Annotated in this window: 49 protein-coding genes, 4 tRNA genes and 1 pseudogene (1 of these 54 cut by a window edge); 35 read left to right on the forward strand and 19 right to left on the reverse strand. The window is 62.9% G+C overall.

From position 1 onward, the window contains the following. Positions 1-113 (forward strand): annotated as a pseudogene (locus DMX12_RS16145) (DTW domain-containing protein); the annotation flags it as partial. A 143-nt stretch (positions 114-256) separates the two neighbouring features. On the opposite strand, the gene DMX12_RS16150 reads toward DMX12_RS16145, so the two are convergent. The 3 genes from DMX12_RS16150 to DMX12_RS16160 form a co-directional block, all read right to left on the reverse strand. Continuing rightward, positions 257-1,615, reverse strand: coding sequence for a TolC family outer membrane protein (locus tag DMX12_RS16150; RefSeq protein ID WP_110678659.1), 1,359 nt, complete (start codon positions 1,613-1,615; stop codon positions 257-259). Positions 1,616-1,925: 310 nt separating this feature from the next. Beyond that, a complete protein-coding gene (locus DMX12_RS16155) occupies positions 1,926-2,291 on the reverse strand; it encodes a YbaN family protein (RefSeq protein WP_009683670.1) in 366 nt (121 codons plus the stop codon). A 7-nt stretch (positions 2,292-2,298) separates the two neighbouring features. Further along, positions 2,299-2,886, reverse strand: a complete 588-nt coding sequence (locus DMX12_RS16160) for a YecA family protein (protein ID WP_009683669.1) — start codon at positions 2,884-2,886, stop codon at positions 2,299-2,301. Positions 2,887-3,126: 240 nt separating this feature from the next. Here DMX12_RS16160 and recQ point away from each other — a divergent pair, with 240 nt between their 5' ends. Both recQ and DMX12_RS16170 read left to right on the forward strand, forming a co-directional pair. Continuing rightward, entirely contained in the window at positions 3,127-5,274 is a 2,148-nt protein-coding gene (gene recQ, locus DMX12_RS16165) for a DNA helicase RecQ (protein ID WP_029887626.1), read from the forward strand. Between the two features lie 150 nt (positions 5,275-5,424). Next, on the forward strand, positions 5,425-5,862 hold the full coding sequence (locus DMX12_RS16170; RefSeq protein WP_110678660.1) for a MarR family transcriptional regulator: 438 nt from the start codon (positions 5,425-5,427) through the stop codon (positions 5,860-5,862). 80 nt (positions 5,863-5,942) lie between these two features. Here DMX12_RS16170 and DMX12_RS16175 read toward each other — a convergent pair whose 3' ends face one another. Next, positions 5,943-8,129, reverse strand: a complete 2,187-nt coding sequence (locus DMX12_RS16175; protein WP_110678662.1) for a patatin-like phospholipase family protein — start codon at positions 8,127-8,129, stop codon at positions 5,943-5,945. Between the two features lie 67 nt (positions 8,130-8,196). Between DMX12_RS16175 and DMX12_RS16180 the strand changes: the two genes are divergently transcribed. Continuing rightward, complete coding sequence (locus tag DMX12_RS16180) at positions 8,197-8,478, forward strand: SelT/SelW/SelH family protein (protein WP_009683663.1); 282 nt, start codon at positions 8,197-8,199, stop codon at positions 8,476-8,478. A 1-nt stretch (position 8,479) separates the two neighbouring features. On the opposite strand, the gene DMX12_RS16185 is transcribed toward DMX12_RS16180, so the two are convergent. Both DMX12_RS16185 and DMX12_RS16190 read right to left on the reverse strand, forming a co-directional pair. Continuing rightward, positions 8,480-9,364, reverse strand: a complete 885-nt coding sequence (locus DMX12_RS16185; protein WP_110678664.1) for a DMT family transporter — start codon at positions 9,362-9,364, stop codon at positions 8,480-8,482. Between the two features lie 88 nt (positions 9,365-9,452). Then, on the reverse strand, positions 9,453-9,764 hold the full coding sequence (locus DMX12_RS16190; protein WP_009683661.1) for a DUF962 domain-containing protein: 312 nt from the start codon (positions 9,762-9,764) through the stop codon (positions 9,453-9,455). 152 nt (positions 9,765-9,916) lie between these two features. Between DMX12_RS16190 and DMX12_RS16195 the strand changes: the two genes are divergently transcribed. Then, the gene (locus DMX12_RS16195) at positions 9,917-10,978 is read left to right on the forward strand and encodes an AraC family transcriptional regulator (protein WP_009683660.1); all 1,062 of its coding nucleotides are present in this window, start codon (positions 9,917-9,919) and stop codon (positions 10,976-10,978) included. Here the strand turns inward: DMX12_RS16195 and DMX12_RS16200 are convergent. Next, positions 10,935-12,389 carry a TrkH family potassium uptake protein gene (locus DMX12_RS16200; RefSeq protein WP_054881891.1) on the reverse strand — a complete coding sequence of 485 codons (1,455 nt, stop codon included), beginning with the start codon at positions 12,387-12,389 and terminating at the stop codon, positions 10,935-10,937. The genes DMX12_RS16195 and DMX12_RS16200 overlap by 44 nt on opposite strands. A 171-nt stretch (positions 12,390-12,560) precedes the next feature. Between DMX12_RS16200 and DMX12_RS16205 the strand changes: the two genes are divergently transcribed. After that, entirely contained in the window at positions 12,561-13,118 is a 558-nt protein-coding gene (locus DMX12_RS16205) for a nitroreductase family protein (protein ID WP_110678666.1), read from the forward strand. Positions 13,119-13,173: 55 nt separating this feature from the next. Here the strand turns inward: DMX12_RS16205 and DMX12_RS16210 are convergent, their stop codons facing one another. The 5 genes from DMX12_RS16210 to DMX12_RS16230 all read right to left on the reverse strand — a co-directional run bounded on the left by DMX12_RS16210 (position 13,174) and on the right by DMX12_RS16230 (position 17,080). Further along, on the reverse strand, positions 13,174-14,511 hold the full coding sequence (locus DMX12_RS16210) for a sensor histidine kinase KdpD (protein WP_110678668.1): 1,338 nt from the start codon (positions 14,509-14,511) through the stop codon (positions 13,174-13,176). A 59-nt stretch (positions 14,512-14,570) separates the two neighbouring features. Further along, positions 14,571-14,987 (reverse strand): Spy/CpxP family protein refolding chaperone, encoded by a 417-nt coding sequence (locus DMX12_RS16215; RefSeq protein ID WP_009683655.1) that lies wholly within the window; start codon positions 14,985-14,987, stop codon positions 14,571-14,573. Between the two features lie 314 nt (positions 14,988-15,301). Next, on the reverse strand, positions 15,302-15,979 hold the full coding sequence (locus DMX12_RS16220) for a response regulator transcription factor (protein ID WP_029887817.1): 678 nt from the start codon (positions 15,977-15,979) through the stop codon (positions 15,302-15,304). A 206-nt stretch (positions 15,980-16,185) separates the two neighbouring features. After that, on the reverse strand, positions 16,186-16,485 hold the full coding sequence (locus DMX12_RS16225) for a YciI family protein (RefSeq protein WP_054881893.1): 300 nt from the start codon (positions 16,483-16,485) through the stop codon (positions 16,186-16,188). A gap of 1 nt (position 16,486) precedes the next feature. Beyond that, a complete protein-coding gene (locus DMX12_RS16230; RefSeq protein WP_029887818.1) occupies positions 16,487-17,080 on the reverse strand; it encodes a septation protein A in 594 nt (197 codons plus the stop codon). A 67-nt stretch (positions 17,081-17,147) separates the two neighbouring features. On the opposite strand from DMX12_RS16230, the gene DMX12_RS16235 reads away from it, so the two are divergent. From DMX12_RS16235 to DMX12_RS16260, 6 genes are all read left to right on the forward strand, one after another. Then, on the forward strand, positions 17,148-18,008 hold the full coding sequence (locus tag DMX12_RS16235) for a PHP domain-containing protein (RefSeq protein ID WP_110678670.1): 861 nt from the start codon (positions 17,148-17,150) through the stop codon (positions 18,006-18,008). A gap of 13 nt (positions 18,009-18,021) precedes the next feature. Beyond that, the gene (locus DMX12_RS16240) at positions 18,022-18,651 is read left to right on the forward strand and encodes an L-threonylcarbamoyladenylate synthase (protein WP_054881895.1); all 630 of its coding nucleotides are present in this window, start codon (positions 18,022-18,024) and stop codon (positions 18,649-18,651) included. A gap of 125 nt (positions 18,652-18,776) precedes the next feature. After that, positions 18,777-19,502 carry a ScpA family protein gene (locus tag DMX12_RS16245; RefSeq protein ID WP_161893131.1) on the forward strand — a complete coding sequence of 242 codons (726 nt, stop codon included), beginning with the start codon at positions 18,777-18,779 and terminating at the stop codon, positions 19,500-19,502. Beyond that, the gene (gene scpB / locus DMX12_RS16250) at positions 19,489-20,259 is read left to right on the forward strand and encodes an SMC-Scp complex subunit ScpB (protein ID WP_054905566.1); all 771 of its coding nucleotides are present in this window, start codon (positions 19,489-19,491) and stop codon (positions 20,257-20,259) included. Before DMX12_RS16245 ends, scpB begins: the two co-directional genes overlap by 14 nt. Before the next feature lie 185 nt (positions 20,260-20,444). Then, a complete protein-coding gene (rluB, locus tag DMX12_RS16255) occupies positions 20,445-21,512 on the forward strand; it encodes a 23S rRNA pseudouridine(2605) synthase RluB (RefSeq protein ID WP_009683647.1) in 1,068 nt (355 codons plus the stop codon). Positions 21,513-22,185: 673 nt separating this feature from the next. Continuing rightward, positions 22,186-23,604 carry an amino acid permease gene (locus DMX12_RS16260; protein ID WP_166524954.1) on the forward strand — a complete coding sequence of 473 codons (1,419 nt, stop codon included), beginning with the start codon at positions 22,186-22,188 and terminating at the stop codon, positions 23,602-23,604. An 804-nt stretch (positions 23,605-24,408) separates the two neighbouring features. Here the strand turns inward: DMX12_RS16260 and DMX12_RS16265 are convergent. Then, the gene (locus tag DMX12_RS16265) at positions 24,409-25,293 is read right to left on the reverse strand and encodes a LysR substrate-binding domain-containing protein (protein ID WP_054912719.1); all 885 of its coding nucleotides are present in this window, start codon (positions 25,291-25,293) and stop codon (positions 24,409-24,411) included. A gap of 151 nt (positions 25,294-25,444) precedes the next feature. On the opposite strand from DMX12_RS16265, the gene DMX12_RS16270 reads away from it, so the two are divergent. Then, positions 25,445-28,465, forward strand: coding sequence for an FAD-binding and (Fe-S)-binding domain-containing protein (locus DMX12_RS16270; protein WP_110678672.1), 3,021 nt, complete (start codon positions 25,445-25,447; stop codon positions 28,463-28,465). A gap of 44 nt (positions 28,466-28,509) precedes the next feature. On the opposite strand, the gene DMX12_RS16275 is transcribed toward DMX12_RS16270, so the two are convergent. From DMX12_RS16275 to phhA, 4 genes are all read right to left on the reverse strand, one after another. Next, positions 28,510-29,697: an MFS transporter gene (locus DMX12_RS16275; RefSeq protein WP_054881938.1), complete on the reverse strand. Its 1,188-nt coding sequence runs from the start codon at positions 29,695-29,697 to the stop codon at positions 28,510-28,512. Between the two features lie 90 nt (positions 29,698-29,787). Continuing rightward, a complete protein-coding gene (locus tag DMX12_RS29990; RefSeq protein ID WP_009681494.1) occupies positions 29,788-29,916 on the reverse strand; it encodes a hypothetical protein in 129 nt (42 codons plus the stop codon). A gap of 245 nt (positions 29,917-30,161) precedes the next feature. Next, on the reverse strand, positions 30,162-30,518 hold the full coding sequence (locus DMX12_RS16280; RefSeq protein ID WP_009681493.1) for a 4a-hydroxytetrahydrobiopterin dehydratase: 357 nt from the start codon (positions 30,516-30,518) through the stop codon (positions 30,162-30,164). Positions 30,519-30,557: 39 nt separating this feature from the next. Then, a complete protein-coding gene (gene phhA / locus DMX12_RS16285) occupies positions 30,558-31,346 on the reverse strand; it encodes a phenylalanine 4-monooxygenase (RefSeq protein ID WP_009681492.1) in 789 nt (262 codons plus the stop codon). 254 nt (positions 31,347-31,600) lie between these two features. On the opposite strand from phhA, the gene DMX12_RS16290 reads away from it, so the two are divergent. Continuing rightward, the gene (locus DMX12_RS16290; protein WP_110678682.1) at positions 31,601-33,160 is read left to right on the forward strand and encodes a sigma-54-dependent transcriptional regulator; all 1,560 of its coding nucleotides are present in this window, start codon (positions 31,601-31,603) and stop codon (positions 33,158-33,160) included. A gap of 84 nt (positions 33,161-33,244) precedes the next feature. Here the strand turns inward: DMX12_RS16290 and DMX12_RS16295 are convergent, their stop codons facing one another. Next, positions 33,245-33,499, reverse strand: coding sequence for a DUF2790 domain-containing protein (locus DMX12_RS16295; RefSeq protein ID WP_009681490.1), 255 nt, complete (start codon positions 33,497-33,499; stop codon positions 33,245-33,247). Between the two features lie 397 nt (positions 33,500-33,896). On the opposite strand from DMX12_RS16295, the gene acs reads away from it, so the two are divergent. The 13 genes from acs to astE all read left to right on the forward strand — a co-directional run bounded on the left by acs (position 33,897) and on the right by astE (position 48,531). Beyond that, positions 33,897-35,858, forward strand: a complete 1,962-nt coding sequence (acs, locus tag DMX12_RS16300; RefSeq protein ID WP_110678684.1) for an acetate--CoA ligase — start codon at positions 33,897-33,899, stop codon at positions 35,856-35,858. 536 nt (positions 35,859-36,394) lie between these two features. Next, positions 36,395-37,180 carry an ABC transporter substrate-binding protein gene (locus tag DMX12_RS16305; protein WP_110678686.1) on the forward strand — a complete coding sequence of 262 codons (786 nt, stop codon included), beginning with the start codon at positions 36,395-36,397 and terminating at the stop codon, positions 37,178-37,180. Between the two features lie 87 nt (positions 37,181-37,267). Next, entirely contained in the window at positions 37,268-37,957 is a 690-nt protein-coding gene (locus DMX12_RS16310) for an ABC transporter permease (RefSeq protein ID WP_054881940.1), read from the forward strand. Continuing rightward, a complete protein-coding gene (locus tag DMX12_RS16315; protein ID WP_029887202.1) occupies positions 37,954-38,652 on the forward strand; it encodes an ABC transporter permease in 699 nt (232 codons plus the stop codon). Before DMX12_RS16310 ends, DMX12_RS16315 begins: the two co-directional genes overlap by 4 nt. Before the next feature lie 22 nt (positions 38,653-38,674). Continuing rightward, positions 38,675-39,439 (forward strand): ABC transporter ATP-binding protein, encoded by a 765-nt coding sequence (locus DMX12_RS16320; protein WP_009681485.1) that lies wholly within the window; start codon positions 38,675-38,677, stop codon positions 39,437-39,439. Between the two features lie 98 nt (positions 39,440-39,537). Further along, entirely contained in the window at positions 39,538-40,518 is a 981-nt protein-coding gene (gene argR / locus DMX12_RS16325; RefSeq protein WP_009681484.1) for a transcriptional regulator ArgR, read from the forward strand. 371 nt (positions 40,519-40,889) lie between these two features. Further along, the gene (locus DMX12_RS16330) at positions 40,890-42,110 is read left to right on the forward strand and encodes an aspartate aminotransferase family protein (RefSeq protein WP_110678688.1); all 1,221 of its coding nucleotides are present in this window, start codon (positions 40,890-40,892) and stop codon (positions 42,108-42,110) included. A gap of 135 nt (positions 42,111-42,245) precedes the next feature. Then, a complete protein-coding gene (gene aruF, locus DMX12_RS16335) occupies positions 42,246-43,265 on the forward strand; it encodes an arginine/ornithine succinyltransferase subunit alpha (protein ID WP_110678690.1) in 1,020 nt (339 codons plus the stop codon). 78 nt (positions 43,266-43,343) lie between these two features. Next, a complete protein-coding gene (astA, locus tag DMX12_RS16340; protein WP_110678692.1) occupies positions 43,344-44,372 on the forward strand; it encodes an arginine N-succinyltransferase in 1,029 nt (342 codons plus the stop codon). Continuing rightward, positions 44,373-45,836 (forward strand): succinylglutamate-semialdehyde dehydrogenase, encoded by a 1,464-nt coding sequence (astD, locus tag DMX12_RS16345; RefSeq protein ID WP_110678694.1) that lies wholly within the window; start codon positions 44,373-44,375, stop codon positions 45,834-45,836. It abuts the gene before it with no gap. A gap of 23 nt (positions 45,837-45,859) precedes the next feature. Next, a complete protein-coding gene (gene astB / locus DMX12_RS16350; protein ID WP_009681478.1) occupies positions 45,860-47,209 on the forward strand; it encodes an N-succinylarginine dihydrolase in 1,350 nt (449 codons plus the stop codon). 13 nt (positions 47,210-47,222) lie between these two features. Further along, complete coding sequence (locus tag DMX12_RS16355; RefSeq protein ID WP_009681477.1) at positions 47,223-47,513, forward strand: hypothetical protein; 291 nt, start codon at positions 47,223-47,225, stop codon at positions 47,511-47,513. A gap of 10 nt (positions 47,514-47,523) precedes the next feature. Further along, positions 47,524-48,531 (forward strand): succinylglutamate desuccinylase, encoded by a 1,008-nt coding sequence (astE, locus tag DMX12_RS16360; protein ID WP_110678696.1) that lies wholly within the window; start codon positions 47,524-47,526, stop codon positions 48,529-48,531. A gap of 8 nt (positions 48,532-48,539) precedes the next feature. Here the strand turns inward: astE and DMX12_RS16365 are convergent, their stop codons facing one another. After that, positions 48,540-49,946, reverse strand: coding sequence for a M91 family zinc metallopeptidase (locus DMX12_RS16365; protein ID WP_232108594.1), 1,407 nt, complete (start codon positions 49,944-49,946; stop codon positions 48,540-48,542). A 136-nt stretch (positions 49,947-50,082) separates the two neighbouring features. On the opposite strand from DMX12_RS16365, the gene alaS reads away from it, so the two are divergent. The 8 genes from alaS to mgtE form a co-directional block, all read left to right on the forward strand. Beyond that, complete coding sequence (gene alaS / locus DMX12_RS16370) at positions 50,083-52,707, forward strand: alanine--tRNA ligase (RefSeq protein WP_110678698.1); 2,625 nt, start codon at positions 50,083-50,085, stop codon at positions 52,705-52,707. A 145-nt stretch (positions 52,708-52,852) separates the two neighbouring features. Beyond that, positions 52,853-54,088 carry an aspartate kinase gene (locus tag DMX12_RS16375; RefSeq protein ID WP_009681473.1) on the forward strand — a complete coding sequence of 412 codons (1,236 nt, stop codon included), beginning with the start codon at positions 52,853-52,855 and terminating at the stop codon, positions 54,086-54,088. Between the two features lie 165 nt (positions 54,089-54,253). After that, a complete protein-coding gene (gene csrA / locus DMX12_RS16380) occupies positions 54,254-54,442 on the forward strand; it encodes a carbon storage regulator CsrA (protein ID WP_003254503.1) in 189 nt (62 codons plus the stop codon). Positions 54,443-54,512: 70 nt separating this feature from the next. Next, positions 54,513-54,603, forward strand: a tRNA-Ser gene (locus DMX12_RS16385). Between the two features lie 106 nt (positions 54,604-54,709). After that, positions 54,710-54,786, forward strand: a tRNA-Arg gene (locus DMX12_RS16390). A gap of 71 nt (positions 54,787-54,857) precedes the next feature. Then, positions 54,858-54,934 (forward strand) — tRNA-Arg (locus tag DMX12_RS16395). 72 nt (positions 54,935-55,006) lie between these two features. Further along, positions 55,007-55,083 (forward strand) — tRNA-Arg (locus DMX12_RS16400). Positions 55,084-55,503: 420 nt separating this feature from the next. Continuing rightward, on the forward strand, positions 55,504-56,706 hold the 5' portion of the coding sequence (gene mgtE / locus DMX12_RS16405; protein ID WP_110678699.1) for a magnesium transporter. The gene runs 240 nt beyond the window's last position; only the first 1,203 of its 1,443 coding nucleotides appear in the window; its start codon is at positions 55,504-55,506; its stop codon lies off the right edge, out of view.

The following is a 56,706-nucleotide window of genomic DNA, read 5'->3' on the forward strand; positions in this document are numbered from 1 at the left end:
TGGAGCAACCGGCCTGCTTCGATGCGCTGCTGGCACCGTTCGAGGCCTTGATAGAGGGGCAGATCAGGGCCATGGGCGAGGAGACGTTCCAGCGCAACCATGGCACCGAGTGAGGGCAGGGGGCCGCTGCGCAGCCCATCGCGACACCAGGCCGCTCCTACAGGCCATCGCACCCGCCATTGGCATCCGCGATCTGTGTAGGAGCGGCCTTGTGTCGCGATGGGCCGCACAGCGCCCCCAGCGATCTCAAGCCCGATCAACGCATCTCGGGCAAACGTGCCTCGGTACGGACTTCGGTCGTGGCCAGCGCCTCTGGCGGCAGCGAAATACGCTGCTTGCTGAGCAATTCACCCATGGTCGCCAGCACCCGGTAGCGCGAGTACTCTTCGGTGTAGCGCACTTCGGTGTAGCGACGGTCGGCGTTGTACAGTTCGTTTTCACTGTCGAGCACGTCCAGCAGGGTGCGTTGGCCCAGGCCGAACTGGTCCTGGTAGGCGGCGCGCACGCGCTTGGTGGTTTCGGCGTATTCACGCGCGGTCGGCAGCTGCTTGCTGGCGTTGTTCATGGCGTTCCACGCCAGGCTCAGGTTTTCGGTCAACTCGCGCAGGGCGTTGTTGCGGATGTCCAAGGCCTGGTTGATCTTGTGCGCGTCGGATTGCAGGCGAGCCTTGTCACTGCCGCCGCGGAACAGGTTGTAGTTCATCTCCACGCCGGCTTGCCAGTCGTTGTTGTTGTGGCCTTTCTCGCCGCCGGTGTTGTTGTTGGCACCGGTGGCCAGAATGGCGTCGAAGCGTGGGTAGAAGGTCGACTTGCCAACCTCGTACTGCTGCTCGGCCGCATTTACATCAGCCTGGGCCGACTTGATGTAGGGGTTGTTCTGGCGCATGCCATCACGGGCCTCTTCAAGCGTGGCAGGCACCTCGGCCTTTATGGTGGGCGGGCTTTCCAGCTCGTCTGGCATGCGGCCGATCACGCTGAAGAAGTTGGCCTCGGCGTCGGCCAGGTCCACTTCGGCGGTGTCCAGGTTGTTTTCTGCCAGGGCGCGGCGGGCGCGGGACTGGTCAAGGTCGGCCGTGCTGCCAACGCCACGCTCGTTACGCAGGCCGATCTGGTCGTTGACCCGCAGGTGGGCTTGCAGGTTGTTCCTGGCCAGGGCCACCAGTTCACGGCGCTTGAGTACCTCCAGGTACACCTCGATCGCACGCAGGGCGACATCCTGCGCAACCGCCTGGGTGTAGTAGGCACGCGAGGTGGAAACCGCTTCGGTCCGGCCCACTTCGTTCGCGGTGTTGAAGCCGTCGAAGATCATCTGCCGCAGGCGCAGCTCGGACTGGGTGTAGTTCAGGGTTTCTTTGTTGTGGTTACCCGCGGCACGGGTTGTGGTGTTGTCCGAACGCTGGCGGCCGTAGCCGGCGACCAGGTCAACGGTAGGGAAGTAGCCACCACGCGCGAATTTCACGTCCTCATCGGCCGACAGCTTGCTGTTACGGTTGGAGCTGACCTGTGGGTGATAGTCCACGGCGCTTTGGACGGCTTCGGTGATCGACATCGCCTGCACGTTGGCACTCGCCAGGGCCAACAGTAATGCGGTGGTGATGGGGTTCAAAACGCGCATGGTACATCTCCCTGATCTTGAATTTGGTCCTGCTGCTCGCCAAAAAAATGACGATTATTTATCGCGTATAGTGTTGCAGGTTTTTAACCTGACAGCTAAGTACATTCATCGCGATAGATAAGAAGATTTATTCATATCAAAATGACATTAAATACCTAAAATGTCTAACAGGGGCTTTTTTTGCAGCCCTCAGGTGGGGTATCAAATATCGGTAAAGCCAATATTCTCAAGGCCTTCAGGCGGTTCCAGAACGAATTTGGCTAAATACTGGGCGGGTTAGGCGAAAGTGATATTTGGCGACAAATTATTGTCACTTTGGCCTGTGCAGGGTTTTTTGCTTGAGGATGTACAGGCTTACCAGCACGGCGCTGGTCAACATGAAGGCGCGGGCCCAGAACAACGGCACCAGGTAGCAGGACAGCCCGATGCTGGCCCACATCAGGCCAATGGCATAGACCTTGCCTTTGAGGGGGATGCCTTCACCACTGAGGTAGTCGCGAATCCAGGGCCCCAGTTTGGGGTGGTGGACCAGCCAGTGGTGAAAGCGTGGCGAGCTGCGAGCGAAGCAGGCGGCCGCCAACAGAAGAAACGGGGTGGTAGGCAATACCGGCAGGAATATCCCCAACACCCCCAGTGCGACGCTGAGCCAGCCGATGGCCAGCAGCAGGTAGCGCACAGCTGGCTTAGTGGTGGCGTGGCTTGAGCAGCGCCGGCTTTTCGTCAGGTGCGTGCAGCAGCAGGAACAGTGCCGTCAGCGCTTCGGGAATTTGCACAATCATGTCGTCCTGCAGGTTGGCGTTGCTGGCGATGTCGGCGAACTCCGGCTGCTCGTCGAACAGGCCCGAACCCACCATGATTGGCAGCAACATCTCGCTGACTTCCTCTTCTGCGTTCTCGAACCAGGCCTCTTCGCGCAGGAACACGCCTTCCATGAAGCCGATGCACCAGCCGCGCAGGTCGGAATCGTCCGGCTCGTCAGTCAGGTCGAGGTCGCAGGGCAGTTCGAATTCATCGTCGCTGGCCAGCTGACGGGCAATGTGGGCCTTGAGTGCCACCAGGGTCGCCTCGATTTCGGTGCGTTGGGCTTCGCTGCTGTAGTGCGGCTCTTCGGCGAACAGAGCGTCGATCCACTCGCGCTCGGGCACGTCTTCGGCGTTGATCGACAGCGCGGTGAGGTAGCCGTGGGCGGCGACATAGTCCAGCGCTTCTTCGTGCAGCTCGTCGGCGTCGAGGAAGGCTTGCAGGCGGGTCAGTTGCTCGGCGAAGGACATTACAGGGCTACCTTGGGAATAAACGATAACGAATTCTAGCACCTTGCGGCGGCAGCGGGGCAAAGGAACGTCTATCGCGGTGGTGCCCTGCGCGGGGCGGTGCTGCGGTATACTCCGCGATTTTCATCCAGGCGCGGTTTTACCGGCGGCCTGGCAAAAACCGCTTACGCATTTGGCGTGTGCGGGGCGGGTTTTTCGTCCAGCCTGTGTGCAGGGTGGTACGGCGATTTGGAGTTGCACATGCTCGAACAGGCTCAGCGCGTTCTCAAGGACATCTTTGGCTACGACAGTTTCCGAGGGCGCCAGGCAGCGATCATCGAATGCGTGGCCAATGGTGGCGACGCCCTGGTGCTGATGCCGACTGGCGGCGGCAAGTCGTTGTGCTTCCAGGTGCCGGGCCTGCTGCGCCCAGGCCTGACCGTGGTGGTCTCGCCGCTGATCGCGCTGATGGACGACCAGGTCGCCACGCTTGACGAGCTGGGCGTAGCCGCAGCCGCCCTGAACTCCACGCTCACGGCCGAACAGCAGCGCGACCTGGCCGGGCGCCTGCGCCGTGGCGAAGTGAAAATGCTGTACCTGGCACCCGAACGCCTGGTGCAACCGCGCATGCTCGATTTCCTGCGCGACCTGGATATCTCGCTGTTCGCCATCGACGAAGCCCACTGCGTTTCGCAATGGGGCCATGACTTCCGCCCCGAATACCTGCAACTGGGCCAGTTGGCCGAACTGTTCCCGCATGTTCCGCGCATTGCCCTTACCGCCACCGCCGACATGCGTACCCGCGAAGAAATCGTTCAGCGCCTGCACTTGCAGGGCGCAGAGCGCTTCCTGTCGAGCTTCGACCGGCCGAACATCTTCTACCGCATCGTGCCCAAGGAAGCGCCGCGCAAACAATTGATGGCGTTCCTTGCCGAGCGCCGTGGCAACGCCGGCATCGTTTATTGCCTGTCGCGCAAGAAGGTCGACGAAACCGCCGCCTTCCTTTGCCAGCAGGGCTTCCCGGCGCTGCCATACCATGCCGGCCTGGCGGCCGAAACCCGCGCCGCCAACCAGCACCGCTTCCTCAACGAAGAGGGGCTGATCATGGTCGCCACCATCGCGTTCGGCATGGGTATCGACAAACCCAACGTACGCTTCGTGGCCCACCTCGACCTGCCCAAGTCGCTTGAGGCCTACTACCAGGAAACCGGCCGTGCCGGACGAGACGGCCTGCCGTCCGATGCCTGGATGGCTTATGGCCTGCAGGACATGGTCATGCTCAAGCAGATGCTGCAGAACTCCGAAGGGGACGAACGCCACAAACGCATCGAGCAGCACAAGCTCGATGCCATGCTGGCGCTGTGCGAAGAAACCCGCTGCCGCCGCCAGTCGCTGCTGGCCTACTTCGATGAAATCCTCGAGCAGCCTTGCGGGCACTGTGACAACTGCGTCGACAACGTCCAGACCTGGGATGCTACCGAGCCGGCGCGCCAGGCCCTGTCGGCAGTGTTTCGCACCGGCCAGCGCTATGGTGTGGGCCACCTGGTCGACGTGTTGCTGGGCAAGGACACCGAAAAGGTGCGCAATTTCGGCCATGAAAAGCTGTCGGTTTTCGGCGTGGGCAAAGGCCTGGCCGAAGCCGAATGGCGTTCGCTGTTCCGCCAGTTGGTGGCGCGCGGGCTGGTCGACATCGACCTGGAGGGCTACGGCGGCCTGCGCTTGTCCGACAGCTGCCGGCCATTGTTGCGTGGCGAAGTCACCTTGCAACTGCGACGTGACCTCAAGCCGCAGATCACTGCCAAAAGCGCGTCGTCCAGTGGCGGCAGCCCGGCCAGCCAACTGGTGCGGGCCGAAGAGCGGGAATTGTGGGAGGCATTGCGCACCTTGCGGCGCAAGCTGGCCGAGGAACACAGCGTACCGCCGTACGTCATCTTCCCCGACTCAACGTTGCTGGAAATGTTGCGCAGCCAGCCGGTCAGCCTCAGCGACATGGCCCAGGTCAGCGGCGTAGGCGCGCGCAAGCTGGAACGCTATGGCCAGGCGTTTCTTGAGGTACTGAACGACAACGGCGGCACCCGCGAGGCGCCGAAGGTGGTGCTCGACCTACGCCATGAGCTGGTCAGCCTGGCCCGCGCCGGCATGACCCCAGCGCAAATCGCCGGGCAGCTCAACTGCAGCGAAAAGAATGTGTACAGCTTGCTGGCCGAGGCCTTGGGGCGCCAGGAGCTGAGCCTGGACCAGGCGCTGGACTTGCCAGAAGACCTGCTGATGGAGGTGCAGGACGCCTTCCTCGATGGCGAGGGCGAGCTGCCGCCGGTTGCGACCATCGCCCCGCTGTTTACCGGGCGAGTGCCGGAAGGGGTGCTGTATTGCGTACGCGCGGCACTGGCAGCCGAGTTCGAGCTGTAGGCCTGCGCCTGTTCGCAGGCACAAGCGCCATCTGCTGACCTTTGTCATGCTTTTTGACGATTTTCGCCCACGTCACCCTGGCCGAGCCTTGCCTCATGGGGCGGGGCATGGTTAGCTGCCTAATAATTAGATCTACTCGATGAGTTACCTATGCCTCTAACCGACAACCAACACCGCTTCGGCATGCAACTGGCCCAGATGTCCCGGGGTTGGCGTGCCGAACTGGATCGCCGCCTGGCCGGGCTCAATCTGTCGCAGGCGCGCTGGCTGGTGTTGCTGCACCTGGCCCGTTTCCCAGACGCCCCGACCCAGCGTGAGCTGGCCCAGAGTGTGGGTGTCGAAGGCCCGACCCTGGCGCGTCTGCTCGATAGCCTGGAGGCCCAGGGGCTTGTGCGCCGCCAGGCAGTGCTGGAAGACCGGCGGGCGAAGAAGATCGTGTTGTGCCCCCCGGCCAAGCCGCTGATTGAACAGATCGAGACCATCGCCAACCAGTTGCGCATCGAACTGTTCAGCGGGGTGGATGAAGCCGACCTGCAGGTGTGCATGCGGGTGCATGCCAAGATTCTGGGCAACCTGGAAAAATCCTGAGGCAAGGGCTGCCCTGCAGCCTTTCGCCGGCCCGCCCGCTCGGCGTGGCGGGCCCGACGCCCGGGCCCTGTACGTGCTGCCTAGAAGGTATGCCCCAGGTTCAGGTACACCGCCTGCTCATGCGCACTGTTGGTGCCATAGGTGAAATTCAACGGCCCCAGCGGCGTTTCCAGCCCGAGGAAAATACTCGCCGCATTGATGTAGCCACTGTCGAACGCATTGTCGTTGTTCCACGCCCGCCCGCGCTCCAGCGAACCACCGATGTACAACGGGAAGTCCAGCGGCACATACGCCCGGGGCGTCAGCCGGCGGTAGTAGACCACCCGCATCAGGCTCATGTTCTGGCCCGACACCGAGTCCTGGCGGAAGCCCGACAGCTCCCGCGCCCCGCCCAGCACGAAGCTGGAGGTCACCACTTCGGTGGCATCCAGCGTGCGCCCGTAGCGGCCGCCCAGCACGAAGGTGTTCGGGCCGCTGCTGATGGCCTTGTCGAGGTTGAACAGCCATTGCCGGTAATCCTGGTCGGAATCCAGCGACTTGTCGTACTTGCGCAAGGTCAGGCCGATGTCTTCGCCATGGTGTGGGAAATACACGTTGTCGAGGGTGTCGAACGAGTACTTCAGCTCGTAGAAGCCTTCGTTGAAACTGACCTTGGGCAAGTCCTGGTCGCCAATGCGCACCTCGGCCTCGCCCCAGGCCTTGCCAACCCCCAGGCGCACCTCGCCGCTGTTGCCGATCTGCCGGCCCACGTTCAGGCCAAAGCCATAGCGCTCCAGGCGGTACTCGGCGACAGGGTCGTTGTCGAGGGTGGCCTCGATGTTCTGTGAGCCGAAGTCCAGGTAGGGGGCGACGAAGTAGCGTGAGCCGACATCCAGCGGTTGGTAGAACTCGCTGTACAGCGCTTGCTGGTCGCCGATCTGGCCGCGGGTCAGCCACTCGGCACCCAGGCTGTTGATGCCGTTGACCCGGTAGCTGGCCCCCAGGTTGAAGGCGCTGTCGCCGCGCAGGTCGTCCGACAGGTTCAGGCCCAGGCGCAGGTAGTCGGTGCCGCCGCGGCGGCCGCGGGCGTTGATCACCAGGGTGTTTTCATCGCCCTTGTGCACCACGCGGTACTGCACCCGGTCGAAGTAGTCCAGGCCGTACAGCGTGCCCATGTCGGTCTCCAGGCGGCCAAGCTCCAGCGGGGCATTGATGGGCTGGCGAATGTACGAACGGATCACATCGTCACTGACCTTGGCGTCGTTCTCGATTTTGATGGCGGTGATGATGGGCGTGCGTTGGCGCGGTGAACGGGCCACGGCCAGGCTGATGCTGGCGTCTGGGTGGCGCAGCGCGGCCAGGCGCGCGTCGAGCAGGCGGGTAGCGCGGTAGCCGGCGTCGATCATGTCCCGCGCGCGGCCGAAGTCGGTCACGCCGTAGGCTGCCAGCGGCGGTTGGATGAGGATATCGTCGCGGTGCAGGCTGGCCAGTTGCTCTTCCGAGTTGCGCCGGGTCGTCAGCGTGATGGACTGGTTGAGCACATCGACCACGGTCAGCAACTGCTTGCGGTCGCGCAGCGGCGTACCGATATCCACCACGATGGCCAGGTCCACCCCCATGTCGCGTGCCACGTCGAGCGGAATATTGTCGACCATGCCGCCGTCCACCAGCAGGCGGCCGTCCAGTTCGACCGGGGCGAACACTGCCGGGATCGACATGCTGGCGCGGATCACCTGCGGCAGGTGGCCGCGGCGGAACACCACTTTTTCGCCACTGGCGATGTCGGTGGCCACGGCGCGAAAGGGGATGGGCAGCTTGTCGAAGTCGCGCGTGTCGGCGGTGTGCGCCAACTTGCTTTCCAGCAGCAACGACAGGTTCTGGCCTTGAATCACCCCCAGCGGCAGGCCCAGGCTGCCGTCGTCACGGAAACTGAGCTTTTGCTTGACCAGAAAATCGCGGTCATCCTGCTTGCGCCGGAATGGCACGTCCTCGCGGGGTGGGCTGTCAGACAGCGCCTGCTGCCAGTCGAGGGTGGTGGCGAGGTGTTCCAGCTCTTCGACGCTGTAGCCCGAGGCGTACAGCCCGCCGACTACCGCCCCCATGCTGGTGCCGGCAATGGCGTCGATGCGTACACCCTGTTCCTCCAGCGCCTTGAGCACGCCGATGTGCGCCAGGCCACGGGCCGCGCCGCCCGACAGCACCAGGCCGACCTTGGGCCGTGCCGGTTCGGCGGCGGTTGCTGTAAGCGAGGTGAGGGTGAACAGCAAGCAGAACAGCAAACGGCGCATCGTGGGTCTCAAACCGTGGGTCAAAGACCGTTAGTATAAGCCGCCCCTCAGTTGGAGTTATCTCGACATGGCCGACCACAAGCCGGAAATCGTCATCAATTATTGCACCCAGTGCCAGTGGCTGCTGCGGGCCGCGTGGCTGGCCCAGGAACTGCTCAGCACGTTTGCCGACGACCTCGGCCGGGTGGCGCTGGAACCGGGTACCGGCGGTATTTTCCGCATTACCTGCAACGGCGTGCAGATTTGGGAGCGCAAGGCCGACGGCGGATTCCCCGAGGCCAAGGTGCTGAAGCAGCGGGTGCGTGACCAGATCGACCCCCAGCGCGACCTGGGCCACAACGACCGCTGAGTCACACGCCCTCGGCCAGCGGCCGCTGCGCTGGCTCGGCGGCCAGGCGGCTGGACAGCACGATGGCGAGGATGATCAGTGCGCCGCCCAGCAGCATGCGCACCGTGGGGGTCTCGGCAAACACCAGCCAGGCTACGGCAATGCCGTAGACCGGCTCCATGCCGAACACCACGGCGGCAGTCCGGGCCTTGATGACCGCCAGGCTGGCGACGAACAGGCTGTGTGCCACGCCGGTGCAGAAAACGCCGAGCAGGCCGATCCACAGCCAGTCCACAGGCGCGACCGCGCCCAGCCCAGGGGCAGCGAACGCCAGCAGGCTCAGGCTTACCACCAGGTTTTGCCACAGTGCTGCCTGCACCGCAGGCAAGCGACCAGAGCCTGCGCGGTTGGTCAGGGACAGCAGTGAAAACAGCAGGCCCGAGAACAGGGCCCACAGCAGGCCGCCGGTCGCTTCGCTGGCCAGATCGAAGGCTGGCGTGACCAGTGCCAGGCCGAGGCTGACCAGCAGCACCAGCAGCGCTTCGTTGCGGCGGATGCGCTCGCGGAACAGCAGCCCTTCGAGCAGCACGGTAAAGGCCGGGAAACTGGCGAAGCCGAGGGTGGCGATGGCCACGCCGCCGACCTTGACGGCGATGAAGAAGCTGACCCAGTGGCCGGCCAGCAGCACCCCGCCGAGCAACAGGCGGCGCGCATCCTGACCGTTCAGGCGTTGCCAGCCAGGGCCGGTGACACTGGCGAACAGCGCCAGGGCGAGCACGGCGAAAGCGGCGCGGCCGAACACGATGATCACCGGGCTGGCGCTGGCTGCCAGCTTGCCGAATACGCCGGTCAGGCCAAAGAACAGCGCGCCGATATGCAGGGCGCCGAGGGCGGTGCGGTGGTTCATGACAGGGGCATCCTCGCAAGGCAAGCGGCCATTGTGCCTGAAGCCGTGCATGGCGAGGACCGGGTGGCCGCGCGCGCAGGCGCGCTGCTTACAGCCTGAGCTTGCCGAGCAGAATGTCGCGGAACATCACGAAGTCACCGGCAAGGCTGTAGAACGGGTAGGTGAATGTCGCCGGCCGGTTCTTTTCAAAGAAGAAATGCCCCACCCAGGCAAAGCCGTAGCCGAACAGCGGCACGGCCAGCAGCAACAGCCATTTGCCGCTGCCGATGGTATAGGCCAGCAGGGCGATCACCAGGCTGGTGCCGACAAAATGCAGGCGGCGGCAGGTGGGGTTGCTGTGCTCACCCAGGTAATACGGGTAGAACTCGGCAAAACTGCGAAACTGCGCTGTGCGGTTCATGGCAGTGCTCCGGGGTTGATACGTCTGGACAAGATGCACGGCGTGGAGCCTCATTCGAGTCTAGAGTGATTGGCAGGGCCTACCAGTGACAATAGGCGCCAATTGAGTATCCTTGGGGTTCACCGCAGGAGCGGTCAGGAAAGAAGCCTGTCATGAGCGAAAGAACCACGTCAGCCAGTTGGGCATCAGGGATTGTAAAGGCACTCGAGCTGGAAGGGCTGGACTGCCGGGCCATGTTCAAGCAGTTGGGGCTGGATTTCGCCGCCCTCGACGATCCCGACGCGCGTTTCCCCCAGGACTCCATGACCCGGCTGTGGCAATTGGCAGTGGAACTGTCCGGCAACGAGGCCATTGGCCTGAACATGGCGCGTGTGGTACGCCCGGCCTCGTTTCACGTGGTGGGCTATGCGCTGATGTCCAGCCGCACCTTGGCCGAGGGGTTCGAGCGGCTGGTACGCTACCAGCGCATCATCGCCGAAAGCTCCGATCTCAGTTTCGTGCTGGGTCCCGAGGGCTACTCGTTGATCCTCACCGTGCACGGCGACCATCTGCCGCCCACCCGGCACAGTGCCGAAGCGTCGTTGGCCTGTGCGCTGGCGCTGTGCAAATGGCTGAGCGGCCGCCCGGTGCAGCCACGCCGGGTTTTGGTGCAGGGGCCGCAACCCAGGAATATCGAGCCGTACAAGGTGGCGTTCCATTCGCCGCTGATCTTCGACGCGCCGTATGACGCGCTGGTGTTCGAGCGGGCCGACATGGAGGCACCCTTGCCCACGGCCAATGAAGCCATGGCAGTGCTGCACGACCGGTTTGCCGGGGAGTACCTGGCGCGGTTTTCCGAAAGCCGCGTGACCCACCGGGTGCGCCAGGTGCTGTGCCGCATCTTGCCGCAGGGGGAGCCCAAGCGTGAGACCTTGGCGCAGGCCTTGCACTTGTCGCAGCGCACCCTGCAGCGGCGGCTGCAGGAAGAGGGCACCAGCTTCCAGGCGTTGCTCGACGACACCCGGCGCGAACTGGCCGAACAGTACCTGGCCCAGCCGGGCATGACCCTGTTGGAAACCGCCTACCTGCTGGGCTTCGCCGACCCCAGCAACTTCTACCGCGCGTTCCGCCGCTGGTTCGATACCACGCCCAGTGAGTACCGCGCCCGGCTCGGCGCCGTGGGCGAAGGGCTCAGTGACGCCAGAACGCCGGCATGCACAACACTAGCACGGTGATGATTTCCAGCCGGCCAAGCAGCATGCCGGCAGCCAGGATCCACTTGGCGGCGTCTGGCAGCGTGGCGTAGTTGCCTGACGGCCCGATCACTTCACCCAGGCCAGGCCCCACCCCGGAGACCGTACCGGCAGCCCCGGTCAGGGCGGTCATCCAGTCCACCCCCAGCAGCGACAGCAGCAGCGCCATGACGCAGATGGTGATGGCGAAGAAGAACGAGAACGTGAGAATCGAGCGCACGATATCTTCATCGAGGCGGTGGCCGTTGTACTTCTGCTTGATCACCGCACGCGGGTGGATCAGTTGGTTGAGGCTGGCCTTGAGCAGGATGTAGGCGACCTGGAAGCGGAAGATCTTGATCCCGCCCGCGGTCGAGCCGGAACAGCCGCCGACGAACCCCAGGTAGAAGAACAGCATCAGCGAAAAGTTGCCCCACAGGCTGTAGTCACCCAGGGCGAAGCCGGTGGTGGTGACGACCGAGGTCACGTTCAGCGCCACGTGGCGCAGCGCGTCCAGCCAGTGCAGGTTGGTGCTGTACCAGTACCAGGTGCCCAGAACCAGCCAGGTGACCAGCAGCATGCCCAGCAAGCCCTGCACCTGCTGGTCGCGGAGCAGCGCCCTGCGGTTGCCGCGCAGGGTGGCCACGTACAGGGTGAACGGCAGGCTGCCCATGATCATTACTACCACTGCCACCCAGTGCACGGCGGGAATGTCCCATTTCGCCAGGGACTGGTCGGAGGTGGAAAAACCACCGGTGGAAATCGCCGACATGGCGTGGTTGATGGCATCGAACGGGCTCATGCCGGCCCACCAGAAAGCCAGCGCGCCAAGGATCGAGAAGCCGACGTACACCCCCACGATCGACTTGGCGACCATGTGCGAGCGCGGCATGACCTTTTCGGAACGGTCGGAAGACTCGGTCTGGAACAGGCGCATGCCACCAATGCGCAGCAGCGGCAGGATGGCCACCGCCATCGCGATGAAGCCGATACCGCCCAGCCAGTGCAGCATCGAGCGCCACATCAGGATGCCTGGCGACATGCTGTCGAGCCCGCTGAGCACGGTGGCGCCGGTGGCGGTAATGCCCGACATGCTTTCGAAGAAGGCGTCGGTGTAGCTGATGTGCTGGGTCAGCAGGAAGGGCAGGGCGGCGAACACGCACACCACCAGCCAGCTGCAGACCGTCAGCAGGTACATGTCGCGTGGCCGCAGGTGCACATGCTCGGGCCGCCCTTGCAGCACCATGGCCAGCCCGGCAATGAAGGTGATCAGGCTGGACCACAGGAACGACGGCATGTCGCCGGTACGTTCGAATATCACCAGGGTCGCCATGGGCACGGCCATGCCCACAGCCAGGGTGATCAGGAAGATGCCGATGATGAAACCAATGATCCTTAAGGTCGGCAACGCCATGTGATCTGCTCTGACTCGAAACGGAAGGGCGCCATTCTACCTATGGGCCGGGCCGCTGCAAGCCAGGCGCGGCACGCTGCACGAAAAGCCGGCGTGCTGCCGCTTGCAGCTTGCAGCTTAGGGCGTGCAGCTTGAGAATGGCCGCACATTCCACTGCCAGGAGGGTAGCCGATGGAGGCTCTCGACGCATTGCTCAACCGTGTTTCCGTGCCACGCCTGACCGACCCTGCCCCCAATGCTGCCCAGCGCGAGGCGCTGTTCCAGGCTGCCCTGCGGGCGCCGGACCACGGCCAACTGCGGCCTTGGCGGTTCCTGACCATCGAAGGGCAGGGCCGCGAGAAGCTGGGCGAGCTGTTCGCCGAAGCGGTGCAGCACAAGGGTGAAGCCACCCAGGCTGCGCTGGACAAAGCCCGCGCCATGCCGCTGCGCGCACCGTTGCTGATCGTGGTGGTGGCCAGCTTGCAGAACCACTTCAAGGTGCCCAAGTCCGAGCAGCGCCTGGCGGCGGGCTGTGCGGCACATGGCATCCTGATCGCTGCCCATGCGCAGGGCATCGGCGCCGTGTGGCGCACCGGGGACATGGCCTTCGACGCGCATGTGCACAAGGGGCTGGGGCTGGCGGAGAACGAGGAACTGATCGGCTACCTGTACGTCGGCACGCCAATGACCGAGCCACGGACCGCGCCGGTGCTGGCCACCGCTGATTTCGTCACGGGCTGGGGCGAGTGACGCGGGCGCGAGCAAGGGCTGCGCTGCAGCCCTAACGTACACGGCCCTGGCAGCCTTACGCTGAAGCGGCTTGCAAGGGTAGTTCAAGCCGGGCGACAAAGCCGCCCTGCGGGTGGTTGTCCAGTACCAGGCTGCCGCCATGCCGCTCCGCCGCCTTGCGCGCAATCGCCAACCCCAGGCCGTGCCCTGGGGCTTCCTGCCCCGGTGCGCGGAAGAACGGCTCACCCAGCTGGGCGAGGTGCTCCGGGGCTGCCCCCGGGCCATGGTCGCGCACACAGATCACCACCCGCGCCTGATCGCGCACGGCACTGACTTCGATGGGCTGGCCTGCCGGGTTGAAGCGCAGGGCGTTGCGCAGCAGGTTGTCCACGGCCCGCTCGATCAGTGTCGGCCAACCTTGCAAGACCAGCCCCGGTTGCGCCTCCAGGCGCACGTCCTGGTCGGGCGCGCCGAGCAGGGCGTCCTTGCGCACACTGCCCAGCAAGGCATTGAGGTCCACCGCTTCGGCGTGGGCCTGTTCGGCATCCACGCGGGCCAGGGTGAGTATTTCGCTGATCAGGTCTTCCAGCCTGTCGCACTCGCGGGTCAGGCGCGGCCACAGGGCCTGGCGCTGTTCGGGCTCGGCGCGTTCGGCCAGGGCCAGGGCAATGCGCAGCCTGGCCAGCGGTGAGCGCAGCTCGTGGGACACGTCGCGCAGCAATTGGCGCTGGCTGGCGAGGGTGCTTTGCAGGCGCGCACCCATTTTGTTGAAGTCGTTGGCCAGCACGCCGAATTCGTCACGCCGGGCTGCCAGGCGCGCCAGGCTGTTCTGCTGATAGGTGCTCTGGCCCAGGTCGTGCACAGCGCTGCGCAGGCGGCTCAACGGGCGCGTGATGGACAGCGTGACCAGCAGGCTGAACAGGGTCAACACCACCAGGGCGATGCCCAGTGCGCTGAGTGGCCACATCAGGCTGTCCCGGTGCCACTCATCCAGCGCCGGGTGGGGGATGCGGTAGATCAGCAGGTAGGTCTGGCCGGTGTCGGGGCTGGTGTATTCCTCGGTCAGCCGGCGCCATGGCAAGCGGCGCTGGTCGTTGTGCTGGCGTGCCTCGAAGGCTGCCGCCCGGCGCGGGAACGTGCCGGGCACCACCGCGTCACCACTGTCATCGAGCACCTGCACGTCGATCTTGTAGCGGTCCTTGCGTTGTTCCAGGAACTGCTGCGCGGCATTCACGCCCTCCTGCTCGTAGTGCCTGGCCCACTGGCTGGCCAGCGTGTTCAGGCCGGGGTGGCGGCTGAGGATCCAGGCGTCCTGGTTGAGCATGTGCCCAAGCAAGATCGACAGGCCTGCAACCAGGGTGATGGCCAACCAGAAGCTGGCCAGGATGCGCCAGAACAGTGAACGCAAGAGCACCTCCTAAAACAGAAAAAGCCCGGCTCGCGCTGGGGCGAGCCGGGCATCGGGCTGACAGCTTACTGGGCCTTTTTGGCTTTTTCAGCTTTCCAGGCCTGGAACTCCTGCCACTCGGCTTTCTTGGCAGCGCGTTCCTTTTGCAGTTCGTCGAACTTCTTCTGCTGGTCTGGCTTGAGCAGGTTGCGCACGGCGGTGTCGGTCTTGGCGCGGCTGGCTTGCAGTTCGTCCTTCATGGCTTTCTGGTCGGCAGCCGGCAGTTTGGCCAGGTAACGCTCGGTAATGTCACGGCGCTGCTGCATTTGCTCGCCCATCAGCTTGCCGATCTGCTGGCGCTGGTCACGGCTCAGGTCCAGTTGCTGGAAGGCCGCTTCACCGCGGTGATGCGGGCCGTCGTGACGTGGGCCGCCGTCAGGCATGGCCATGGCTACGGTTGGCAGGGCGGCGGCGAACATCAGGGCGATAAGGGTCTTGCGCATGGTGTCTCTCCTTTCATAGGCCGGTGGTTACCGGATGAGCACAGTCTAGGGAGATCACCGTCAAGCGCAGTCAGTGGATGGTAAAGGCTGGGTAAAGAACAGCTACAAGCTACAAGCTACAAGCTGCAAGCTGCAAGCTGCAAGCTGCAAGCTGCAAGCTGCAAGCTGCAAGCTGCAAGCTGCAAGCTGCAAGCTACAAGCTACAAGCTACAAGCTACAAGCTACAAGCTACAAGCTACAAGCTTAAAGCTACAAGTGAAGCCGATCGCGATTCTGCTCTTTCTTGCAGCTTGCAGCTCGCAGCTCGCAGCTGCTCACAGGCAGTAGTAATAGCCGCGGCTGCGCAGGGCGACGATGCGTGGCCGGCCATCGGCATGCGGGCCGATCTTCTTGCGCAGGTTGCTGACGTGCATGTCCAGGCTGCGGTCGTAGAGGGTGAGCTTGCGGCCCAGGCCGATCTGCGCCAGTTCCTGTTTGTCCAGCGGCTCGCCAGGCTGGCGCAGCAGCGCTTCAAGTATGCGGCTTTCGGACAAGGTCAGGGTCATTTCCCGGCCATCGATGCTGGCCACGCCGCGGGCCGGGCTGTAGACCAGGTCGCCCAGCTCCAGCTGGCTGGTGGCGGCAACGGGGTGGCTGCGGCGCAGTACGGCACGCAGGCGCGCGGTAAGCTCGCGTGGGTCGCACGGTTTGGCCAGGTAATCGTCGGCACCCAGTTCCAGGCCAAGAATACGGTCAAGCGGCTCGCCACGGGCCGACAGCATCAGCACCGGCAGTTCGGCGTGCTCGCTGCGCAGTTGTTTGAGCAACTCCAGGCCGCTGCCGTCGGGCAACATGACATCCAGCACCACGGCCGCAGGTGCATGCTCGGCCAAGGCCTGGCGTGCACTCTGGCCATCGTGGCAGGCACGTACGGAAAACCCTTCCTGGGTCAGCCAGCTGCACAGCAGCTCGCACAGTTCCTGGTCATCATCAATCAGTAACAGCTCGCTCATGACTCACTCGATTCCACCATTGACGGCGGCTCTGCGGCCCGCCAGTGGCAAAGATACCGCAGACTGATGGCAACCGTATAACTGCTGATCCCGCATCGCCTGCTTCGCGGGTAAACCCGCTGCTACAACGACCGTGCAGTTCCGAAGGTTTGTGCGGGCCACTGTGGGAGCGGGCAAGCCCGCGAAGAAAGCGATGCGGTCTCGGATCACGGCAATACTTGCTTGAATGGCTTGACCACGACCTTGTCGTACACGCCTGCCGCAATATAGGGGTCGGCATCGGCCCAGGCCTGGGCTTCGGCCAGCGAGGCAAACTCGGCGACGATCAGGCTGCCGCTGAAGCCGGCTTCGCCCGGGTCGTTGCTGTCGATGGCCGGGTGTGGGCCGGCCAGCACCACACGACCTTCGGCCTTGAGCTGCTGCAGGCGTTCGATGTGCGCCGGGCGGGCAGCCAGGCGCTTTTCCAGGGAGTTCGCGACGTCGCTGGCAATTATGGCGTAGAGCATGTCAATCCTTGGGTTTGGAGGTAGAAGGGTCGTCGTGCAGGTGGCGCGACAGGTACACGCCTTGCGCCACCAGGAAGATCACGGTCATGCCCAGGCTGCCGAACACCTTGAAGTCCACCCAGAAGTCCTGGAAGGTGAAGGCGACGAACAGGTTGGCCGCACCACAGAACAGGAAGAACGCGATCCAGGCCAGGTTCAAGCGCGTCCAGATGGCATCCGGGAGGGTGAGGGCGTGGCCCATGATGCGTTTGATCAGCACCCGGTCACCGATGAAGTGGCTGCCGGCAAAGCCCAGGGCGAACAGCCAGTTGACCACCGGCGCCTTCCACTTGAGGAAGGTTTCGCTGTGGAAGGTCAGGGTCAGGCCGCCGAACACCAGGCAGGCCACCAGGGTCAGCCACTGGCCCTTTTCCAGCTTGCGCTGGCGCAGGAACAGCGCGCCGTACACCACCAGCGAGCTGACGATCAGCATGGCCGTGGCACTGTAGATGCCGCCGAATTCGAAGCTGTGGCCAGCGACTTCAAGCGGGCGTGGGTCCAGCTTGTACACGATGAAGAACAGCAACAGCGGGATGAAATCGATGAATTGTTTCACAATGGCAGCCAGAATCGGGATGTGACGGCATAATAACAAACATCGATTCCAGCGAAAGCGCTCCTCCATGAATGTTGATCTGCACTGTCACAGCACGGCCTCCGACGGCGCCCTGTCGCCCACGGCGCTGGTCGCCCGGGCCCATGAGCACGGGGTGCAAACGCTGGCCCTGACCGACCATGACACCCTCGAAGGCCTGCCCGAAGCGCGCCTGGCCTGCGTTGAGCGGGGCATGCGCTGGGTCAGCGGGGTCGAGCTTTCGTGCACCTGGGGGGGCGCCACCATTCACGTGCTGGGCTACGACTTCCCGCTCGCTGCGCCGCCATTGCTGGCGGCCATCGAAGCGTTGCACCGCGGCCGCTGGCTGCGCGCCGAAGAAATCGACAAGCGGTTGGCCGCCAAGGGCATGCCAGGCACCCTCGACGGCGCCCGCGCCGTGCAGCACGAGCTGGGCGACAGCGGCAACGCACCGGCGCGCCCGCACTTTGCCGAATACCTGGTGCGTGCCGGGCACGTCAAGGACCGCGGCGAGGCGTTTCGCAAGTGGCTGGGGGCGGGCAAGCTGGGCGACGTCAAGCAGCATTGGCCCACCCTTGATGAAACCGTTGCCACGCTGCGCCAGTCCAAAGCCTGGGTGAGCCTGGCCCATCCCATGCACTACGACCTGACCCGCAGCAAGCGCAGGCGGCTGATTGCCGACTATATTCAGGCAGGTGGGCAGGCGCTTGAAGTGGTCAACGGGATGATGCCTGCCGAGCAGGTGGGCACCCTGTCCATCCTTACCCGTGAGTTCGGCCTGCTGGCAAGCGCTGGCAGTGACTTCCACGGCCCCGGCACCTGGGGCGAGATCGGTGCCTACCGGCCTTTGCCCGAGGACCTGCCGCCTTTGTGGCGCCGATTCAGCCATGAACAGCCTATTACGGTATGAACAGGACGACTACGTGAGCCAATTTTTCCAGATTCATCCGGAGAACCCCCAGCCGCGGCTGATCCGCCAGGCGGTAGAGATCATCCGCAAGGGGGGCGTGGTGGTGTACCCCACCGATTCGGCCTATGCGTTGGGTTGCCAGATCGGCGACAAGGCGGCGATCGAGCGTGTCCGGCGCCTGCGTGGCCTGGACAAGACCCACAACTTCACCCTGATGTGCTGCGACATGTCGCAACTGGGGTTGTATGCCAAGGTCGATACCGGCACCTTCCGCCTGCTCAAGGCGCACGTGCCTGGGCCGTACACCTTCATCCTCAACGGCACCCGCGAAGTGCCCCGCCTGCTGCTGCACGAAAAACGCCGCACCATCGGCCTGCGGGTACCAGACCACGCCATTACCCTGGCGTTGCTGGCTGAGCTGGGCGAGCCGCTGATGAGCGTGAGCCTGATCCTGCCTGGCGATAACGAGCCGATGACCGACCCTTACGAAATTCGTGAGCGCCTGGAGCACCATGTCGACCTGGTGATCGATGGCGGTTACGGTGACCTCAAGGCGTCGACCATCATCGACCTTTCCGGCGACGAACCTGAGCTGATTCGAGAAGGCTGCGGCGACCCTGCGCCGTTCATGGCCAGCGCGTGAGCCAGCTGCAAGCGCCCGAGGCGCCGGCCACGCAGGTCGACGAGCCGCGGCAGTTGCAACTGGCCTTGGTCTACGGCGAAGCCCTGACCGAGATGCCGCTGGACCTGTACATCCCGCCAGACGCCCTGGAAGTCATCCTGGAAGCCTTCGAAGGGCCGCTGGACCTGTTGCTGTACCTGATCCGCAAGCAGAACATCGACATCCTCGACATCCCTGTGGCTGAAATCACCCGCCAGTACATGGGCTATGTGGAGCTGATGAAAAGCGTGCGCCTGGAACTGGCCGCCGAGTACCTGGTAATGGCGGCCATGCTTGCCGAGATCAAGTCGCGCATGCTGCTGCCGCGCTCGGCTGAGGCCGAGGAAGAGGAGGGTGACCCGCGCGCCGAGTTGATCCGCCGGCTGCAAGAGTACGAGCGTTTCAAGGCCGCAGCCGAAGGCATCGACGCGTTGCCACGGGTTGGCCGTGAGGTGCGGGTGCCGCGCCTGGAGGCACCGCAGGCCAAGGTGCGCAAGCTGTTGCCGCAGGTCAGCCTGGAAGAGCTGCTGGTGTCCATGGCCGAGGTGATGCGGCGCAACGACCTGTTCGAGAGCCACCAGATCAGCCGTGAAACGCTGTCCACCCGGGAGCGCATGAGCCAGGTGCTGGAGCGCCTCAAGGGCGGTGCTTTCGTGCCGTTCGTCGAGCTGTTCGGGCACGACGAGGGCAAGCTGGGGGTAGTGGTCACCTTCATGGCGATTCTCGAACTGGTGAAGGAAGCGCTGATCGAACTGGTGCAGAATGAACCCTTCGCCGCCATCCACGTGCGGCTTCGCCCGGCGCTTGTTGAAGAACCCGATGAACCTGAATGAACCCCGCGACCTGGCGTCGCTGATCGAAGCCTTCCTGCTGGCGTCGGGCAAACCGCAATCACTGGAGCGTCTGTTCGAGTTGTTCGAGGAAGCCGAGCGCCCCGAGCCCAAGGTTTTCAGGCAGGCGCTGGAGGTGCTGGGCAAATCGTGCAACGGCCGCGCTTTCGAGCTCAAGGAGGTGGCCAGCGGCTACCGCCTGCAAATTCGCGAAGCCTACGCCCCCTGGGTCGGCCGCTTGTGGGAAGAGCGCCCGCAGCGCTATTCGCGTGCCTTGCTGGAAACCCTGGCGTTGATCGCCTATCGCCAGCCGATCACCCGTGGCGAGATCGAGGATGTGCGCGGGGTGGCGGTGAACAGCAATATCATCAAGACCCTGATGGAGCGCGAGTGGATACGCGTGGTGGGCTACCGCGAGGTGCCCGGCCGGCCGGCGATGTTCGCCACCACCAAGGCGTTCCTGGACCACTTCAACCTCAAGAGCCTGGAGCAGTTGCCAGCGTTGGCCGAGTTGCGCGAGCTGCAGCCTGAGCCGCTGCTCGACCCGGATGATGCACCGGTACCGGCCCACCTGCAGGCCCTGGCCGATGCCAGCCTGGGCGAGCAGGAAGCGGTTGACGAGCCGAAGGAGGAAACCAGCTTCCGCAGCTTGCTGGTGGAGCTGGATGCCATGGAAGAAGGGCTGAAGACCGACTTTGACGATTTGCGTGGGCAAGCACCTGAGGCCGCGGTGGAAGAAGAGGGCAAGCTGCAGCCCTGATCGTGCAGTTGCCTGTAGCGGCCCTGCGCGGCAAGCCCCTCACCGTTGGGCAGAAACCTCTCGTTGCCCCCGCAAAACCTTCTAACCTGCAGTGCGTTCCCCCGCCGAACCGCGTATGATGCGCGGCCTTTTGGCGCATTCGTCGCCAGAAACCCTTTGTCATTCCTACACCGGGAGGTGCCCAGATGAGTGAGCAAGACCTGCAAGACACCGCAATTACCCCGCCGTCCGGCGAAAAACTGCAGAAAGTGCTGGCCCGCATCGGCGTGGGCTCGCGCCGTGACGTCGAGGCCTGGATCAGCCAGGGCCGGATCAAGGTCAACGGCGTCGCGGCTACCCTCGGCCAACGCGTCGACCTGCACGATGCCATTGCCGTTGACGGCAAGCTGATCAAGCGCGAGGAGGCTGCCGAGGCCACCCGCCGGGTGATCATGTACAACAAACCCGATGGCGAGATCTGCACCCGTGACGACCCGGAAGGCCGCCCGACCGTGTTCGATCGCCTGCCGCGGCCAAAAGAAGGCCGTTGGATCAACATTGGCCGACTGGACATCAACACCACCGGCCTGCTGCTGTTCACCACCGACGGTGAACTGGCCAACCGCCTGATGCACCCGTCCTACGAGATGGACCGCGAGTACGCGGTGCGTGTGCGTGGTGAAGTCGATGACGAGATGATCGAGCGCCTGAAGGCCGGTGTGATGCTCGAAGACGGCCCGGCCAAGTTCACCGACATCCAGAAGGCACCCGGTGGCGAAGGTTTCAACCACTGGTACCACTGCGTGGTGATGGAAGGCCGTAACCGCGAGGTGCGTCGCCTGTGGGAATCCCAGGGCATGGTGGTCAGCCGCCTGAAGCGCGTGCGCTTCGGCCCGGTGTTCCTCAACTCCGACCTGCCGATGGGCCGCTGGCGGGAAATGTCCCAGGGCGAAATCGACATCCTGGCCGCTGAAGTCGGCTTGCAGCCGGTTGCGCTGCCAGCCTTGAACCTCAAGGCCAAGGACAAGATGGAGCGCCTGCAGCGCAAATCGTCCCGCCCGCTGGGCCGTGGCGAGCGCGTGCGCAACCTGCGCCCGGCCCACGAAGGTGCTGCCGCTGGCGAGCGCCCGGCACGCCAGCCGCGTGAAGAAGCGCCACGCAAAGGCAACCGCGGCAGCGCCGTGGCCGAGCGCCCAAGCGAAATGCGCAAGCGCCCAGCCAAGCCTGAAGGTGACAAGCCTGCCGGCCGTGGCCGCGGCAAACCGCGTGGCTGATTGGCCTAGTTAAGTCATTTGGGGCCGCTTTGCGGCCCTTCGCGGGCACGCCCGCTCCCACATCTTGAGTGGGAGCGGGCGTGCCCGCGAAGGGCTGCAAGGCAGCCCCAAGACACTGAAGCAAAAGAATTTTTCGGACGACTGGCAAGTCCTCGAACCACCCCGTAAAGAAATGTGTACAAAATCAGCCGATTTCCGTTCGCCTTTCGGAATACGCCCCGGCCTGTCAAAAAAACTTGCCGCTGCCAATGCTGCAAGCCCCCCACGCCAATCCCCACCACCCTTGCCCAAACCCCCTTGCCCACGGTGTTATAGCCGCTATTGCCGTGTGCAACAGCCGGTCCACAGCGCCTGGCTGACAAAACAACAAATGGAGGCGCCATGTACGCCGATCACTCCGCCTTTGAAGGCCCATACCACAGGATCGCTGCGTTTTTTCCCGAGGAAAGGATGCAACGCGTTGACGCCTGCGCGTTTGCAGGGGTATACAGTGCGCCGCGTTTTACCTGTGACCCCCTTGCGTACCGCGCACTCTTGATCACGCCTGGTTGACCCGCCCCGGCGGCACCTGAGGTCGAGAAACCCAAGGTAACCACCTTGCCCATTCCGCTGCGCCACGAGCGCGGTGGGTCCGATTCCGTCACAGATAAAAACAATGCAGGTGACTTCGTTCATGAGTGGACAAAACATGCATTCAGGCGAGCTCAAGCGGGGCCTGAAGAACCGTCACATCCAGTTGATCGCCCTCGGCGGCGCAATTGGTACCGGCCTGTTCCTCGGCTCGGCAGGCGTGATGAAATCCGCCGGCCCGTCGATGATCCTCGGTTACGCCATCTGCGGCTTCATCGCCTTCATGATCATGCGCCAGCTTGGCGAGATGATCGTCGAGGAGCCGGTGGCCGGCTCATTCAGCCATTTTGCCCACACCTACTGGGGCGGCTTCGCCGGTTTCCTGTCTGGCTGGAACTGCTGGGTGCTGTACATCCTGGTGGGCATGTCGGAGCTGTCGGCGGTTGGCAAGTATGTCCACTACTGGTGGCCGGAAATCCCGACCTGGGTTACCGCAGCCGCCTTCTTCGTGCTGATCAACGCCATCAACCTGATGAACGTGAAGTTCTTCGGTGAAGCCGAATTCTGGTTCGCCATCATCAAGGTGGTCGCCATCGTCAGCATGATCGGCCTGGGCGCCTACCTGCTGACCAGCGGCAGCGGCGGCCCGGAGGCCACCGTCGCCAACCTGTGGTCGCACGGCGGGTTCTTCCCCAATGGCGTCAGCGGCCTGGTCATGGCCCTGGCCTTCATCATGTTCTCGTTCGGTGGCCTGGAAATGCTCGGGTTCACCGCTGCCGAGGCCGACAAGCCCAAGACCGTGATCCCCAAGGCGATCAACCAAGTCATCTACCGTATCCTGATCTTCTACGTGGGTGCGTTGGTGGTGCTGCTGTCGCTGACCCCGTGGGACAACCTGGTGGCCAGCATCGACGCCTCGGGCGGCAGTTATGGCAGCAGCCCATTCGTGCAGGTGTTCTCGCTGCTGGGCAGTGACGTGGCCGCCAACCTGCTGAATTTCGTGGTGCTGACGGCCGCGCTGTCGGTGTACAACAGCGGCACCTACTGCAATGCCCGCATGCTGCTGGGCATGGCCGAGCAGGGCGATGCCCCGGCAGCGCTGGCCAAGGTCGACAAACGCGGCGTGCCGGTGCGCTCGATTCTGGTGTCGGCAGCGGTGACCTTCGTGGCCGTGCTGCTCAACTACCTGATGCCGCAAAATGCCTTGGAACTGCTGATGTCGCTGGTGGTGGCTACCTTGGTGATCAACTGGGCGATGATCAGCTATTCGCACCTGAAATTCCGCCAGCACCTTGACCGCACCGGCCAGAAGCCGCTGTTCAAGGCGCTGTGGTACCCCTATGGCAACTATGTGGTGCTGGCCTTCGTAGTGCTGATTCTCGGCATCATGCTGATGATTCCAGGCATTCAGGTGTCGGTGTACGCGATCCCGATCTGGCTGTTTGCGATGTTCGTGGTGTACATGGTCAAGCCACGTCGGCGGCTGAATACCGGTGGGGTTGCTGGAACCGTAGCCAAGTAAGGCTCTGCAGGATATTGAGAAACCCGAAGCCAGGGACTGGCTTCGGGTTTTTTATTGCCTGTTTGGGCCCTATCGCTGGCAAGCCAGCTCCCACAGGGATCGCATCAGGGCTGACAGGTGCTTGCCACAAGGTATGCAGCGCCTGTTAGAGCGAGCGCCGCCCGCGCGGCGCATCGCGAGCTGCGCTCGCTCCTACGTTTGTTTCGGGCCAATTATTCCTGTGGGATTTGCGCGCGAACGCCTTGGTGCATGCCTCAAAATCGCGTCGTACGAACAAAGCGGCCGCGCGCATCTGGCACAGGGGTTACTGGCCCGAAACAAACGTAGGAGCGAGCGCAGCTCGCGATGCGCCGCGCGGGCGGCGCTCAATCTCACAGGCAGTGAAGATGCAGCGGCTACCCTTGCCAGGAACCATAGAATCTCCCACAGGGATCGCATCAGGGCTGACAGGTGTTTGCCACAAGGTATGCAGCGCCTGTTAGAGCGAGCGCCGCCCGCGCGGCGCAATCGCGAGCTGCGCTCGCTCCTACGTTTGTTTCGGGCCAATTATTCCTGTGGGATTTGCGCGCGAACGCCTTGGCGCATGCCTCAAAATCGCGTCGTACGAACAAAGCGGCCGCGCGCATCTGGCACAGGGGTTACTGGCCCGAAACAAACGTAGGAGCGAGCGCAGCTCGCGATGCGCCGCGCGGGCGGCGCTCGATCTCACAGCCGCTGAAGATGCTGCGGCTACCCTTGCCAGAAACCATAGAATCTCCCACAGGTACTGCACAGGGCTTGGGGCCTATGCGGTCGAGGCAGGACTCAGATCTGCTCCAGCAACCACCCCCTGAACGCCCGCAACGACGGTAATGCCTCATTCCTCGGCGGGTAGATCAGGTAGTAACTGCGCTGGCTGGCAAAAGCTGCCCCGGGGCTGTGCAGTTCACCCTTGGCCAGTTCTTCTTCCACGAGAATGCGCGGCACCAGCCCGATGCCGATCCCGGCGCGCACGGCCTGGATCAGGTGCGAGGTGAGCTCGAAACTAGGCCCCAGGCGCATCGCCCGGTGCGGCAGGCCATGGTGGGAAAACCACTCGCCCCAGGCGTGCGGGTTGTTGGCCACGTTCAGCAGCACCTCTTCGCTGATGCTGGCGGGGCTCCAGCCCTGGCGGTCGGCGCTGGCCTGCGGCGGTACGATCACCACCAGTTCCTCGGCATGCAGGCGATGGCAGACCAGCCCGGGCAGGTCGTGGCTGGCCACGCCAATGGCGGCATCGATCTCGCTGGTTTCGAAATTGATGGCTTCGATGCGTGAATGAATGTGCACCAGCATGCCTGGGTGCGCGCTGTAGAACGCATGCAAGCGCGGCAACAGCCATTTGGAGCCGAAGGTGGGCAGGGTGGCCAGGCGCAAGGTGCCGACCCCGGACTGGTAAGCCAGCGCCTGCAGGGTGGCGCTGCGGATGCGCCCCAGCGCCTCGCTGAGCTCGCCCTGGTACAGCCGGCCGACATCAGTCAGCTGCACCTGGCGCCCTTCACGGCGGAACAGGGTCAGGCCCAGTTGTTGTTCCAGCGCCTGCACCTGGCGGCTGACCGCGCTCTGGGTCAGTGACAGTTCGGCTGCGGCGCGGGTGTAGCTTTCATGCCGGGCGGCGGCCTCGAATGCCAGCAGCAGCGACATGGACGGAGTCAGGTGGCGGTAATTCATTCATAAAAGTCATTGATAGCGGCAGGATTATCCGTTTGCCCCTGAGCGCAAACTACAGGAACATTGGCTTATACGTCACCCCCGCCTGGTTTGACCCATGCCGGGGCGACAGGAATCCCGTGAATAGCCAATATCAAGAGGCCATCCTTCGATGATCGCCCAGCTGCCAACCGTTGCACCCAGCGCCAACTACCCCGAATTCCTCGAAGCCCTGCGCAACAGCGGCTTCCGTGGCCAGATCAGCGCCGACTACGCGACCCGCACGGTGTTGGCCACCGACAACTCGATCTATCAGCGCCTGCCGCAGGCTGCGGTGTTCCCGCTGGATGCCGACGATGTGGCGCGCGTGGCCACGCTGATGGCCGAAGCACGCTTTCGGCACGTCAAGCTCACCCCGCGCGGCGGGGGCACCGGCACCAACGGCCAGTCGCTGACCGATGGCATTGTCGTCGACCTGTCGCGGCACATGAACAACATCCTCGAAATCAATGTCGAGGAGCGCTGGGTGCGGGTGCAGGCCGGCACCGTGAAGGACCAGCTCAATGCTGCGCTCAAGCCGTACGGGCTGTTCTTCGCCCCTGAGCTGTCCACGTCCAACCGCGCCACCGTCGGCGGCATGATCAACACCGACGCCAGCGGTCAGGGCAGCTGCACTTATGGCAAAACCCGCGACCACGTACTGGAGTTGCACAGCGTGCTGCTCGGTGGCGAGCGCCTGCACAGCCTGCCGATCGATGAGGCCGCGCTGGAGCAGGCCTGTGCCGCGCCTGGCCGGGTGGGCGAGGTGTACCGCATGGCGCGGGACATCCAGCAAACCCAGGGCGACCTGATCGAGCGCACCTTCCCCAAGCTCAACCGCTGCCTGACCGGCTACGACCTGGCGCACCTGCGCGACGAACAGGGCCGTTTCAACCTTAATAGCGTGCTGTGCGGTGCCGAGGGCTCGCTTGGGTATGTGGTCGAAGCCAAGCTCAATGTGCTGCCGATCCCCAAGTACGCGGTACTGGTCAATGTGCGCTACACCAGCTTCATGGATGCCCTGCGCGACGCCAATGCGCTGATGGCGCACAAGCCGCTGTCCATCGAAACCGTGGACTCCAAGGTGCTCATGCTGGCGATGAAGGATATCGTCTGGCACAGCGTTGCCGAATACTTCCCGGCCGACCCCGAGCGGCCGACCCTGGGCATCAACCTGGTGGAGTTCTGCGGGGACGAGCCGGCGCAGGTCAATGCCAAGGTGCAGGCGTTCATCCAGCACCTGCAGAGCGACACCAGTGTCGAGCGCCTGGGCCACACGCTGGCCGAGGGTTCCGAGGCCGTCACCCGTGTCTACACCATGCGCAAGCGCTCGGTGGGCCTGCTGGGTAACGTCGAGGGCGAGGTGCGCCCGCAACCTTTCGTCGAGGACACCGCGGTGCCGCCGGAGCAACTGGCCGACTACATCGCCGACTTCCGGGCCTTGCTCGATGGTTACGGCCTGGCCTACGGCATGTTCGGCCACGTGGATGCCGGCGTGCTGCACGTGCGCCCCGCGCTGGACATGAAAGACCCGGCCCAGGCCGCGCTGGTCAAGCCGATTTCCGATGCGGTGGCGGCACTGACCAAACGCTATGGCGGCCTGTTGTGGGGCGAGCATGGCAAGGGCCTGCGTTCGGAGTACGTGCCGGAGTATTTCGGCGAACTGTACCCAGCACTGCAGCGCCTGAAGGGCGCCTTCGACCCGCATAACCAGCTGAACCCGGGCAAGATCTGCACGCCGCCCGACAGCGCCGAAGGCCTGACCAAGGTCGATGGCGTGACCCTGCGCGGCGACCTGGACCGCAGCATCGACGAACGGGTCTGGCAAGACTTCGGCAGCGCCGTGCACTGCAATGGCAACGGCGCCTGCTACAACTACGACCCCAACGACGCCATGTGCCCCTCATGGAAAGCCACCCGTGAGCGCCAGCACTCGCCCAAGGGCCGTGCCTCGCTGATGCGCGAATGGCTGCGCCTGCAGGGCGAAGCGAACATCGACGTGCTGGCTGCGGCGCGTAACAAGGTCTCGTGGCTCAAGGGCCTGCCGGCGCGCCTGCGCAACAACCGCGCGCGCAACCAGGGCCAGGCCGACTTCTCCCATGAGGTGTATGACGCCATGGCCGGCTGCCTGGCGTGCAAGTCCTGCGCTGGGCAGTGCCCGATCAAGGTCAACGTGCCGGACTTCCGCTCGCGCTTTCTCGAGCTGTACCACGGCCGTTATCAGCGCCCGCTGCGCGACTACCTGATCGGCTCGCTGGAGTTCACCATCCCCTACCTGGCACACGCACCGGGGCTGTACAACGCGGTGATGGGGTCGAAATGGGTGAGCAGGCTGCTGGCCGAAAAGGTCGGCATGGTCGACAGCCCATTGATCAGCCGCTTCAACTTCCAGGCCACCCTGACCCGCTGCCGTGTTGGCGTGGCCACGGTGCCGGCGCTGCGCGAACTGACCCCGGCCCAGCGCGAGCGCAGCATCGTGCTGGTGCAGGATGCCTTCACCCGTTACTTCGAAACGCCGTTGCTTTCGGCGTTCATCGACCTGGCCAACCGCCTCGGCCACCGGGTGTTCCTGGCGCCGTATAGCGCCAACGGCAAGCCGCTGCATGTGCAGGGGTTCCTCGGTGCATTCGCCAAGGCGGCGATCCGCAATGCCAGCCAGCTCAAGGCCCTGGCCGATTGCGGCGTGCCGCTGGTGGGCCTGGACCCGGCCATGACCCTGGTGTACCGCCAGGAGTACCAGAAGGTTCCGGGCATGGACGGTTGCCCGCAGGTGCTGCTGCCGCAGGAATGGCTGATGAATGTGCTGCCCGAACAGGCACCGACCGCGCCGGGCAACTTCCGCCTGATGGCGCACTGCACCGAGAAGACCAATGTGCCGGCCAGTACCCGCCAATGGGAGCAGGTGTTTGCCCGTTTGGGGCTGAAGCTGGTGACCGAGGCCACTGGCTGCTGCGGTATGTCCGGTACCTATGGGCATGAGGCGCGCAACCAGGAAACCTCGCGGACCATCTTCGAGCAAAGCTGGGCCACCAAGCTGGACAAGGAGGGCGAACCTTTGGCTACCGGGTATTCGTGCCGCAGCCAAGTCAAGCGCATGACCGAACGCCAGATGCGCCACCCGCTGGAAGTGGTGTTGCAGTACGCTCAGCGCTGACCTTCAGCGGCGCGGGCTGCCTTGCAGCCCAGCGCGGCGTCGTTTTACCGCGCCCGGGCCTGTTGAGCCTGCCGATACAGATACAGGCTCAGCAGCAACCCACAGGCCGCAGCGGCGGCGGCAAACAGAAACATCGAGGCAAACCCGAACCCGGCCGCCACTGCGCCCACCAGAGGCCCGGTTACCCCCAGCGACAAGTCGATGAACAGCGAATACGCCCCCACCGCCGCCCCGCGGTTGGCCGCCGAGACCTGGTTCACTGCCTCAACGCCCAGCGCCGGGAATACCAGCGAAAAGCCAAACCCGCTCAGTGCTGCCCCAGCCAGCGCCAGCTCCGCGCTGGGCGCCAGCCACAGCATCAGCAGCCCCAGCGTTTCTACCGCAAGGCAGGCAATGGCCACGCGAAACCCGCCAATCCGGTTGATCAGGTTGCCGAACAGCAGGCGAGCACTGATGAAACTGGCACCGAACAGGCTCAAGGTGAGTGCTGCGTTGGCCCAGCCCTGGCTGGCGTAATACAGGGTGATGAAGGTGGCGATGGTGCCAAAGCCGATCGAGCCCAGGGCCAGCCCCGAGCCATGCGGGAAGACTTTGCCCAGCACGCTCAGGAACGGCAGGCGCACGCCATGGACGATGGGCGCAGCCTGTTTGGGCCAGGCCAGCAGCAGGCCGACCGCGCACAGCAGGATGATGCTCAGGCCCATGCTCCATAGCCCAAGGCCCTTGACCATCAGTACGCCCAGCGGCGCGCCGATGGCCAGGGCGCCGTAGCTGGCAATACCGTTCCAGGAAATGACTTTGGCCGTGTTGGCAGCCCCGACCCGGCCGATGCCCCAGCCTATCGAGCCCGAACCCACCAGGCTTTCGGCGCTGCCCAGCACCAGTCGGCCAGCCAGCAGGCAGGCCAGGCTCCACCCGGGCAGGTGGGTCAGGAAGGCGCAGGCCAGCATGAACACGCCGCTGATGCCGCAGCCGGCAAGGCCGTAGATCACGGCTTTCTTGCTGCCATGGTTGTCGATGATGCGGCTGGCGGCAGGGCGGCTGAGCAGGGTCGCCAGGTACTGCACGCTGATCACCAGGCCGGCGACGACGGTACTGAAACCCAGGTCGTTGTGTACGTAGCCGGGCAGTACGGCCAGCGGAATGCCGATGTTCAGGTAGCCAATGAAGGTGAACAGAACGATGGAGACGACTTGCAGGGTGACCGCAAGGGGGCGGGGTGAGTCGGGCATGAGGGCCTACATGGGTTCTGGACGGTGTGAAAACGTGCTGACGGGGGTGGCCCGCAGGTCAGCCGTTTTCACACAGTCGGGGATGCGCAGTTAGTCCTGGTCAGCGCTGGATTGATCGTCACCATCCTGCTCGACGGCAGCTGCCGGTTCGGCGTGGGCGGTCACGGTTGGCTCTTCTGGGTTCAGGCTTGGGAAGGGAAGATTCGGGATCTCATGCATCTCGTCGTTCCTCGCAAGTGTGAGTGAAAAGTCTGCGCCAGGCGCGTTTGAAGCTTTACAAAGCTGGGGCAGGATACACAAGTCTGGATGACAGTTTGGTTTTTTTCCCGCTCGCCGGTCGGGTTTGCGGGCGAACAGCGCACAACATCTGGCCGAAAAACGGCGGCTTTGTGGCGCGTTCGCCCGCCAGGCAGGGGTGGGCGCAGGGCACCGGCCTTGCCGGTGTCAGTGGGGCAGCCGCGGCTTTATTTGCGGCCTTCAGCCGATTCCGCCACCTTGTCGGTGCGCGCACACATGATGAAGTCGTTGCGGTGCAGGCCCTTGATCGAGTGGCTCCACCAGGTCACGGTCACCTTGCCCCACTCGGTCAGCAGCCCGGGGTGGTGGCCTTCGGCTTCGGCGATTTCGCCAACGGCATTGGTGAACGCCAAGGCGTGCTTGAAGTTCTTGAACAGGAAGACGCGCTCGAGCTCCATATGGCCGTCACGTACTTCGATGTTCCAGTCCGGGATCTCGCGAATCAGTTCTGCCAGCTCTTCGTCGGTGACTTTCGGCGCGTCGGCGCGGCAGGCTTCGCAATGGGCTTGGTTCAAGGCATTCATGGAATAGTTTCCGCTTCGAGTTGTTATCGGCAAGGTCGCTCAGGCAGCAACCTTGGGTGGAAATTTAGGCGCATGCAGGCCCAGCTGCATGGCGGTGTGGACCATACCCATGATGTCCTCGTGGGCCAGGTCGAACAGGCGTTTCATGTTCGGCAGCACGAAGTACAGGGGCTGCAGGATGTCGATGCGGTACGGTGTACGCATGGCTTCGACGGGGTCGAAGGCCTGGTGCTCGGGTTCGCCAGACAAGCAATATACGGTTTCTTTGGGCGATGAAAGAATGCCGCCGCCGTAGATTTTGCAGCCTTGGGCGGTTTCCATCAGGCCGAATTCGATGGTCATCCAGTACAGGCGGGCCAGGTACACCCGTTGTTCCTTGGTCGCGGCCAGGCCCAGCTTGCCATAGGTGTGGGTGAATTCAGCGAACCAGGGGTTGGTCAGCAGCGGGCAGTGGCCAAAGATCTCGTGGAAGATGTCTGGTTCCTGCAGGTAGTCCAACTCCTGCGGGGTGCGAATGAAGGTCGCGACCGGGAAGCGCTTGCTGGCCAGCAGCTCGAAAAAGGTCTGGAAGGGGATCAGGGCAGGTACCCGGGCCACCTGCCAACCGGTGGTGGCGCCCAGCACCTTGTTGATTTCACCCAACTGCGGAATGCGCTCATGGGGTAGGTTGAGTTGCTCGATACCGTCCAGGTATTCCTGGCACGCGCGGCCTTCGATCACCTTCAGCTGGCGGGTGATCAGGGTATTCCACACAGCGTGCTCTTGCTGGGGATAATCGATAAAACCATGCGCATCGGGCTCGCGGGCCACGTAGTGCGTCTGTTTCATAGGGCTCTCCTGGTGAGGGCTTTCTTGTTATGTACGGCACATAACCAAGCATTAGGCTTTTGCTCACCGCTTTGCACGGGGGTCTGGCTGCGTTGAAATGCCTTACGGGTTGAATATCGTAACGAAAATTTTACAAATTTCGCGAGAGCGCGGAAAATACGCCGTATTCGGCTGGCGTTTGTTCGGCTTTTGTCAGCTTATCTTTACGAATTTTCTGCGCTGTGTTGAAAAACATCGGCGTCGCGAGAGCCCTCATGCGTATCAAAGTGCACTGCCAGAATCGCATTGGCATCCTGCGGGACATCCTCAACCTGCTTGTCGAGTACGGCATCAACGTGCTGCGCGGCGAGGTGGGGGGTGACCATGGCAACGCCATCTACCTGCACTGCCCGAACCTGGTCAATTTGCAGTTCCAGGCCCTGCGCCCGAAGTTCGAGGCCATTGCCGGGGTATTCGGCGTAAAGCGCGTGGGGCTGATGCCCAGCGAGCGCCGGCACATGGAGCTGAATGCGCTACTGGGGGCCTTGGACTTCCCGGTGCTGTCGGTAGACATGGGCGGCAGCATCGTTGCGGCCAACCGTGCCGCAGCGCAGCTGTTGGGGGTACGCGTGGACGAGGTGCCGGGCATGCCATTGGCCCGCTACGTCGAAGATTTCGACCTGCCGGAGCTGGTGCGGGCCAACAAGTCGCGTATCAACGGCCTGCGCATCCAGGTCAAGGGTGATGTGTTCCTGGCCGATATCGCGCCGCTGCAGTCCGAGCATGACGAGAGCGAGGCGCTGGCCGGTGCCGTGCTTACCCTGCACCGTGCCGACCGCATTGGCGAGCGCATCTACAACGTGCGCAAGCAGGAGTTGCGGGGTTTCGACAGCATCTTCCAGAGTTCGCGGGTGATGGCAGCCGTGGTGCGTGAAGCGCGGCGCATGGCGCCGCTGGATGCGCCGTTGCTGATCGAGGGCGAGACCGGCACCGGCAAGGAGCTGCTGGCGCGGGCGTGCCACCTGGCCAGCCCGCGCGGGCAGTCGCCATTGATGGCACTCAACTGTGCCGGGTTGCCAGAGTCGATGGCCGAGACCGAGCTGTTCGGCTATGGCCCGGGGGCATTCGAAGGGGCGCGGGCCGAGGGCAAGCTTGGGTTACTGGAACTGACTGCGGGGGGCACCTTGTTCCTTGACGGGGTGGGGGAGATGAGCCCGCGCCTGCAGGTCAAGCTGCTGCGCTTCCTGCAGGACGGTTGCTTCCGCCGGGTCGGCAGCGATGAAGAGGTATACCTGGATGTACGGGTGATCTGCGCCACCCAGGTTGACTTGTCCGAATTGTGTGCCCGTGGTGAATTCCGCCAGGACTTGTATCACCGCCTCAACGTGTTGTCGCTGCACATTCCGCCTTTGCGCGAGTGCATGGATGGCCTGGAAGGGCTGGTGCAGCATTTTCTTGATCAGGCCAGCCGGCAGATCGGCTGCGCCTTGCCACGTTTGGCGCCGGCCGCTATGGACAAACTTGGGCAGTATCATTGGCCGGGTAATGTTAGGCAGTTGGAGAACGTTTTGTTCCAGGCGGTTTCATTATGCGAAGGCGGCGTGGTCAAGAGCGAGCATATTCGTTTGCCGGATTATGGCGTGCGCCAACCGCTGGGTGATTTTTCGCTGGAAGGGGATCTTTCGCAGATCGTCGGGCGCTTTGAAAAAGCGGTGCTGGAAAGTTTGATGGGCGAGTTTTCCAGTAGCCGGGCACTGGGAAAAAGATTGGGTGTTTCACATACCACCATTGCCAACAAGTTGAGAGATTATTCACTTAACAAGTCGGGCGATTAGGGGGCGGGCAACAACGTTGGCACTGCTTTCAAGTTACAGGTATTGTGTCGCGAAGGGGCCCCGCAGGGCCCCGATTCAAGGTCTTCACCCGTTAGAGCAGCCGTTCCCCATCACGCGGTATTCGAGGATATGCTTCTGCCCTTGGGAGTCCTCGTAGGTCATGCGCGCTGGCACGACTTCGCACACATTGGGCACTTCGCTCATGGAAATGACGCGGGCAATGTCCAGGTGCTGAGAGTAACTGTATTGTTCAACCGGAATCTGCTCGGCATCTTTGGCTTCATCGGCCAGTGCCGCGCCGCAAAGACTACCCAGTACCAATACCAGTAAAGCTTTCATTTCAAATATACCTGTCTAAGGTCGTGAGGGGGCGCGCGACGCTTGTGGCGCCGCGTGTACATCAAGTTTCAACTAACCAGATAAAGGGAGATCAACGTGTGCCTTCGTGGGGGCTGTTACCAGTTGTTAATCGCCTTGCCGTTGCTGGCGAAGTGAATTTTATGGCCGCCACCCGGGCCGAAACAGGGGGTGTTTTGATAAAGTCTTTTAACAGAATCTGTAACAATCCATCGGTCCGTACGTTCAGCGGCATGCCAGGCAAGCTGTAAGGCCTGCGCCAGAGCCTTCTGCCGGTACGGCCGTACCAAATTACTACCAACGTCGAATGGCTTTTGTTGCTCTGGTACAGTTACAAACGGTCCCATACAAAAACAACTATTACACCGAGGTAACACAGATGAGTGCGGCTCCACTGTATCCCGTTCGTCCCGAGGTTGCGGCCACTACGCTGACCGACGAGGCCACTTACAAGGCCATGTACCAGCAATCGGTGATCAACCCGGACGGCTTCTGGCGCGAGCAGGCCCAGCGTATCGACTGGATCAAGCCGTTCACCAAGGTCAAGCAGACCTCGTTCGACGACCACCACGTCGATATCAAATGGTTCGCCGACGGCACTCTGAACGTTTCCTCCAACTGCCTGGACCGTCACCTCGAAGAGCGCGGTGACCAGCTGGCGATCATCTGGGAAGGTGACGACCCTTCCGAGCACCGCAACATTACCTACCGCGAACTGCACGAGCAGGTCTGCAAGTTTGCCAACGCCCTGCGTGGCCAGGACGTGCACCGTGGTGACGTGGTCACCATCTACATGCCGATGATCCCCGAAGCCGTGGTCGCCATGCTGGCCTGTGCACGCATCGGGGCGATCCATTCGGTGGTGTTCGGCGGCTTCTCGCCCGAGGCGCTGGCCGGTCGGATCATCGACTGCAAGTCCAAGGTGGTGATCACTGCCGACGAGGGCCTGCGCGGTGGTCGTCGTACCCCACTCAAGGCCAACGTCGACCTGGCGCTGACCAATCCTGAAACCAACAGCGTGCAGAAAATCATCGTGTGCAAGCGCACCGGTGGCGACATCGCCTGGCACCAGCACCGCGACATCTGGTACGAAGACCTGATGAAGGTGGCTTCCAGCCATTGCGCGCCGAAAGAAATGGGCGCCGAAGAGGCGCTGTTCATCCTGTACACCTCGGGTTCCACCGGCAAGCCAAAAGGGGTGCTGCACACCACGGGCGGTTACCTGGTGTATGCCGCGCTGACCCATGAGCGCGTGTTCGACTACCGCCACGGTGAGGTGTACTGGTGCACCGCGGACGTGGGCTGGGTCACTGGCCACAGCTATATCGTCTACGGCCCGCTGGCCAACGGCGCCACCACCTTGCTGTTCGAGGGCGTGCCGAACTACCCGGACATCACCCGGGTGTCGAAGATCATCGACAAGCACAAGGTCAACATCCTCTACACCGCACCAACCGCCATCCGCGCCATGATGGCCGAAGGGCAGGCCGCTGTAGCCGGGGCCGATGGCTCCAGCCTGCGCCTGCTGGGGTCGGTGGGCGAGCCGATCAACCCGGAAGCGTGGAGCTGGTACTACAAGGCCGTGGGCAAGGAGCGCTGCCCGATCGTCGACACCTGGTGGCAGACCGAAACCGGCGGCATCCTGATCAGCCCGCTGCCGGGTGCCACCGGCCTGAAACCAGGGTCTGCAACCCGGCCGTTCTTCGGCGTGGTCCCGGCACTGGTGGACAACCTGGGCAACCTGATCGACGGTGCGGCCGAGGGCAACCTGGTGATCCTCGATTCCTGGCCTGGCCAGTCGCGTTCGCTGTATGGCGACCACGACCGTTTCGTGGATACCTATTTCAAGACCTTCCGCGGGATGTACTTCACCGGCGACGGCGCGCGCCGGGACGAGGACGGTTACTACTGGATCACCGGTCGCGTGGATGACGTGCTCAACGTGTCGGGCCACCGCATGGGCACGGCCGAGATCGAGAGTGCCATGGTGGCGCACGCCAAGGTGGCCGAAGCTGCAGTGGTGGGTGTGCCGCACGACATCAAGGGGCAGGGCATTTACGTGTATGTCACCCTCAATGCGGGTGTCGAGGCCAGCGAGCAGTTGCGCCTGGAATTGAAGAACTGGGTGCGCAAGGAAATCGGCCCTATCGCTTCCCCGGATGTGATCCAGTGGGCGCCTGGGTTGCCCAAGACCCGCTCCGGCAAGATCATGCGCCGCATCCTGCGCAAGATTGCCACCGGTGAGTACGACGCGCTGGGCGATATCTCGACCCTGGCCGACCCTGGGGTGGTGCAGCACCTGATCGATACCCACAAGGCGATGAGCCTGGCTTCGGCCTGATGGCGGCCCCGCGGGTGCGCTGAATGGCAGGGGCCGCTTTGCGACCCATCGCGACGCAAGGCCGCTCCTACAGAAACCCTGCCCGGGCAACCGGCGGGGTTTTTGCTTTACTGTTACCCGACAATCATCGGTAACCGTTGTGTCACCGGTGCCGCACAATGGCGGGGCGCGGGGAAACAAAACCGGCCCATTCCAGTGCAGCTTCATGGCATTTGCAGCCGTGCCGCTCGCCCCACTTGCCGTAATTCGAGGCTTTGCCAATAATAGGCCCAGGAATTGCTAGTTCTATAGGTTCTATTTCTTGCGCTTTTGCATATTTTGCAATGGCTGTCAACATCGCCCGCGGCGGTTTCAGGCGCTTCTATAAGTAGTTGTCGCTTTGAAGAAATATCGACTACCGGGCTGTCGTTAGAATGCCACACACTCGCTCGTGGTATGCGGCCTTGGTCGAACCCTGCGCGGCTCGCGTTGTACTCATTCGCATATCGGGCAGCCGTGATCTGCCTTGTATTGCCCCGTACCGATGGAGTTACCTGATGAAGAAGCTTGCACTGCTTGGCGCCCTGGCGTTGTCCGTGTTTTCCCTGGTGTCGCAGGCCGATGAAAAGCCGTTGAAAATCGGCATCGAGGCCGCCTACCCACCTTTCGCCTTCAAACAGCCCGACGGCAGCATCGCTGGCTTCGACTACGACATCGGCAACGCCTTGTGCGAAGAGATGAAGGCCAAGTGCACCTGGGTCGAGCAAGAATTCGATGGCCTGATTCCGGCGCTGAAGGTGCGCAAGATCGACGCCATCCTGTCGTCGATGTCGATCACCGAAGACCGCAAGAAGTCGGTCGACTTCACCAAGCGCTACTACCTGACGCCGGCGCGCCTGGTCATGAAGGAAGGCACCACCGTCAGCGACAGCCTGGACGAACTCAAGGGCAAGAAGATCGGCGTACAGCGCGGCTCGATCCACGACCGCTTCGCCAATGCAGTGCTGGGCGCCAAAGGTGTCACCGTCGTGCCTTACGGCACCCAGAACGAAATCTACCTGGACGTGGCAGCCGGTCGCCTCGATGGCACCGTGGCTGACGCCACCCTGCTGGAAGACGGTTTCCTGAAAACCGACGCCGGCAAGGGCTTTGCCTTCGTAGGCCCGGCCTTCACCGACGCGAAGTACTTCGGTGACGGTATCGGCATTGCCGTACGCAAGGGCGACGACGCCAACCGCGAGCGCATCAACAAGGCCATCGATGCCATCCGCGCCAACGGCAAGTACCAGGAAATCGAGAAGAAGTACTTCAACTTCGACATCTACGGTCCAGACTCGAACTAAGACGTCGGGTTTACCTGTGCAATGGTGCAAACAGCAGAGGCTCTGAGGTTTGCACCATTTTTCATTCTCTAGGTCGAGGACCTCATCATGTTGAAAGGCTACGGGGCAGTCATCCTCGACGGGGCGTGGCTGACGCTGCAGCTTGCCCTGTCGTCGATGGCCCTGGCCATCGTGCTCGGCCTGATCGGTGTGGCGCTGCGCTTGTCGCCGGTGCGCTGGCTGGCCTGGCTTGGCGATCTGTATTCCACGGTCATCCGTGGCATTCCGGACCTGGTCCTGATCCTGCTGATCTTCTACGGCGGTCAAGACATCATCAACCGGGTGGCGCCGCTGCTCGGCTACGAAGACTACATCGACCTCAACCCGCTGATCGCGGGCATCGGTACCCTGGGCTTCATCTTCGGTGCCTACCTGTCGGAAACCTTCCGCGGCGCCTTCCTCGGCATTCCCAAGGGGCAGGCCGAGGCGGGGTTCGCCTATGGCATGAGCGCGCGCCAGGTGTTCTTCCGTATCCAGGTACCGCAAATGATCCGCCTGGCGATTCCTGGTTTCACCAACAACTGGCTGGTGCTGACCAAAGCCACCGCGCTGATTTCGGTGGTCGGCCTGCAGGACATGATGTTCAAGGCCAAACAGGCGGCCGACGCCACGCGCGAGCCGTTCACCTTCTTCCTGGCGGTGGCCGCGTTGTACCTGGTGCTGACCAGTGTCTCGCTGCTGGCCCTGAAGTTTCTGGAGCGCCGCTACTCGGTGGGCGTCAAGGTGGCTGAACTATGATCTTCGACTACAACGTCATCTGGGAGGCGTTGCCGATGTACTTCGGCGGCCTGCTGACCACCCTCAAGCTGCTGGCCATTTCGTTGTTCTTCGGCTTGCTGGGGGCTATTCCGTTGGGCTTGATGCGGGTGTCGCGGCAGCCGGTGGTCAACTTCACCGCCTGGCTCTATACCTATGTGATCCGCGGGACGCCGATGCTGGTGCAGCTGTTTCTGATCTACTACGGCCTGGCCCAGTTCGAAGCGGTACGCGACAGTGTCTTCTGGCCGCTGTTGTCCAGCGCCACTTTCTGTGCGTGCCTGGCGTTTGGCATCAACACCAGTGCCTACACCGCAGAAATCATCGCCGGCAGCCTCAAGGCCACGCCGCATGGCGAGATCGAGGCGGCCAAGGCCATGGGCATGTCACGCATGAAGATGTACCGCCGCATCCTGCTGCCTTCGGCCCTGCGCCGGGCGCTGCCGCAGTACAGCAACGAAGTGATCATGATGCTGCAGACCACCAGCCTGGCGTCGATCGTCACCCTGATCGACATAACCGGCGCCGCACGCACGGTCAATGCGCAGTACTACCTGCCTTTCGAGGCCTATATCACGGCGGGCGTGTTCTACCTGTGCCTGACCTTCATCCTGGTGCGCCTGTTCAAGATGGCCGAACGCCGCTGGCTCGGCTACCTGGCGCCACGCAAGCACTGACCGCTTTGTGAGAATCGACAGCATGTACAAACTCGAAGTTCAAGACCTGCACAAGCGCTACGGCAGCCATGAAGTACTCAAGGGCGTGTCGCTGGCGGCCAAGGCCGGCGACGTCATCAGCATCATCGGCTCCAGCGGTTCGGGCAAGTCGACCTTCCTGCGTTGCATCAACCTGCTGGAGCAGCCGCACGCCGGCAAGATCCTGCTCAACAACGAAGAACTCAGGCTGGTCGCTGGCAAGGACGGCGCGCTGAAGGCCGCAGACCCGCGTCAGTTGCAGCGCATGCGCTCGCGGCTGTCGATGGTGTTTCAGCATTTCAACCTGTGGTCGCACATGACCGCGCTGGAGAACATCATCGAGGCGCCGGTGCATGTGTTGGGCGTGAACCGCAAGGAAGCCCTGGAAAAGGCCGAGCACTACCTGGCCAAGGTGGGTGTCGCCCACCGCAAGGACGCCTTCCCGGGGCACATGTCTGGCGGGGAGCAACAACGTGTGGCAATTGCCCGCGCCCTGGCGGTGGAGCCGGAGGTTATGCTGTTCGACGAGCCGACTTCGGCACTCGACCCCGAGTTGGTCGGCGATGTGCTGAAGGTAATGCAGGCGCTGGCCCAGGAAGGCCGGACCATGGTCGTGGTCACCCACGAAATGGGCTTTGCCCGCGAGGTGTCCAACCAGTTGGTGTTCTTGCACAAGGGGCTGGTGGAAGAGACCGGCTGCCCGCGTGAAGTGCTGGCCAACCCGCAGTCGGAACGCCTGAAGCAGTTCCTCTCCGGCAGCCTGAAGTAAAAGCTGCATTTTTGCACCAGAATAGGGCATGCTGCGCGGCGAGCGCGGCCTGACCCGGCGCACAGACTCGAACGACCTCAGGTTTCGGACCGTACCTTATGACCACCCAGCGAATCGGTTTTCTCATCTGGCCCAGCACCAGGCCCTTGACCCTGGCGCTGGCCGAGGAAGTGTTGCAGGTGGCGCAGCGGGTGCATCCGGACGTGGTCTACGAACTGTCGTTCCTGCAGGCTGAGCCTGCGCCGGAAGGTGCCTGGCGCCTGCCAGGCGAGCCCTGGAACGGTGGCCTGGAAGGTTGTCACAAGCTGTTCCTGCTGGCAGACGAGCCACCCGTGGCGGTAGGGGCTGCGTTGTCGGCCGCGCTCAAGCAACTGGCGCGCAGCGGCTGCATGATCGGGGGGCTTGCAGCCGGTGTGTACCCGCTGGCGATGCTGGGTTTGCTCGATGGTTACCGGGCTGCCGTGCACTGGCGTTGGCAGGATGATTTTGCCGAGCGCTTCCCCAGGGTCATCGCCACCAGCCACCTGTTTGACTGGGATCGTGACCGCCTCACGGCGTGCGGCGGCATGGCCGTTACCGACCTGCTGCTGGCGGTGCTGGCCCGCGATCACGGCGCCGAGCTTGCCGGTGCGGTGTCGGAGGAACTGGTGGTCGAGCGTATCCGCGAGGGGGGCGAGCGCCAACGTATTCCGCTGCAGAATCGTCTCGGCTCCAGCCACCCCAAGCTGACCCAGGCGGTGTTGCTGATGGAAGCCAATATCGAAGAACCGCTGACCACCGACGAAATTGCCCAGCACGTATGCGTCTCGCGCCGGCAGTTGGAGCGCATTTTCAAGCAGTACCTGAACCGCGTGCCGAGCCAGTACTACCTGGAGCTGCGGCTGAACAAGGCGCGGCAGATGCTGATGCAGACCAGCAAATCGATCATCCAGATCGGGCTTTCCTGTGGTTTCTCGTCGGGGCCGCATTTTTCCAGTGCGTACCGCAATTTCTTTGGTGCTACGCCGCGGGAAGACCGTAACCAGCGGCGTAGCAGCAGCCCGTTCGAGTTGAGTTCGGCGCCGGCTGAAAAGGGTTGATAGCTCGGTTGGGGCCGGGGTGTATGCCTTGAGGGTGATGGTAGGGCGGATATCGTGCGCCGCGCTACTAGAACAACGTCATGCACCCGCCACGGCGCGATACCAACGCCTCACACCCGCTACGGCATAAAAATATCGGCTTGCACCTTCTACTCCTTCATCTCCAGGTGAACACCCGTTCACCCAGCCCCCTCTCTCCCGTACACTGCGCGATTGCGACAGTGTTTGTCGCATTGCCGAAAACCTTGCTAAAACTGGGTTTTGCGCTGTAACAAGTTGTCGCTTGGCCGCAAGGACAGGCGCAGATCAGTCCTTACAATCCCCCCATCGCTCGCCACTTCCAGGCCAGCGTTCCTCTCCAGGAGACTCAGATGTCCGTTGAGCAGGCCCCGGTGCAACGTGCCGATTTCGACCAGGTCATGGTCCCCAACTATTCTCCGGCGGCCTTCATTCCTGTGCGAGGCGAGGGTTCCCGTGTCTGGGACCAGTCCGGTCGCGAGTTGATCGACTTTGCCGGCGGCATCGCGGTAAACGCCCTGGGCCACTGCCACCCGGCGCTGGTCAAGGCCCTGACCGAGCAGGCCAACACCCTCTGGCACGTTTCCAACGTATTCACCAACGAACCGGCCCTGCGCCTGGCCCACAAGCTGGTAAGCGCCACCTTTGCCGACCGTGCGTTCTTCTGCAACTCCGGCGCCGAGGCCAACGAGGCTGCCTTCAAGCTGGCCCGCCGGGTTGCCCATGACCGCTTCGGCCCTGAAAAGCACGAAATCATCGCCACCGTGAACAGTTTCCACGGTCGTACCCTGTTTACCGTCAGCGTCGGCGGCCAGCCGAAGTACTCCGATGGCTTCGGCCCGAAGATCACCGGCATCAGCCACGTGCCGTACAACGACCTGGAAGCGTTGAAGGCACAGATTTCCGACAAGACCTGCGCCGTGGTGATCGAGCCGATCCAGGGTGAGAGCGGCGTGGTGCCGGCCGACAAGGCTTACCTGGAAGGCGCTCGCAAGCTGTGTGACGAGCACAATGCCCTGCTGATCTTCGACGAAGTGCAGACGGGTGTGGGCCGTACCGGCTCGCTGTATGCCTACCAGCACTACGGCGTGACCCCGGATATCCTCACCAGCGCCAAGAGCTTGGGCGGTGGCTTCCCGATCGGCGCCATGCTCACCACCACCGAGCTGGCCAAGCACCTGGCTGTGGGCACCCACGGCACCACCTACGGCGGCAACCCGCTGGGCTGCGCGGTTGCCTGCGCGGTGCTGGACGTGGTCAACACCCCGCAAACCCTGGCCGGCATCAAGGCCAAGCACGCGCGGTTCAAGGCCCGCCTGGAGCAGATCGGGCAGAAGTACAACCTGTTCAGCCAGGTGCGTGGTGTTGGCCTGCTGCTGGGTTGCGTGTTGGCCGAGGCCTGGCAAGGCAAGGCCAAGGACGTACTCAATGCCGCCGAGAAAGAAGGCGTGATGGTGCTGCAGGCCGGTCCGGACGTGGTTCGCTTCGCACCAAGCCTGGTGGTTGAAGACGCCGATATCGATGCAGGCCTGGACCGCTTCGAGCGCGCCGTTGCCACGCTGACCCAAGGCTGATTCGCCTGCGGTCCCTTCGCCGGCCGCAGCCAAGGTTGTACCAGGCCGGCGATTTGCGATTCCACAGCAGGTGCCCATGCGCCTGCCGTTTTTCCGTGCCGCCATGAGCGGCCCGTATTCCAAAGGAGTGACACCATGCTGGTGATGCGCCCCGCGCAAATGGCTGACCTGAACGAAGTGCAGCGCATGGCTGCCGACAGCCCCATTGGTGTCACCTCGCTGCCGGACGACTCTGCTCGCCTGGGCGACAAGATTGCCGCCTCCGAGACGTCCTTCGCCGCGGAGGTCAGCTTCAATGGCGAGGAAAGCTACTTCTTCGTGCTCGAAGACAGCGAAACCGGCAAGCTCGCCGGCTGCTCGGCCATCGTGGCCTCGGCTGGCTACTCCGAGCCGTTCTACAGTTTTCGCAACGAGACCTTCGTGCACGCCTCGCGCGAGCTGAAGATCCACAACAAGATCCACGTGCTCTCGCTGTGCCATGACCTGACCGGCAACAGCCTGCTGACCAGTTTCTACGTGTTGCCAGAACTGGTGAACAGCGGCTGGGCCGAACTCAATTCCCGCGGCCGCCTGCTGTTCATGGCTGCGCACCCGGAACGCTTCGCTGACTCGGTGGTGACCGAGATCGTCGGTTACAGCGACGAAAAGGGCGAATCACCGTTCTGGGACGCCATTGGGCGCAATTTCTTCGACCTCAACTATGCCGATGCCGAGCGCCTGTGCGGCCTGAAGAGCCGCACCTTTCTCGCCGAACTCATGCCGCACTACCCGATCTACGTGCCGCTGCTGCCAGACCTGGCGCAGGAAGCCATGGGCCAGGTGCACCCGCGGGCGCAGATCACCTTCGACATCCTCATGCGGGAGGGCTTCGAGACCGAGCACTACATCGACATCTTCGACGGCGGCCCTACCCTGCATGCGCGTACCTCGGGCATCCGCTCGATCGCCCAGAGCCGGGTGGCCCCAGTGAAAATCGACGACGCGCCAACCAAGGGCGGGCGCCCGTACCTGGTGTGCAACGGCCTGTTGCAGGACTACCGGGCAGTGCTGCTGGAGCTGGATTGGGTGCCCGGCAAGCCGGTCAGCCTGAACGTTGCAGCAGCCGAGGCGCTGGGCGTGGGCGTGGGCGCCAGCGTGCGCCTTGTGGCGGCCTGAAGCCTGGCAACAGGCGTTTCGGGATTGATGCGTTAGCAGAGTTTCGCGCCGGCCCATGCCGCCGCACAAGGAGATAGCATGATCGTTCGTCCTGTACGCAGCAGCGATTTGCCTGCGTTGATCGAATTGGCACGCAGCACCGGCACCACCGGGCTGACCACGCTGCCGGCCAACGAAGAGCGCCTGGAGCATCGCGTAGGTTGGGCGGAAAAGAGCTTTCGGGGCGAGGCCGAGCGCGGCGACACCGACTACCTGTTCGTGCTGGAAAACGACGAAGGCCTGGTGGTAGGCATCAGTGCCATCGCCGGTGCCGTTGGCTTGCGCGAGCCTTGGTACAACTACCGGGTCGGCCTGACCGTCAGTGCCTCGCAGGAGCTGAAGATCTACCGCGAAATCCCCACGCTGTTTCTGGCCAACGACCTGACCGGCAACTCCGAGCTGTGCTCGCTGTTCCTGCGCAGCGACTACCGCGCCGGGCTCAACGGCCGCTTGCTGTCGCGGGCGCGCATGCTGTTCATTGCCGAGTTCCCCGAGTTGTTCGGCAAGAAAACCATCGCCGAAATGCGCGGCATGTCGGATGAGCAGGGGCGTTCGCCGTTCTGGGAAAGCCTGGGCCGGCACTTCTTCAAGATGGAGTTCAGCCAGGCGGACTACCTGACCGGCGTGGGCAACAAGTCGTTCATCGCCGAGCTGATGCCGAAGTTCCCGCTGTACACGTGCTTCCTGTCCGACGCGGCGCGCAGCGTGATCGGCCGTGTGCACAAGGACACCGAGCCGGCACTGGCCATGCTCAAGCAGGAAGGTTTCACTTACCAGGGCTATGTCGACATTTTCGACGCCGGCCCGGCCATCGAGTGTGACACCGGCAGGATCCGCGCCGTGCGCGACAGCCAGACGCTGGTGCTGGCGGTTGGCACGCCGGGCGATGACGCCACCCCCTACATCATCCACAACCGCAAGCGCGACGACTGCCGTATCACCGCTGCACCTGCGCGCCTGGCCGCCGGAACCCTGGTGGTCGACCCGCTGACCGCCAAACGCCTGCGCATGGGCGCTGGCGACAATGTGCGCGCTGTGCCCATGTCGGCGAGCCGGGAGGGCCAATAAATGACCACGCACTACATCGCCGGCAATTGGCAGGCCGGCCAGGGCGAGCCCCTGCAATCGCTGAACCCGGTCACCCAGGCCGTGATCTGGCAGGGGCAGGGCGCCGACGCCAGCCAGGTCGGCGCCGCCGTTGAGGCTGCGCGCCAGGCGTTCCCAGCCTGGGCGCAACTGAGCCTGGACGCGCGCATCGGTGTGCTGGAGCAGTTTGCCGCACAGTTGAAGGCGCATGCCGAAGCCATGGCCCAGTGCATTGGCGAGGAAACCGGAAAACCGCTGTGGGAATCGGCCACCGAAGTGACCAGCATGGTCAACAAGGTGGCCATTTCCATACAAAGTTACCGTGAGCGCACCGGTGAAAAGAGCGGCCCGCTGGCCGATGCCACGGCAGTGCTGCGGCACAAGCCCCATGGTGTGGTCGCGGTGTTCGGCCCTTACAACTTCCCTGGCCACCTGCCGAACGGGCACATCGTTCCGGCGCTGCTGGCGGGCAACTGCGTGGTGTTCAAACCGAGTGAGCTGACCCCCAAGGTGGCGGAACTGACAGTGCACTGCTGGATCGCCGCCGGCCTGCCGGCGGGTGTGCTGAACCTGGTTCAGGGCGGGCGTGAAACCGGTGTGGCACTGGCTGGCGACCCAGGTATCGATGGCGTGTTCTTCACCGGTTCCAGCCGCACTGGCAACCTGTTGCACCAGCAGTTTGCCGGGCGCCCGGACAAGATCCTGGCGCTGGAAATGGGTGGCAACAACCCATTGCTGGTAGACGAGGTCAAGGACCTCGACGCTGCGGTTTACACCATCATTCAGTCGGCGTTCATTTCCGCCGGCCAGCGCTGCACCTGCGCACGTCGCCTGCTGGTGCCCCAGGGTGCCTGGGGCGATGCGCTGCTCGCGCGCCTGGTCGAGGTGTGCAGAACCATCACGGTGGGGGCGTTCGATGAACAGCCGGCACCGTTCATGGGCTCGGTGATTTCGCTGCAGGCCGCGCAGGCGCTGCTGGCTGCCCAGGTCGAACTGGCCGCCAAGGGTGGGGTGAAACTGCTGGAAATGACGCAGCCGCAAGCCGATGCCGCATTGCTTACCCCTGGCATCGTCGATGTCAGCGCCGTGGCGCAGCGCCCGGATGAAGAGTTCTTCGGGCCGCTGCTGCAAGTGGTCCGCTATGCCGATTTCGATGCGGCCATCGATGAAGCCAACAACACCCAGTACGGCCTGGCTGCCGGCTTGCTGTCCGATTCGCGCGCCCGCTACCAGCATTTCTGGCTGCGCAGCCGCGCCGGCATCGTCAATTGGAACAAGCAACTGACCGGTGCAGCCAGCAGCGCACCCTTCGGTGGCGTCGGTGCCAGTGGCAACCATCGCGCCAGTGCCTATTACGCGGCCGACTACTGCGCTTACCCCGTGGCTTCGCTGGAGACTGCCAGCCTTGCCTTGCCGGCCACCCTTACGCCGGGCGTCACCCTATAACAACAGGTCACGGAGCCTTGCCGATGAAATCCTATGAAGTGAATTTTGATGGCCTGGTGGGGCCTACCCACAACTACGGCGGCCTGTCCTACGGTAACGTGGCTTCGCAAAGCAACAGCCAGCAAGGTTCCAGCCCGCGGGAAGCTGCACGCCAGGGCCTGGCGAAGATGAAGGCATTGGCCGACATGGGCTTCAAGCAAGGGGTGCTGGCGCCGCAGGAGCGCCCGGATGTGGCCGCGCTCCGCCGTCTGGGCTTCAGCGGCAGCGATGCCGACGTGATCCAGCGCGCTGCCAAAGAGGCCATGCCGTTGCTGGTGGCCACCTGTTCGGCTTCGAGCATGTGGGTGGCCAACGCTGCCACGGTCAGCCCCAGTGCCGACACCGCCGATGGCCGCGTGCACTTCACAGCCGCCAACCTCAATTGCAAATACCACCGCAGCATCGAGCACCCGACCACCAGCCGCGTGCTGGCCGCGATGTTCAACGACGAGCAACGCTTCGCCCACCACCCGGCGTTGCCTGCCGTGGCGCAGTTCGGTGACGAGGGCGCTGCCAACCATACGCGCTTCTGCCGCGCCTATGGGGAGGCTGGCGTGGAGTTCTTCGTCTACGGCCGCAGTGCATTCGACAGCCGTTACCCGGCACCGCAGAAATACCCCGCCCGGCAGACCCTGGAGGCCTCCCAGGCCGTGGCCCGTTTGCATGGCCTGCATGAGGACGGGGTGGTCTACGCTCAACAGAACCCGGCAGTGATCGACCAGGGCGTGTTCCACAATGACGTGATTGCGGTGGGCAATGGCGAGGTGCTGTTCTACCACGAGGACGCTTTCCTCGAGACTGACACGGTACTGGGCCAGTTGCGCGCTAAACTGGCCAGCAAGGGCGGCCGTTTCCAGGCCATCTGCGTGCCGCGCTCGGCAGTGGCGGTTGAGGATGCAGTGCGTTCCTACCTGTTCAACAGCCAGTTGCTCAGCCGTGACGACGGCTCCATGCTGCTGGTGGTGCCGGAAGAGTGCCGCAACAATGAACGCGTCTGGGCGTACCTTGGGCAGTTGACCCGCCAGGGCGGCCCGGTGAAGGAGGTCAAGGTGTTCGACCTCAAGCAGAGCATGCAGAACGGCGGTGGCCCGGCTTGCCTGCGTTTGCGCGTGGCCTTGAATGAAACGGAACTGGCGGCGGTCAACCAAGGCGTTATCATGACCGCCCCGCTGTACGACACCCTACTGCAATGGGTCGACAAGCACTACCGTGATCGCCTGGTCGAGGCGGACCTGGCCGACCCGCAACTGCTGGTGGAGTGCCGTACCGCACTGGATGAATTGACCCAGATTCTGAAGTTGGGCTCGGTGTACCCGTTCCAACGCCAACCTTGAAGAGAGAATTGTAATGACCGACGCCCTGCGCCTGATCCTCGAAGATGAAGACGGCACCCAGCTCGAAACCTCCTGCACCCGTTTTGCCGTGGTTTGGCAAGGCAAGGAAGTGTGGATCCAGCAGGATGGCCGCGGCCAGTTGCTGATCGGTGTGGATGTCGAGGAAGGCGACGCCGAGTACGCCAACCTGCTGCTGCGGCCCATGGCCACCAACCTGGTCAGCCTGCAGCTGGAAATGGAACCTGCAGAGCTTGGCGAAGACGACGATCACGTCCATGGCCCCGACTGCGGCCACACCCACTAAGGAAGTTCCTATGCTCGCCCTTGGTAAATTGCTTGAGCTGACCCTCACCGATCACGAACCGGCCGAGAAGACCCAAGTGACCACCAAGGGCACGCGTTTGCGCTGGCTAGGGGAGGGGGCGCTCGAAGTGCGCCCACCCGACAGCGAGGATTGCGGCCTGGACTTGCTGTTGTCTGCCGGTATTCATGGTAACGAGACAGCGCCGATCGAGTTGCTCGAACGGCTGCTGCATGGCGTGGCCGACGGGTCGATCAAGCCCAAGGCGCGGGTGTTGTTCCTGTTCGGCAACCCTGTGGCGATGCGCAAGGGTGAGCGTTTCATCGAACAGGACATCAACCGCCTGTTCAACGGGCGCCATGAGCTGTCCAGCGGTTTCGAGGCGTTGCGTGCGGCCGAGCTCGAGCAGTTCGCCCGGGTGTTCTTCAGCAAGCCGGAGCGCAGCCGCCTGCATTACGACCTGCATACTGCCATCCGCGGTTCGAAAATCGAGCAGTTTGCCTTGTACCCCTATAAAGAGGGGCGCCAGCACTCCCGTCGCCAACTGGCACGCCTGGCAGCGGCGGGCATGCAGGCGGTGTTGCTGCAAAGCAAGCCTTCCATCACCTTCAGCGCCTTTACCTACGAACAGCTGGAGGCTGAAGCCTTCACCCTGGAGCTGGGCAAGGCCCGCCCGTTCGGCCAGAACGAGCAAGTCAACCTCGACAAGCTCGAAGACCGCCTGATCAGGATCATCGCGGCTGAAGAACCCGAGGACGGGGACTCGCTGGAGGGCCTGCAGCTGTTCAGTGTCTCCCGCGAAATCATCAAGCACAGCGACAGCTTTCACCTGCACCTGCCGGCGGATATCGAGAATTTTTCCGAACTGAGCAAAGGTTACCTGCTGGCTGAAGACCTGGCCGAGATGCGCTGGGTGGTCGAGGAAGAGGGCACGCGCATCATCTTCCCCAACCCCAAGGTCAAGAATGGCCTCAGGGCAGGGCTTCTGATCGTGCCCGATGCGGGGCAGCGGTTGAGCTGAGGGGTTGCTTACAGTTGCGTGCGCAGTTCCAGTTGCAGTGCCTGGCGTAATCCGTTCTCAGTGAAAGCGGCGGGGTTGGTGTTCAGCGCAGTAGCGCCTCCAAAGTTGAATTTGCAGTCGGTGGGTAAGCCGATGCTCTGCAGTAACAGGTTGTCTACCGGGTAGGCGCCGTAAGTGCCCTGAACCTCTGTCTGGCCTGGGAACACGGTGCCGGTCATGGAGTTCCAGCCCTGGCACAGGCAGCGGTACAGGTCCAGCAGCGGCAATTGGGTTGCCGTCGACCAATTCGGGTTGTAGGCCAGCATGCCACCGCTGTAGCCCCAGCTGCTCTGGTTTTCGTTGATGATGAAGTGGCCTTCGTCTTCGTCCTGCTCGTCATCGCTGGGCGTGTAGCAAGTGAACTGTTGCCTGGCCGCTTCGCTCACCCTGATCGGTTTTCCGGTATGCCTGGCCTTGTTGTCCAGGCCTGCCAGCAGTGCTTGGCCGCACGGCAATTTGCGCATCAGCACCAGCACATCTTCTACCGCCTGGCGGAACGCCTCATCACCCGTCACTTGCACGCCGACGCGGCCTAGCGCCTGATGCTCGGCCGCTACAGGCTGGGCCAGGTGCGCATCGTACGCCGTGTTGCGGTAGAGCACGGTGCTGGAATTGGCCTGGCCAAGCAGGCAGTGGCCGGTGACATTGACCACCGCATCGCCTTTGTCGATCAGGACAGGGCCGCTACCGACGACTACCTGGTGCGTGCCGGTGTGCGCATCGATGTGCACCATGCCGGCCCCTGTCTCGATGCTGTTGCCGCTGCCGATCATGTCGATCAGTACCGGCTTGCGGACCTGCCCGGTAATGACCACCTGATGCCCGCCGTCGGTCAGGCGAATGGCAATGGCTTCAGCGGTATGCTGGGCGACCATGAATACGGCGCCGTTGACCGTGACTTCCAGCAAGCAGTCGTGGGTCGCGATCTGCACGCGTTTTTGCCGTGCGTCCGAACCTGTGGCGCGCGGGGCGACATTGAACACCAGCAGCTCGGTGCTGGGCGCCAGGCGACGGTAGCGTCGCCCCAGCGCATAGGCGCGTTCCAGGGTGATACGCACATTGTCATCAGCCTGGATGTACTTCACCTCCGTCTGCTGCTGGGGGTGGTCCTTGTTGATGAATGCGGTGTGGTGGCTGCCAGCCTGCCGATCGTCGAGGTAATAGACGGGGCTGGCATTGATCAATGGCGTAGGGTGGGGGAGCGGGTGTGGGTCCGAGTGCAGTTTGGACAGGTTCAGCTCAGGCATGGCGCATTCCGGTATCGAGAAGAAAGGCGCAGCATCCCCTTTGGGCTGGGTGCCCAGGTGTTGCTTATGTACCGCCAGCGTGGCCGTGCAGCGCTGCCAGGCGACCTTGACAGTGTCGATGAACGGCATTTCATCCGCGCAATGCCGTTCTGGTGTACAAACACACTGTATCTCCTGTTCAGGCTGGCTATAATGGCGCCCTTTGCCGTCGTTTCGTCGATTCGACGTATTAGCCCAAACGGCCGCCGTTTCCGTGGAAGAACCTATGAAAAGCGCAGAAATCCGTGAAGCCTTCCTTCGCTTCTTCGAAGAGCAGGGCCATACCCGAGTTGCCTCCAGTTCGCTGATCCCGAACAACGACCCGACCCTGCTGTTCACCAACGCAGGCATGAACCAGTTCAAGGACTGCTTCCTCGGTGCCGAGAAGCGTGCCTATACCCGTGCGGTCAGCAGCCAGAAGTGCGTGCGCGCGGGCGGCAAGCACAACGACCTGGAAAACGTCGGTTACACCGCGCGTCACCACACGTTCTTCGAAATGCTGGGCAACTTCAGCTTCGGCGACTACTTCAAGCGCGACGCCATCACCTTCGCCTGGACCTTCCTGACCTCGGAAAAATGGCTGAACCTGCCCAAGGAAAAGCTCTGGGTCACGGTCTACGCCACCGACGACGAAGCCTACGACATCTGGACCAAGGAAGTAGGCGTGCCTGCCGAGCGCATGGTGCGCATCGGTGACAACAAGGGCGCCCCCTACGCATCCGACAACTTCTGGACCATGGGCGATACTGGCCCGTGCGGCCCATGCACCGAGATCTTCTACGACCACGGCCCGGACATCTGGGGTGGCCCGCCCGGTTCGCCGGAAGAAGACGGTGACCGCTACATCGAGATCTGGAACAACGTCTTCATGCAGTTCAACCGCACTGCCGATGGCGTGCTGCACCCACTGCCAGCGCCGTCGGTGGACACCGGCATGGGCCTGGAGCGTGTCAGCGCCGTGCTGCAGCACGTGCACTCCAACTACGAGATCGACCTGTTCCAGAACCTGCTGGCAGCGGCGGCCAAGGCCATCGGTTGCAGCAATAACGGCCAGGCTTCGCTGAAAGTGGTGGCCGACCACATCCGCTCCTGCGGCTTCCTGATTGCCGACGGCGTGCTGCCATCCAACGAAGGCCGTGGCTATGTACTGCGCCGCATCATCCGCCGCGCTTGCCGCCACGGTAACAAGCTGGGCGCCAAGGGCAGCTTCTTCTACCAGATCGTTGCTGCCCTGGTGGCCGAAATGGGCGAAGCCTTCCCCGAGCTGACCAGCCAGCAAGCGCACATCGAGCGCGTGCTCAAGGCCGAAGAAGAGCAGTTCGCCAAGACCCTGGAGCAGGGCCTGCGCATCCTCGAGCAAGATCTGGCCCAGTTGCAAGGCGCCGTGGTACCCGGCGATGTGGTGTTCAAGCTGTATGACACCTACGGTTTCCCGATGGACCTGACGGCCGACATTGCCCGGGAGCGCGAGCTGACCATCGACGAAGCCGGCTTCGAGCGTGAAATGGACGCCCAGCGTGAGCGCGCACGTTCTGCCAGCGCCTTCGGCATGGACTACAACAGCCTGGTCAAGGTCGACAGCGCCACCGAGTTCCTCGGTTACGACGCAACCGAAGGCCAGGGCAAGATCATCGCCCTGTACAAGGACGGCCAATCGGTCGACCAGCTGGGGGTGGGCGAGCAGGGCGTAGTGGTGCTCGACCGCACGCCGTTCTACGCCGAGTCCGGCGGCCAGGTGGGTGACAGCGGGTACCTGCAGGCGGGTGCTGCACGCTTCGACGTACGCGATACCACCAAGACCGGCGGGGCCTTCCTGCACCACGGTGTGGTCACCAGCGGTGCGCTGCTGATCGGTGCGCCAGTGGAGGCCAAGGTCGATGCAGACGTTCAGCACGCCACCTCGCTGAACCACTCGGCTACCCACCTGCTGCACGAAGCGTTGCGTCAGGTGCTGGGCGAGCACGTGCAACAGAAGGGCTCGCTGGTCGACAGCCAGCGCCTGCGTTTCGACTTCAGCCACTTCGAAGCGGTGAAGCCGGAGCAGCTCAAGCAGCTGGAAGACATCGTCAACCGCGAAGTGCGCAAGAACACGCCGGTCGAGACCGAACTGACCGACATCGAAACCGCCAAGGCCAAAGGTGCCATGGCGCTGTTCGGTGAGAAATACGGCGATACCGTGCGCGTGCTGACCATGGGTGGCGATTTCTCGGTAGAGCTGTGTGGCGGTATCCACGCCAAGCGTACCGGTGACATCAGCCTGTTCAAGATCATCAGCGAAGGCGGCGTGGCCTCTGGCGTACGCCGTATCGAAGCAGTCACCGGCGCCGCTGCGCTGGCCTACCTGAACGCTGCCGAAGAGCAGGTCAAGGAAGCCGCGCAACTGGTCAAGGGTAACCGTGACAACCTGATCGACAAGTTGTCGGCTGTGCTTGAGCGCAACCGTCAGCTGGAGAAGCAGCTGGAACAGCTGCAGGCCAAGGCCGCCAGCGCCGCAGGGGACGATCTCTCCAACGCGGCTGTTGAGGTCAAGGGTGCCAAGGTCCTCGCCGCCCGCCTGGATGGGCAGGATGGCAAGGCCCTGCTGGCCCTGGTCGATCAGTTGAAGAACAAGCTCGGCCACGCAGTGATCCTGCTGGGCAGCGAGCATGAGGGCAAGGTCGTGTTGGTGGCCGGCGTGACCAAGGACCTCTCCAGCCAACTCAAGGCTGGCGATCTGATGAAGCAAGCCGCTGCGGCGGTGGGTGGCAAGGGCGGTGGCCGTCCGGACATGGCCCAGGGCGGTGGCGTCGACGTCGCTGCGCTGGACAAGGCCCTGGCGCTGGCCGTGCCATTCGCAGAGCAGGGACTTTGAGATGAAGGGGTAGGCGGTTCAGTGGCGGGTGTGAAGCCCCCGGGTGCCGCACCCGGGGGGAGGCAGCAGCGTCACCGGCCACTTCCGCCACCCCTTCATGTTGGATTGTTTTTTGGGGCCCTGTATGGGCTGAGGCACCATTGAAATGGCGTTGATCGTACAGAAATTTGGCGGCACCTCTGTCGGTTCCATCGAGCGGATCGAGCAGGTAGCCGATAAGGTCAAGAAACACCGTGAAGCGGGCGACGACCTGGTCGTCGTGCTGTCGGCCATGAGCGGTGAAACCAATCGCCTGATCGACCTGGCCAAGCAGATCACCGATCAGCCGGTTCCGCGTGAACTGGACGTGATCGTGTCGACCGGTGAGCAGGTGACCATTGCCTTGCTGACCATGGCCTTGATCAAGCGTGGTGTGCCAGCGGTGTCCTACACCGGCAACCAGGTGCGCATTCTCACTGACAGCGCGCACAACAAGGCGCGCATCCTGCAAATCGACGACCACAAGATTCGTGCCGACCTCAAGGAAGGCCGCGTGGTCGTGGTTGCGGGCTTCCAGGGGGTCGACGAGCACGGCAGCATCACCACCCTCGGTCGCGGCGGCTCCGACACCACCGGCGTGGCCCTGGCGGCGGCGCTGAAAGCTGACGAGTGCCAGATCTACACCGATGTGGATGGCGTCTACACCACCGACCCGCGCGTAGTGCCGCAGGCCCGTCGCCTGGAGAAGATCACCTTCGAAGAGATGCTGGAAATGGCCAGCCTCGGTTCCAAGGTGCTGCAGATCCGTTCGGTGGAGTTCGCCGGCAAGTACAACGTTCCGCTGCGCGTGCTGCACAGCTTCAAGGAGGGTCCGGGTACCCTCATTACCATTGATGAAGAGGAATCCATGGAACAGCCGATCATTTCCGGTATCGCCTTCAACCGTGATGAAGCCAAGCTGACCATTCGCGGCGTGCCGGACACCCCGGGCGTGGCCTTCAAGATCCTCGGCCCGATCAGTGCTTCGAACATCGAAGTGGACATGATCGTGCAGAACGTTGCCCACGATAACACCACCGACTTCACCTTCACCGTGCACCGCAACGAGTACGAGAAGGCGCAGAGCGTGCTGGAAAACACCGCCCGCGAAATCGGTGCCCGCGAAGTGATCGGCGACACCAAGATCGCCAAGGTCTCCATCGTTGGCGTCGGCATGCGCTCGCACGCCGGTGTTGCCAGCCGCATGTTCGAGGCGCTGGCCAAGGAGAGCATCAACATCCAGATGATCTCCACCTCCGAGATCAAGGTTTCGGTCGTGATCGAAGAAAAGTACCTGGAGCTGGCCGTACGCGCGCTGCACACCGCGTTCGAGCTTGACGCCCCTGCCCGACAGGGCGAGTAAGGCGCTGCACTGCAAGGGCGCGGCACCAGCCGCGCCCTTCGTGTTTCTGCTCGCTGCGCAGGCCCTGTCCTGCCCTGTGCAGCGTGCTGCCGGGCTGGTCGTCGTCCGCGGCCGGCCCTGACCCCAAGACTGTTACCCCTGAATGTTTTGCGTAAGGAGAAAGCTATGTTGATTCTGACTCGTCGGTGCGCCGAGAGCCTGATCATTGGAGACGGCGAGATTACCGTGACGGTGCTCGGCGTGAAGGGCAACCAGGTACGTATAGGCGTTAGCGCGCCGAAGGAAGTGGCTGTTCACCGCGAGGAAATCTACCTGCGGATCAAGAAAGAGAAGGATGAAGAGCCAAGCCTTTAATTTTTTTGAAGTTTTTTTCAAAAAAAGGGTTGCAAAGGTGAAAGAGGTTCTTTAATATTCCTCGTGTTGCGGTGAGGTGGCCGAGTGGCCGAAGGCGCTCCCCTGCTAAGGGAGTATACCTCATAAGGGTATCGGGGGTTCGAATCCCCCCTTCACCGCCATTATTTGCGTAGGGCGCTGTAACGGGTAGGAACGCTAAGTAGTTGATTTTAAACGAAAACGTTCTTGCAAAAATGTTTCAGCGACCTATAATGCGCGGCAAGACACGGACTCATAGCTCAGCTGGATAGAGTACTCGGCTACGAACCGAGCGGTCGCAGGTTCGAATCCTGCTGAGTCCGCCACTTTTGAAGTGGCTTTGTTTTCAAGGCTGCTTCAATCAACCAGCGGTATCTGGTCTAAAACTGCCAATCGCGGACTCATAGCTCAGCTGGATAGAGTACTCGGCTACGAACCGAGCGGTCGCAGGTTCGAATCCTGCTGAGTCCGCCACTTTTTGAAGTGGTTTTGCTTGCAAGGCTACTTCAGTCAACCAGTGGTAATCTGGTCTAAAACTACCATTACGGACTCATAGCTCAGCTGGATAGAGTACTCGGCTACGAACCGAGCGGTCGCAGGTTCGAATCCTGCTGAGTCCGCCATACCCCATCAAAAAGCCCGCTCAACAGAGCGGGCTTTTTGTTTCTGCGTGTCACAGAATTGTCGACCATGGCCATCTAAGCTTTTCTGTAAAGGTTGTGCCGTGGCCGGGGCGCTTCGCAGCTCCAAGGCCGCACTGCCGCGACATATGCGAAATTCAATGTGCTTTCGTACCCATGACAACCGTCGCACTGTTGGCTTCGTGCGTTGTCCCAGCTTTATCGCGCAAACGATTGTTCTAGCCAAAAATTTAAGCGATCTGACAGCTTTAGCAGTGTATGATTGCGCCCGTCAGCCCCGCCGGGGCTTGTGGAAAACCACCATGGACTTACCCAGTAGTTACTCGCTAACACGATTCATACCGAAAGATCTGACCGATTGATTCTCCCGGCGTGCTCCGCTGCTGGGAGTGGAGTTCGCCTATGACCGAAGTAGAAGTAAAAAAAGCACAGGACAGCCTGCAGGATCGCTTGGCCCAGGTGATCGAGTTGCTGCAGCGCCAGCGTGTGGTCGAAGACCTGACCCACCGCCAGGAAGGTGCGCACAACGACCTGGTCGAGAACCTGGTCCACCGCCAGAACCTCGTCGAGTTGCAGCGCAAGCTCGATGACCTTCACCCCGCCGACGTCGCCTACATCCTCGAAGCCTTGCCGCTGGAAGACCGCCTGACGGTCTGGCAGCTGGTGCGCTCGGATCGCGACGGCGACATCCTGCTCGAAGTCTCCGACTCCGTACGTCAGTCGCTGATTGCCGACATGGACGACCACGAGCTGCTGGCGGCGGCCAAGGAAATGGACGCCGACGAACTGGCTGACCTGGCGCCTGAGTTGCCGCGTGACGTTGTCCACGAGCTGATGGAAACGCTGGATGCCCAGCAACGCGAGCGGGTGCGTTCCGCGCTGAGCTACGACGAGGAGCAGGTCGGTGCGCTGATGGACTTCGAGATGGTCACCATCCGCGAAGACGTCAGCCTGGAAGTGGTGCTGCGCTACCTGCGCCGCCTCAAAGAACTGCCCAACCATACCGACAAACTGTTCGTGGTCGATTACGACGGCATCCTCAAAGGGGTGTTGCCGATCAAGCGCCTGTTGGTCAACGACCCGGAGAAGAAAGTCGCGGATGTCATGGCGACCGACCCCGTGTCTTTCCAGCCCGAGGAAGATGCCTACGATGCCGCGCAGGCCTTTGAGCGTTACGACCTGGTATCGGCGCCGGTGGTCGACAAGAGCGAGCGCCTGATCGGCCGTTTGACTATCGACGAAATGGTCGACCTGATTCGTGAGGAAAGCGAGAGCGAAGTCCTCAACATGGCCGGTCTGCGCGAAGAAGAGGACATCTTCGCCTCGGTCTGGCGTTCGTTCCGCAACCGCTGGGCCTGGCTGGCGATCAACCTGATTACCGCGTTTCTAGCTTCGCGGGTGATCGGCGTGTTCGAGGGTTCGATTGAAAAACTGGTGGCCTTGGCCGCGTTGATGCCGATCGTTGCCGGTATTGGTGGCAACTCCGGTAACCAGACCATCACCATGATCGTCCGTGCCATGGCGCTGGATCAGGTGTCGCCGGGCAATACCAGCCGTTTGATGCGTAAAGAGCTGGCGGTATCGCTGATCAACGGCCTGGTGTGG

The sequence above is a fragment of the Pseudomonas sp. MB-090624 genome (genome assembly GCF_003205245.1).
In the GTDB taxonomy this organism is placed as follows: domain Bacteria; phylum Pseudomonadota; class Gammaproteobacteria; order Pseudomonadales; family Pseudomonadaceae; genus Aquipseudomonas; species Aquipseudomonas juntendi.

What these genes read in the sequence shown, in the direction of transcription:
- DMX12_RS16270 (WP_110678672.1), top strand. Translation starts at nt 25,445, where the DNA reads ATGATCGCCCAGCTGCCAACCGTTGCACCCAGCGCCAACTACCCCGAA.
- alaS (WP_110678698.1), top strand. Translation starts at nt 50,083, where the DNA reads ATGAAAAGCGCAGAAATCCGTGAAGCCTTCCTTCGCTTCTTCGAAGAG.
- DMX12_RS16315 (WP_029887202.1), top strand. Translation starts at nt 37,954, where the DNA reads ATGATCTTCGACTACAACGTCATCTGGGAGGCGTTGCCGATGTACTTC.
- DMX12_RS16275 (WP_054881938.1), bottom strand. Translation starts at nt 29,697, where the DNA reads ATGCCCGACTCACCCCGCCCCCTTGCGGTCACCCTGCAAGTCGTCTCC.
- DMX12_RS16365 (WP_232108594.1), bottom strand. Translation starts at nt 49,946, where the DNA reads ATGCCGTTCATCGACACTGTCAAGGTCGCCTGGCAGCGCTGCACGGCC.
- DMX12_RS16215 (WP_009683655.1), bottom strand. Translation starts at nt 14,987, where the DNA reads ATGCGCAAGACCCTTATCGCCCTGATGTTCGCCGCCGCCCTGCCAACC.
- DMX12_RS16330 (WP_110678688.1), top strand. Translation starts at nt 40,890, where the DNA reads ATGTCCGTTGAGCAGGCCCCGGTGCAACGTGCCGATTTCGACCAGGTC.
- astA (WP_110678692.1), top strand. Translation starts at nt 43,344, where the DNA reads ATGATCGTTCGTCCTGTACGCAGCAGCGATTTGCCTGCGTTGATCGAA.
- DMX12_RS16355 (WP_009681477.1), top strand. Translation starts at nt 47,223, where the DNA reads ATGACCGACGCCCTGCGCCTGATCCTCGAAGATGAAGACGGCACCCAG.
- DMX12_RS16260 (WP_166524954.1), top strand. Translation starts at nt 22,186, where the DNA reads ATGAGTGGACAAAACATGCATTCAGGCGAGCTCAAGCGGGGCCTGAAG.
- astE (WP_110678696.1), top strand. Translation starts at nt 47,524, where the DNA reads ATGCTCGCCCTTGGTAAATTGCTTGAGCTGACCCTCACCGATCACGAA.
- phhA (WP_009681492.1), bottom strand. Translation starts at nt 31,346, where the DNA reads ATGAAACAGACGCACTACGTGGCCCGCGAGCCCGATGCGCATGGTTTT.
- DMX12_RS16375 (WP_009681473.1), top strand. Translation starts at nt 52,853, where the DNA reads ATGGCGTTGATCGTACAGAAATTTGGCGGCACCTCTGTCGGTTCCATC.
- DMX12_RS16320 (WP_009681485.1), top strand. Translation starts at nt 38,675, where the DNA reads ATGTACAAACTCGAAGTTCAAGACCTGCACAAGCGCTACGGCAGCCAT.
- astD (WP_110678694.1), top strand. Translation starts at nt 44,373, where the DNA reads ATGACCACGCACTACATCGCCGGCAATTGGCAGGCCGGCCAGGGCGAG.
- DMX12_RS16185 (WP_110678664.1), bottom strand. Translation starts at nt 9,364, where the DNA reads ATGAACCACCGCACCGCCCTCGGCGCCCTGCATATCGGCGCGCTGTTC.
- DMX12_RS16235 (WP_110678670.1), top strand. Translation starts at nt 17,148, where the DNA reads ATGAATGTTGATCTGCACTGTCACAGCACGGCCTCCGACGGCGCCCTG.
- DMX12_RS16225 (WP_054881893.1), bottom strand. Translation starts at nt 16,485, where the DNA reads ATGCTCTACGCCATAATTGCCAGCGACGTCGCGAACTCCCTGGAAAAG.
- recQ (WP_029887626.1), top strand. Translation starts at nt 3,127, where the DNA reads ATGCTCGAACAGGCTCAGCGCGTTCTCAAGGACATCTTTGGCTACGAC.
- DMX12_RS16265 (WP_054912719.1), bottom strand. Translation starts at nt 25,293, where the DNA reads ATGAATTACCGCCACCTGACTCCGTCCATGTCGCTGCTGCTGGCATTC.
- DMX12_RS16295 (WP_009681490.1), bottom strand. Translation starts at nt 33,499, where the DNA reads ATGAAAGCTTTACTGGTATTGGTACTGGGTAGTCTTTGCGGCGCGGCA.
- DMX12_RS16290 (WP_110678682.1), top strand. Translation starts at nt 31,601, where the DNA reads ATGCGTATCAAAGTGCACTGCCAGAATCGCATTGGCATCCTGCGGGAC.
- DMX12_RS16200 (WP_054881891.1), bottom strand. Translation starts at nt 12,389, where the DNA reads ATGGCGTTGCCGACCTTAAGGATCATTGGTTTCATCATCGGCATCTTC.
- astB (WP_009681478.1), top strand. Translation starts at nt 45,860, where the DNA reads ATGAAATCCTATGAAGTGAATTTTGATGGCCTGGTGGGGCCTACCCAC.
- csrA (WP_003254503.1), top strand. Translation starts at nt 54,254, where the DNA reads ATGTTGATTCTGACTCGTCGGTGCGCCGAGAGCCTGATCATTGGAGAC.
- DMX12_RS16195 (WP_009683660.1), top strand. Translation starts at nt 9,917, where the DNA reads ATGAGCGAAAGAACCACGTCAGCCAGTTGGGCATCAGGGATTGTAAAG.
- DMX12_RS16180 (WP_009683663.1), top strand. Translation starts at nt 8,197, where the DNA reads ATGGCCGACCACAAGCCGGAAATCGTCATCAATTATTGCACCCAGTGC.
- scpB (WP_054905566.1), top strand. Translation starts at nt 19,489, where the DNA reads ATGAACCTGAATGAACCCCGCGACCTGGCGTCGCTGATCGAAGCCTTC.
- DMX12_RS16175 (WP_110678662.1), bottom strand. Translation starts at nt 8,129, where the DNA reads ATGCGCCGTTTGCTGTTCTGCTTGCTGTTCACCCTCACCTCGCTTACA.
- DMX12_RS16205 (WP_110678666.1), top strand. Translation starts at nt 12,561, where the DNA reads ATGGAGGCTCTCGACGCATTGCTCAACCGTGTTTCCGTGCCACGCCTG.
- DMX12_RS16190 (WP_009683661.1), bottom strand. Translation starts at nt 9,764, where the DNA reads ATGAACCGCACAGCGCAGTTTCGCAGTTTTGCCGAGTTCTACCCGTAT.
- DMX12_RS16170 (WP_110678660.1), top strand. Translation starts at nt 5,425, where the DNA reads ATGCCTCTAACCGACAACCAACACCGCTTCGGCATGCAACTGGCCCAG.
- DMX12_RS16310 (WP_054881940.1), top strand. Translation starts at nt 37,268, where the DNA reads ATGTTGAAAGGCTACGGGGCAGTCATCCTCGACGGGGCGTGGCTGACG.
- acs (WP_110678684.1), top strand. Translation starts at nt 33,897, where the DNA reads ATGAGTGCGGCTCCACTGTATCCCGTTCGTCCCGAGGTTGCGGCCACT.
- argR (WP_009681484.1), top strand. Translation starts at nt 39,538, where the DNA reads ATGACCACCCAGCGAATCGGTTTTCTCATCTGGCCCAGCACCAGGCCC.
- DMX12_RS16280 (WP_009681493.1), bottom strand. Translation starts at nt 30,518, where the DNA reads ATGAATGCCTTGAACCAAGCCCATTGCGAAGCCTGCCGCGCCGACGCG.
- DMX12_RS16305 (WP_110678686.1), top strand. Translation starts at nt 36,395, where the DNA reads ATGAAGAAGCTTGCACTGCTTGGCGCCCTGGCGTTGTCCGTGTTTTCC.
- DMX12_RS16220 (WP_029887817.1), bottom strand. Translation starts at nt 15,979, where the DNA reads ATGAGCGAGCTGTTACTGATTGATGATGACCAGGAACTGTGCGAGCTG.
- DMX12_RS16160 (WP_009683669.1), bottom strand. Translation starts at nt 2,886, where the DNA reads ATGTCCTTCGCCGAGCAACTGACCCGCCTGCAAGCCTTCCTCGACGCC.
- rluB (WP_009683647.1), top strand. Translation starts at nt 20,445, where the DNA reads ATGAGTGAGCAAGACCTGCAAGACACCGCAATTACCCCGCCGTCCGGC.
- DMX12_RS29990 (WP_009681494.1), bottom strand. Translation starts at nt 29,916, where the DNA reads ATGCATGAGATCCCGAATCTTCCCTTCCCAAGCCTGAACCCAGAAGAG.
- DMX12_RS16150 (WP_110678659.1), bottom strand. Translation starts at nt 1,615, where the DNA reads ATGCGCGTTTTGAACCCCATCACCACCGCATTACTGTTGGCCCTGGCG.
- aruF (WP_110678690.1), top strand. Translation starts at nt 42,246, where the DNA reads ATGCTGGTGATGCGCCCCGCGCAAATGGCTGACCTGAACGAAGTGCAG.